Annotated in this window: 41 protein-coding genes and 2 pseudogenes; 16 read left to right on the top strand and 27 right to left on the bottom strand. The window is 45.7% G+C overall.

All coding sequences use genetic code 11. From position 1 onward, the window contains the following. Positions 1-175: 175 nt before the first annotated feature. Entirely contained in the window at positions 176-1,417 is a 1,242-nt protein-coding gene (locus RIG66_RS19525) for a tetratricopeptide repeat protein (RefSeq protein ID WP_446380405.1), read from the bottom strand. A 323-nt stretch (positions 1,418-1,740) separates the two neighbouring features. Between RIG66_RS19525 and RIG66_RS19520 the strand changes: the two genes are divergently transcribed. Beyond that, entirely contained in the window at positions 1,741-3,195 is a 1,455-nt protein-coding gene (locus RIG66_RS19520) for a YcjF family protein (protein ID WP_446380404.1), read from the top strand. Positions 3,196-3,311: 116 nt separating this feature from the next. Here the strand turns inward: RIG66_RS19520 and RIG66_RS19515 are convergent, their stop codons facing one another. Continuing rightward, positions 3,312-3,530 carry a hypothetical protein gene (locus RIG66_RS19515; RefSeq protein ID WP_446380403.1) on the bottom strand — a complete coding sequence of 73 codons (219 nt, stop codon included), beginning with the start codon at positions 3,528-3,530 and terminating at the stop codon, positions 3,312-3,314. A 539-nt stretch (positions 3,531-4,069) separates the two neighbouring features. On the opposite strand from RIG66_RS19515, the gene RIG66_RS19510 reads away from it, so the two are divergent. Further along, positions 4,070-4,765, top strand: coding sequence for a sigma-70 family RNA polymerase sigma factor (locus RIG66_RS19510; protein ID WP_446380402.1), 696 nt, complete (start codon positions 4,070-4,072; stop codon positions 4,763-4,765). 27 nt (positions 4,766-4,792) lie between these two features. On the opposite strand, the gene RIG66_RS19505 is transcribed toward RIG66_RS19510, so the two are convergent. After that, positions 4,793-5,416, bottom strand: coding sequence for an alpha-ketoglutarate-dependent dioxygenase AlkB (locus RIG66_RS19505; protein WP_446380401.1), 624 nt, complete (start codon positions 5,414-5,416; stop codon positions 4,793-4,795). A 284-nt stretch (positions 5,417-5,700) separates the two neighbouring features. Here RIG66_RS19505 and surE point away from each other — a divergent pair, with 284 nt between their 5' ends. After that, entirely contained in the window at positions 5,701-6,378 is a 678-nt protein-coding gene (surE, locus tag RIG66_RS19500) for a 5'/3'-nucleotidase SurE (RefSeq protein ID WP_446380400.1), read from the top strand. Here the strand turns inward: surE and RIG66_RS19495 are convergent. The 5 genes from RIG66_RS19495 to RIG66_RS19475 all read right to left on the bottom strand — a co-directional run bounded on the left by RIG66_RS19495 (position 6,370) and on the right by RIG66_RS19475 (position 15,257). Continuing rightward, entirely contained in the window at positions 6,370-7,635 is a 1,266-nt protein-coding gene (locus RIG66_RS19495; RefSeq protein WP_446380399.1) for a cytochrome P450, read from the bottom strand. The two genes, surE and RIG66_RS19495, sit on opposite strands and share 9 nt — an antisense overlap. A gap of 32 nt (positions 7,636-7,667) precedes the next feature. After that, positions 7,668-9,386, bottom strand: a complete 1,719-nt coding sequence (locus RIG66_RS19490; RefSeq protein WP_446380398.1) for a dipeptide ABC transporter ATP-binding protein — start codon at positions 9,384-9,386, stop codon at positions 7,668-7,670. Between the two features lie 60 nt (positions 9,387-9,446). Then, complete coding sequence (locus RIG66_RS19485) at positions 9,447-10,793, bottom strand: pentapeptide repeat-containing protein (protein WP_446380397.1); 1,347 nt, start codon at positions 10,791-10,793, stop codon at positions 9,447-9,449. Positions 10,794-11,279: 486 nt separating this feature from the next. After that, positions 11,280-12,914 carry an iron uptake porin gene (locus RIG66_RS19480; protein WP_446380396.1) on the bottom strand — a complete coding sequence of 545 codons (1,635 nt, stop codon included), beginning with the start codon at positions 12,912-12,914 and terminating at the stop codon, positions 11,280-11,282. A 255-nt stretch (positions 12,915-13,169) separates the two neighbouring features. After that, entirely contained in the window at positions 13,170-15,257 is a 2,088-nt protein-coding gene (locus tag RIG66_RS19475; protein WP_446380395.1) for an acylase, read from the bottom strand. A gap of 198 nt (positions 15,258-15,455) precedes the next feature. Between RIG66_RS19475 and RIG66_RS19470 the strand changes: the two genes are divergently transcribed. After that, on the top strand, positions 15,456-16,244 hold the full coding sequence (locus tag RIG66_RS19470; RefSeq protein ID WP_446380394.1) for an SDR family NAD(P)-dependent oxidoreductase: 789 nt from the start codon (positions 15,456-15,458) through the stop codon (positions 16,242-16,244). Positions 16,245-16,757: 513 nt separating this feature from the next. Here RIG66_RS19470 and RIG66_RS19465 read toward each other — a convergent pair. Continuing rightward, entirely contained in the window at positions 16,758-16,949 is a 192-nt protein-coding gene (locus RIG66_RS19465; protein WP_006098246.1) for a hypothetical protein, read from the bottom strand. A gap of 492 nt (positions 16,950-17,441) precedes the next feature. After that, positions 17,442-17,723 carry a hypothetical protein gene (locus RIG66_RS19460; protein ID WP_446380393.1) on the bottom strand — a complete coding sequence of 94 codons (282 nt, stop codon included), beginning with the start codon at positions 17,721-17,723 and terminating at the stop codon, positions 17,442-17,444. 9 nt (positions 17,724-17,732) lie between these two features. On the opposite strand from RIG66_RS19460, the gene RIG66_RS19455 reads away from it, so the two are divergent. Then, positions 17,733-18,962, top strand: coding sequence for a glutaredoxin family protein (locus tag RIG66_RS19455; RefSeq protein ID WP_446380392.1), 1,230 nt, complete (start codon positions 17,733-17,735; stop codon positions 18,960-18,962). A gap of 99 nt (positions 18,963-19,061) precedes the next feature. Here the strand turns inward: RIG66_RS19455 and RIG66_RS19450 are convergent, their stop codons facing one another. The 3 genes from RIG66_RS19450 to RIG66_RS19440 form a co-directional block, all read right to left on the bottom strand. Beyond that, positions 19,062-19,250: a hypothetical protein gene (locus RIG66_RS19450; protein ID WP_446380391.1), complete on the bottom strand. Its 189-nt coding sequence runs from the start codon at positions 19,248-19,250 to the stop codon at positions 19,062-19,064. Between the two features lie 382 nt (positions 19,251-19,632). After that, on the bottom strand, positions 19,633-20,919 hold the full coding sequence (gene iscB, locus RIG66_RS19445) for an RNA-guided endonuclease IscB (RefSeq protein WP_446380390.1): 1,287 nt from the start codon (positions 20,917-20,919) through the stop codon (positions 19,633-19,635). Positions 20,920-21,104: 185 nt separating this feature from the next. Then, a complete protein-coding gene (locus RIG66_RS19440) occupies positions 21,105-21,725 on the bottom strand; it encodes an HAD-IB family phosphatase (RefSeq protein ID WP_446380389.1) in 621 nt (206 codons plus the stop codon). Positions 21,726-22,469: 744 nt separating this feature from the next. Between RIG66_RS19440 and RIG66_RS19435 the strand changes: the two genes are divergently transcribed. After that, on the top strand, positions 22,470-22,814 hold the full coding sequence (locus tag RIG66_RS19435) for a hypothetical protein (protein WP_006098037.1): 345 nt from the start codon (positions 22,470-22,472) through the stop codon (positions 22,812-22,814). Positions 22,815-23,042: 228 nt separating this feature from the next. On the opposite strand, the gene RIG66_RS19430 is transcribed toward RIG66_RS19435, so the two are convergent. After that, on the bottom strand, positions 23,043-23,687 hold the full coding sequence (locus tag RIG66_RS19430; protein ID WP_446380388.1) for a class I SAM-dependent methyltransferase: 645 nt from the start codon (positions 23,685-23,687) through the stop codon (positions 23,043-23,045). A gap of 219 nt (positions 23,688-23,906) precedes the next feature. Here RIG66_RS19430 and RIG66_RS19425 point away from each other — a divergent pair, with 219 nt between their 5' ends. After that, on the top strand, positions 23,907-27,161 hold the full coding sequence (locus tag RIG66_RS19425) for a protein kinase domain-containing protein (RefSeq protein WP_446380387.1): 3,255 nt from the start codon (positions 23,907-23,909) through the stop codon (positions 27,159-27,161). Positions 27,162-27,300: 139 nt separating this feature from the next. Here RIG66_RS19425 and RIG66_RS19420 read toward each other — a convergent pair whose 3' ends face one another. Then, a complete protein-coding gene (locus RIG66_RS19420) occupies positions 27,301-29,379 on the bottom strand; it encodes a PAS domain S-box protein (protein WP_446380386.1) in 2,079 nt (692 codons plus the stop codon). 248 nt (positions 29,380-29,627) lie between these two features. Between RIG66_RS19420 and trpD the strand changes: the two genes are divergently transcribed. Together trpD and RIG66_RS19410 are read left to right on the top strand one after the other, a co-directional pair. Then, positions 29,628-30,671, top strand: coding sequence for an anthranilate phosphoribosyltransferase (gene trpD / locus RIG66_RS19415; protein WP_446380385.1), 1,044 nt, complete (start codon positions 29,628-29,630; stop codon positions 30,669-30,671). 212 nt (positions 30,672-30,883) lie between these two features. After that, positions 30,884-31,324 (top strand): GNAT family N-acetyltransferase, encoded by a 441-nt coding sequence (locus RIG66_RS19410; RefSeq protein WP_446380408.1) that lies wholly within the window; start codon positions 30,884-30,886, stop codon positions 31,322-31,324. 181 nt (positions 31,325-31,505) lie between these two features. Here the strand turns inward: RIG66_RS19410 and RIG66_RS19405 are convergent. From RIG66_RS19405 to RIG66_RS19395, 3 genes and pseudogenes are all read right to left on the bottom strand, one after another. Continuing rightward, positions 31,506-31,859 (bottom strand): annotated as a pseudogene (locus RIG66_RS19405) (HepT-like ribonuclease domain-containing protein). Positions 31,860-31,942: 83 nt separating this feature from the next. Next, entirely contained in the window at positions 31,943-32,233 is a 291-nt protein-coding gene (locus RIG66_RS19400) for a nucleotidyltransferase family protein (protein WP_446380384.1), read from the bottom strand. Between the two features lie 32 nt (positions 32,234-32,265). After that, positions 32,266-32,418 (bottom strand): annotated as a pseudogene (locus RIG66_RS19395) (serine/threonine protein kinase); the annotation flags it as partial. Positions 32,419-32,571: 153 nt separating this feature from the next. Between RIG66_RS19395 and RIG66_RS19390 the strand changes: the two are divergent. Further along, a complete protein-coding gene (locus RIG66_RS19390) occupies positions 32,572-35,532 on the top strand; it encodes a tetratricopeptide repeat protein (protein WP_446380383.1) in 2,961 nt (986 codons plus the stop codon). 144 nt (positions 35,533-35,676) lie between these two features. On the opposite strand, the gene RIG66_RS19385 is transcribed toward RIG66_RS19390, so the two are convergent. Together RIG66_RS19385 and RIG66_RS19380 are read right to left on the bottom strand one after the other, a co-directional pair. After that, a complete protein-coding gene (locus RIG66_RS19385) occupies positions 35,677-36,306 on the bottom strand; it encodes a MotA/TolQ/ExbB proton channel family protein (protein WP_044204210.1) in 630 nt (209 codons plus the stop codon). 157 nt (positions 36,307-36,463) lie between these two features. Next, entirely contained in the window at positions 36,464-37,258 is a 795-nt protein-coding gene (locus RIG66_RS19380) for an LmeA family phospholipid-binding protein (RefSeq protein WP_446380407.1), read from the bottom strand. A gap of 307 nt (positions 37,259-37,565) precedes the next feature. On the opposite strand from RIG66_RS19380, the gene RIG66_RS19375 reads away from it, so the two are divergent. After that, complete coding sequence (locus tag RIG66_RS19375) at positions 37,566-37,967, top strand: gamma-glutamylcyclotransferase family protein (protein WP_446380382.1); 402 nt, start codon at positions 37,566-37,568, stop codon at positions 37,965-37,967. Positions 37,968-38,278: 311 nt separating this feature from the next. On the opposite strand, the gene RIG66_RS19370 is transcribed toward RIG66_RS19375, so the two are convergent. Then, on the bottom strand, positions 38,279-38,800 hold the full coding sequence (locus tag RIG66_RS19370) for an anti-sigma factor family protein (RefSeq protein ID WP_446380381.1): 522 nt from the start codon (positions 38,798-38,800) through the stop codon (positions 38,279-38,281). A gap of 411 nt (positions 38,801-39,211) precedes the next feature. Continuing rightward, the gene (locus tag RIG66_RS19365) at positions 39,212-39,868 is read right to left on the bottom strand and encodes a sigma-70 family RNA polymerase sigma factor (protein WP_044204213.1); all 657 of its coding nucleotides are present in this window, start codon (positions 39,866-39,868) and stop codon (positions 39,212-39,214) included. A 320-nt stretch (positions 39,869-40,188) separates the two neighbouring features. Between RIG66_RS19365 and RIG66_RS19360 the strand changes: the two genes are divergently transcribed. Next, on the top strand, positions 40,189-40,935 hold the full coding sequence (locus RIG66_RS19360) for a L,D-transpeptidase (RefSeq protein ID WP_446380380.1): 747 nt from the start codon (positions 40,189-40,191) through the stop codon (positions 40,933-40,935). A 25-nt stretch (positions 40,936-40,960) separates the two neighbouring features. Here RIG66_RS19360 and RIG66_RS19355 read toward each other — a convergent pair whose 3' ends face one another. The 4 genes from RIG66_RS19355 to ispF form a co-directional block, all read right to left on the bottom strand. Next, entirely contained in the window at positions 40,961-41,089 is a 129-nt protein-coding gene (locus RIG66_RS19355) for a hypothetical protein (protein WP_446380379.1), read from the bottom strand. A gap of 13 nt (positions 41,090-41,102) precedes the next feature. Continuing rightward, a complete protein-coding gene (locus RIG66_RS19350; protein ID WP_446379170.1) occupies positions 41,103-41,657 on the bottom strand; it encodes a late competence development ComFB family protein in 555 nt (184 codons plus the stop codon). Between the two features lie 122 nt (positions 41,658-41,779). After that, positions 41,780-42,760 carry a M23 family metallopeptidase gene (locus RIG66_RS19345; RefSeq protein ID WP_446380378.1) on the bottom strand — a complete coding sequence of 327 codons (981 nt, stop codon included), beginning with the start codon at positions 42,758-42,760 and terminating at the stop codon, positions 41,780-41,782. A 344-nt stretch (positions 42,761-43,104) separates the two neighbouring features. Then, on the bottom strand, positions 43,105-43,593 hold the full coding sequence (ispF, locus tag RIG66_RS19340; protein WP_446380377.1) for a 2-C-methyl-D-erythritol 2,4-cyclodiphosphate synthase: 489 nt from the start codon (positions 43,591-43,593) through the stop codon (positions 43,105-43,107). Positions 43,594-43,993: 400 nt separating this feature from the next. Here ispF and RIG66_RS19335 point away from each other — a divergent pair, with 400 nt between their 5' ends. From RIG66_RS19335 to RIG66_RS19320, 4 genes are all read left to right on the top strand, one after another. After that, positions 43,994-44,881 (top strand): pentapeptide repeat-containing protein, encoded by an 888-nt coding sequence (locus RIG66_RS19335; RefSeq protein ID WP_446380376.1) that lies wholly within the window; start codon positions 43,994-43,996, stop codon positions 44,879-44,881. A 201-nt stretch (positions 44,882-45,082) separates the two neighbouring features. After that, complete coding sequence (locus RIG66_RS19330) at positions 45,083-45,532, top strand: ferritin-like domain-containing protein (protein ID WP_446380406.1); 450 nt, start codon at positions 45,083-45,085, stop codon at positions 45,530-45,532. Positions 45,533-46,035: 503 nt separating this feature from the next. Further along, the gene (locus RIG66_RS19325; protein ID WP_446380375.1) at positions 46,036-47,628 is read left to right on the top strand and encodes a vanadium-dependent haloperoxidase; all 1,593 of its coding nucleotides are present in this window, start codon (positions 46,036-46,038) and stop codon (positions 47,626-47,628) included. Between the two features lie 125 nt (positions 47,629-47,753). After that, positions 47,754-48,341, top strand: coding sequence for a Uma2 family endonuclease (locus tag RIG66_RS19320; protein WP_446380374.1), 588 nt, complete (start codon positions 47,754-47,756; stop codon positions 48,339-48,341). A 146-nt stretch (positions 48,342-48,487) separates the two neighbouring features. Here the strand turns inward: RIG66_RS19320 and RIG66_RS19315 are convergent. Next, on the bottom strand, positions 48,488-49,844 hold a 1,357-nt coding region (locus RIG66_RS19315; RefSeq protein ID WP_446380373.1), incomplete at its 5' end, for a WD40 repeat domain-containing protein.

Below are 49,844 nucleotides of genomic sequence, written 5' to 3'. Positions count from 1 at the left end.
CATTTGTCATTTGTCATTTGTCATTTGTCATTTGTCATTTGTCATTTGTCATTTGTCATTTGTCATTTGTCATTTGTCATTTGTCATTTGTCATTTGTCATTTGTCATTTGTCATTTGTCATTTGTCATTTGTCATATCAGGTCAGCTTAAACAGGCATTATTCCTTTTACCCTGCTAAAACAAGGCTTTAATTCTCTGCCACAATTGTACCAGCTTTTGATGCCATTTTTGCCAACGCCTACGATTAGTCGCCAGGTTTTGTAGCATCCACAGTTCATCATCATTGGGGTTCAAGTTTAACGCCTGATTGTAAGCGGTAATAGCTTCCTGATATCGGTATAATTCCTGAAGCGCATTTCCCCGTTCTGTCCAGTAGTGATAATCTTGTTTACGTTCTAAGGCTTGATCATAACTGTCAATCGCGTCTTCATAGCGCCCTAACCTAAATAAGGTTTTGCCGCGCAAATACCAAGTATAATAATTTTGGGGGTGAATCTGTAATGAGTGGTCATAACACTCAATCATCGATTCGTAGCGGTTTAAATTTAAAAGTACAACAGCTTTAGTGTTCCAAGCTAATTCATAATCGGGATTAATCTCCAAAGCGCGATCGCAACTCTCAAGCGCCTCTTCATAACGTTCGAGGTGATTTAAAACCATCGCCCGATTATGCCAAGCTTTATCAGAGTTGGGATTCACCTTGATCGCTTGATCGAAGGATGCCAGCGCTTCTTGATAACGATGTAACTGATACAACAGAAAACCGCGATTACAGCAGGTTCTATCATCATCCGGTTGAATTGCCAAGGCGTGATCATAAGATGCGATCGCCTCCTGTAGGCGATTTAATTTCCGTAATGTGTTCCCCCGATCAATCCAGGCTTTCGCATAGTTAGGATTAAGCGCTAAGGCGTGATTGAATGAGTCAATCGCTTCCTCGTACTGCTTTAACTTCCGCAGCGCTACGCCCCGGTTGTACCATACTTTGACATCATCTGAATTAAATTTTAACGCTTTATCGTAGGAGGCGATCGCTTGGTCATAACGGTTTAAATTCTTGAGCGTAATTCCCCGGTAGTTCCAGATTTTGGGATTATCTGAATTAAATTTTAACGCTTTATCAAAACTGGCTAATGCTTCTTCATCACGGTCTAAATGCTGCAACGCCACCCCCTGATGATACCAAGCAGAGGTGCAATCGGTTTTAATGGTTATCGCTTCATCATAATAATTGATTGCACTTTCATAGTCTCCTTCTTCGGCTAGACTATCTGCTTTTTCAACTTTTGAATTAGCTTTGTCTTTAAGAGTTTTATGATTGGATGGTAAGGGACTTTGAATCGTTAAAGTTGGGCTAGAATATTCTTGAGAGTGAGGGAGGGAATCCCACTCGTAATTTCGTTCATTGATCAACATAGGCAGACGGATAAAGCACGACAAGAATTCTACTTTTTATTTTAGCTATCAAGCGCTTAGACTGTACTCTTCCTAAATAGATAAATTTTGGGCGGAATATTTGGATTTAGAGTCCGCCGTTGATGGAGAGGAATGGGGATTCTTGGAGTTAATATTTTTCTTTGTTCAGAGAAATTAAAGCTCAGGAACGATAGAGGCTTTGCCTGCAATGTCTCTCCGACACCAATACATCTTGCTCAATCTCAACTCTAAAATACGCCTGTAGGGATTCTGTAAATCCCCCGAAAACGTTATCGTAGTGAAAGTAAGGTTAGAAAAAAGATATGGCGGTTCAGTTACGGCGACCTATTTTAGTGGGCGGTATTGCTTTATCCTTTGGATTATGGCTGCTAGAGACTGTGCATCAGTCAGTGGCGGAGTGGGGAGAGGTTGGACTCCTGGGCGCGATCGCACTCGGTAGTGGGGTATGGTTGTTTCAGAAGCGAGGGTCAAGTTCGGCGGAGTTATCTGTGATATCCTCGCCTCTAGATCGAGCTACGGTAGAGGAGGCGATCGCTCAAGCTGAAGTCGCTATCTCCCGCCTAGAAATAGAGGTTGAGAATCCTGACAGTAGCACATCATTACGACAGCAGGTTAACCAATTAACCAGCCAATTGGATCGACAAGAATTGCAACTGCTTGTCACTGGCGGTAAAGGCGTCGGAAAATCCTGTTTAGTACACGTCTTAAACTCGAACGGGTTATCCGAACAATTCCCCACGGTTAGCGTAAACGAAACTACCGCCTTATTCCCAGGCGATCGCACTCAGGAGATGATCCCGAACTCGGATTTAATCCTGTTCGTGATTACCAGTGATTTAACCGATTCCGAGTTTCAGCTTTTGCAGCATCTGAAAACCCTGAATCAGCGACTTCTGCTTATCTTTAATAAACAAGACCAGTATTTACCCCCAGAACGAGTGCTAGTGTTGCAACAACTGCGACACCGACTCGCCCAACTTTTCCCCCCAGAAGATATCATTGCGATCGCGGCTTCCCCCACTCCTGTAAAAGTGCGCCAGCATCAGTCGGATGGATCAGTCAAAGAATGGTTAGAGGCGCAAACACCTGATGTCACTGCTTTGACGCAACGATTGCAGCCCATCTTAACTGAAGACGCCCAACAGTTAATCTGGGGAACCACTCTCCGATCCGCGATTAGCCTCAAAGCTGAAGCCAAAACCGCCTTAAATCAAGCCAGACGCGATCGCGCTTTACCCCTGATTGAACAGTATCAATGGATTACCGCCGCCACCGCGTTTGCGAATCCGGTTCCCGCTTTAGATTTACTCGCCACGGCTGCAATTAGTAGCCAATTAGTGATTGAATTAGCCGGAATTTATCAACAAAAATTTTCCCTATCCCAAGCCCAATCTGCTGCCAAAACCTTGGGTAGCTTAATGGTTAAACTCGGTCTGGTTGAACTCTGCACCCAAACCATTGGCGGTATTCTCAAAAGCAATGCGTTTACCTATATCGCTGGCGGTGCGGTTCAAGGCGTTAGTGCGGCTTATCTTACTCGATTAGCGGGGTTGAGTTTAATCGAATATTTCCAAGACCAGGAGATTAGCGAACCTACAGCAACCGATCAACCCTTAAATCTTGATCGCTTGAAAGAGAAATTGCAAACGGTTTTCCAACAAAATCAACGAACGGCATTTTTACAGGGATTTGTTCAGCAAGCGGTAAAACGTTTGCGCTTAAATTCGGCTCAACCTGAACCTAGCCGCTTGTCGTAAGGCGTCGGTCTAGTCATAGCAGTAGAGACGTTCCGGCGGAACGCCTAATCAATTGTAGGGGCGGGTTTTACCGATAACGTTAACGTAGAGACGTTGCATGCAACGTCTCTACACGATTAATTTTCTGCTTCAGTCGTAGAAACGGAAGGAATAGACTCCTCTGCGTGACCCACATCAAACATAATCATGAATTGTAAGTCAGGCATCATTCGCTTCAGAATATGCAAATGACCTTCAGCATCGCCACGACGACGGAAGCGACCCACAATGACATTTTGCAAATTCGACTGCAAGCGGACAATTTTCCACGGACTCAACTTGTCTTGATAATTCATAACACTCTTTCCTGTAAAACCCCTTGTGTCAACGACCCATGACTAATAGCTGTACATGATAGTCAGGGCTGAGATTATGGATAGAGAACCCGGTTCGATTATGTTTCAGTCTTATATAGTGATACAGCTTTCATCAGCGCTATCGGGATAGAGTCCCTGGTACCGCTACCTTAGAAGTTAAAAGTCGTCCTCAAAAAGATAGTTTGGTAGCTTTTGTTACAGTTTCTCCAGAATCCTCACATCGGTTTCGTGTAAGTGACACAATTAAAGTTAACGGTTGAGATTAGGGAACAGGGAACAGTAAGGGTTTTAGGACGATTTACAAAACTTGTCGGATCGTACCGTTTTCTTTTGTCCGACTACTTACCTTAAACCTTGGAGTCCTTTGCTATACCTAACTGAATTTTTCTGAATTTTACCCAACTTTTAATGGGATCGATTTCATCTTAATCCTCAATTATTATAAATTAACTTGTGGTTTTGCTGATTAAACTAAAACTATCACAACCTAACAGGATTCTACTTCAACCTAGTTTTATATGACCTATGTTTTTTCAGTTAGGGTTACTCAACCTAAGCCCAACAATTACGCATCTTACCAAACAGCTCAGTTTTTTGCCCAACTTTTAAATCATCCAGACTATCGCCAGATGATCGAGAAAATTGCCCGAAAAAATACCAGAGGAACGGCGATTGACTGGGAAGATGCCGCCCAAACTGCCCATATTAAATTATTTCAAGCTGTAATGGCTGGCAAGTTCCGTACCGGAGAAATCAATCAATTTTACCGCTGGTCAAGAAAAGTAGCTCGCTTGGCAATTATTGATCTGATGCGTCAAGACAAACAAAGACACTGTACAAGTTTAGACCAAAGGATTCCCGGCACAAATTTATCGTTATTGGAAACCATCCAGGATGAATTTGACGTGTTAGATGCTGTGGAGCGTACTGATTTAATCAACCGAGCCATCGCCGCTATTTCAGCACTCGATCAACGTTATCCTAATCGAGGGTATCAGAAACTATGGCAGGGTAAAGTACAAGGTAAAACTCAAGTAGAACTAATTGCTGATTTGGGCTTAAAAAGTCAAAGTGCTGTCTCAAAACGTTGGCGGGAGTTATTAGAACGTCTTGCTGAGGAGTTGGGATTATTACAAACGGCAACTATCCAACTCGAACTGAAAACTACAAGCGCTAAAAACGTTCGGCGATCGCGCTCAACTCAAGCTTGGTAAAACTTTTAAATGGGTGCATTGTCACAATCACTTATAGGGAAATAAAACCTCTCGAAATGTGAGCGAAACTCTCCGACTTCTAACTAACTTTTTTCCCTGATACTGATCCGTTTTGCGAGCAGGAATGCTATGTTGCCACTGATAGCGAGCAACCCCTTGCAAAATAAGTAAACTCCCCGGTAATAGCAGAACAGGAATCTGGGTTTTCGTTGGTGCGTGGGTCAAGTTCATCACACAACGACCCCCTAAACTTAGGGAGATAATTGTATTGCCAAAACAGGGAACACAGTCAACATGATTGGTAATGCCTTGACCGGGTAAGTATTCATTAACAATCAGTTGATCGGGGGAAATTGGGGTGACGCGATCGCGAACCAGTCGTTGTCCCAGTTGGTTTGCCCAATTTGGCAATTCTCCTAAGTAGCTGGCGGAGGCTAATGTCCGTTTTTTATACTCATAGCGATACCCATAATGTTGCACTCGGCGTTTTAATTGGGTTGACCATTCCTGTTGGTCGATAATCTCCAGTAATTGATTTTGCTCCTGAGTATTGATATAATCGGGGATTAAGTTTAGTCCAGGTATATCTGGCACAATAAAGTCTAATTTAGGGTCTACATCGAAATTTAGCGACTTTGATGATGGTATCATTTTTGGCAAACTTTAATCTATAATTAAATAATTAACTCATGGAATTTTAACATAGCAAAAATATAAAATGACTCTCAATATATTTATTGGTAGGTTACGGCGGATACGGGATTAAAAGGTTATTGGCTTAAGGAAATACCCGCCTAACCCACCCTACAGATTATTAATTTATTTTTTCTCAACGATAGGGATATACCCGCCACAGTTTTGTCAGCAATCAACAATCAACAATTAACAATTTACCGCTATGCTAGAACATTGGTGTTATCAGTTGCACCCATAAGATGACTTTAATTCTCACCAATGATGATGGAATAGATGCTCCAGGAATTCAAGCACTCCAGCAAGCGGTTAAGGGTAAGAGCGTTATCGTTGCGCCTCAAACCCATTTATCCGGTTGTAGTCATCAAGTTACCACGCATCAACCCATCCATGTTCAACAGCGCTCAGAATTTGCCTACGCAGTCGCAGGTACACCCGCCGATTGTACCCGTCTCGCCCTGAATCAACTGGTGCAAAACCCGCAATGGGTACTCTCTGGGATTAATGCAGGCGGTAATCTAGGGGTTGATATCCATATTTCCGGGACAGTAGCGGCGGTGCGGGAAGCGGCAATTCTGGGAATTCCAGGGATTGCGATTTCCCACTGGATTAAACGCCCTTTGGTGATTGATTGGCAAGTGGCTAGTCGTTGGACAACCAGGGTGTTAGGGGAGTTATTTCAACGTCCCACTCCTCCCGGTATGTTTTGGAATGTCAATTTACCACACCTAGAACCCGGTTCTCCAGAACCCGATATCGTCTTCTGTAAACCGAGTATTCAGCCCTTACCCGTTAACTATGTGGTAGAGGGAGACCATTATTACTATAAAGGAGAATATGCCAAACGCGATCGCGCCCCGGGTACAGATGTTGATATTTGTTTTAGCGGTAGTATCGCCGTGACTCTTCTGTCACTTTGAGTCCCCATTGAACTGAATGTAAAGGTGCTTGAGTCCTCGTAAAAGTATGTTTGGCTGGTGCTTGAGATCATTTTTAAGAGGAGCTAAACGGATATGCTTCAGCCGCCGCAATAACCGCTTATAGGCAATTTGCATTTCCTTACGAGCCAGCATCGCACCCAGACAAAAATGAATGCCATGACCAAATGATAAATGACTGCTGGCATTTTGACGGCTTATGCTGAAACTCTCGCCATCGGGAAATTTCACGGGATCACGGTTGGCTGAGTCGAAGCGCACCATGACGAAGGAACCTGCAGGTAGGAAGGCTCCCTCGAGTTCAGTATCCTGCTGCACAACTCGCCACATTCCGGCTGTGGGACTTTCCATCCGTAGGATTTCCTCAACCAGGTTATCCACCTGGGAAGGTTCTGCTTGCACCGCCTGCATCTGCTCAGGGTTCTGGATGAGTAAAAGCATACCACCTGCCAAGGCATTGGTAATGGTTTCATTCCCCGCCACGAGCAACTGTTGGATGATGTTGAGCAACTCAGCCATATCCAGCGATCGCTCTCCGGCTACCTTGGCTTGAACCAGATCGCTGATAATATCATCCTGCGGCTGTTTACGGCGTTCCTCAATCCGATCATAAAAATAATGCTGAAATGCGACAATGTCCTTGGCGCATTCTATTTCCTGCTCTTTGGAACTCATCTGACTCATGCGGATAATGAATGCATCCGACCATTTTTTGAACTTGGGCAGATCCGCTTGAGGTACGCCTAACTGAGTGGCAATTACTTTTATCGGTAAGGGAGAAGCAAAGGAACTGATGAATTCACATTCACCCTGATCGATAAACTGATCAATCAATTCATCGACAACCTGTTCGATATAATCCTGTATCTTGTTGACACGGGAAGCCGTAAACGCCTTGTTCACTAGCGCCCGAAACCGCTCATGTTCCGGTGGATCAGCCGTGAGCAAGGTGTTCACTTGGGGCCAGCCTTGGGCGTAGATCTCCTGAAGTTGCGCATCCTGTTGGGCTTTTCCTCCCTGTAGAGCCGAAAAATTACTGGAGAACACCTCTACATTTTGTAGGATTTGCATTACCAAGTCGTAGCGAGTGACTAGAAAAAGTTTGGCGCCGGCGATTGGTGCTGGCAGTTCCATCACGGGTGCTTGCTGCCGCGCCAATTTGTAGAATGAATAGGGACATTCGATGACCTGAGGGTCAAAGAAGTTGTAGTCTTCTAACGGCTTAGCGTCTTTGTCCATTTTCTCTTCCTCTGGGTTAACCTTACTCAATGTTACTGTTTTGCCAGTAACGGCGCGGCTTGTAATAGGGTTTGGGTATAAGGATGTTGGGGATTCGTAAACAACGTTTCCGTTTCAGCCATTTCCACAATCTGACCCCGATTCATCACCGCGATCGCGTCACAGAAAAACCGGGCTACCCAGAGATCATGGGTAATAAACAAATAGGTTAACTCAAACTCCTGTTTTAGCGATCGCATTAATTCCAGTACCTGCGTCTGCACACTCGCATCCAACATACTCACGGGTTCATCACAGATAATCAAACGGGGACGAGTAATCAACGCCCGCGCGATCGCGACTCGTTGCTGCTGTCCTCCAGATAAGTCTCTGGGATAGCGGTGGTAGTAGTCGTCTGGAGGTGTTAATCCCACCCGTTCCAGCATTTCCATCACCTGATGTTTGGCTTCTGTTGCTGTCGCTAGGTGGTGGATAAATAGAGGATCAGCAATACTATCACCCACTGTCATTAAGGGATTCAAACAAGCCAACGGATCTTGAAAAATCATTTGAATATGTCGCCGCATATCCCGTAAGGATTTCCGGTTCAGTTGGGTTAAATTAATACCTTGAAATTCGACAATCCCAGAGGTCGGTGAAATCAGTTGCAAAATGGTGCGGGATAGTGTACTTTTTCCACATCCTGATTCTCCCACCAATCCCAAAACTTGACCCGGATACAGATCAAAGCTAACCTCATCCACGGCTTTGATCAGTTGAGGTTCGCGGGACAAGAATTGGGCAATAAAATTTTGTTCTAAGGTGAAATACTGCTTTAACTGTTGCACTCGGAGAATGGGTGTCTGTTGATTGTTCTCCCCCTGTTTCTCCATCAGGGCGGGTTTAGTTAGGTTATCGGTTTTTTGGCTATCGTTATCGGTAAAACCCGCCCCTACAACCCCGTCTCTGTGCGTTCCCTGTTCCCCATCATTCACCGTTTGCATAAGCAGCGCCGCTTGCAGGAGCGATCGCGTATATTCATGTTCAGGGTGGTGCAGAATGTCCCCAACTGCCCCCATTTCTACCAGTTTGCCCCCATACATCACCGCCACGCGATCGCAGTATTCCCCTACCATGGCTAAGTCGTGGGAAATTAACAACAGCGCCATCTCCCGTTCTTGGCAAAGTCGCGTCAATTCCTGTAATATCTGGGCGGAGACGGTGACATCTAGACTCGTGGTTGGCTCATCCGCGACAATCATCTTAGGATTGAGTAAGAGGGCGAGTGCGATCGCGACTCGTTGCCGCATTCCGCCACTAAATTCATGGGGATACTGAGACCAACGGTTAGCCGGAATCTTCACCGCTTCTAGGGTTTCAATTGCCTTTTGCTTACACTCAGAACGCGATAACTGAGGTTGATGCGCTTGTAGGGTTTCCAGACAATGATCCCCAATCGTCATCAACGGATCAAGCCGTGTCATTGGATCTTGAAATACCAGCGCCACCACTTCCCCGCGAAACTGGCGCAGTTGAGTAGGGTTTAACTCAAAAACAGACTGCCCTTTAAACTTAATTTGTCCTTCAATTTTTGTTGCTGTTGGTAATAACCGCATCGCGGCGCGTCCCAGAGTAGATTTGCCACACCCCGACTCTCCCACCAATCCCAATCGTTCTCCGGGATTCAGGGTAAATGAGACATCATCCACTGCCCAATAATCAGGATTACTCGGATAAGCGATGTGTAAATTTTCGATACCAAATAAAGTCATAAGGGACTTACCGATTTTCCGTTTTCATGCCAATTATTCATCATAGAGATTATCGCGGTTTTATTCACAAGATTGTTGTGTCCCATCGGGCAGAATGGCGTTACAGAGGTTCGCTTGGTTAAGATTAGCCCCCTCTAGATTAGCCCCCCTGAGATTCGCCTCTTGTAGATTTGCCTTCTGCAAATTCGCCCCCGTTAAATTAGCATTACTCAAATCGGCTTGAAATAAGGTTGCTTCTTCAAAGTTTGTGTTTTGAAGGTCAGAATTGTACAGACTCGCACCACTCAGATTCACATTGCGGAAATTGGCTCCGTTTAAATTAGCATTAAATAAATTAGCACCCCGTAGTTCACGTTCCTCAGCCCCTTGATTCACAATTTCCCAAACCAAACGCCATTTGGGGTCAAGGGTAGTCTCTTCATTAATTTTGGCAGTTCTCAGGTTAGCATTTTCGAGATTAGCTCCAGCTAAATTAACATTTCCGAGTTCGGCATTTCTTAAGTTGGTATTGGTTAAATCGGCATTACTCAGGTCAGCATAGCGCAATTCCGTATTAGTCAACTGACTACCTTGCAGATTAGCGCCTCGTAAGTTGACAATAAATAAATATGCTTCTGCTAAATTGGCATTTTCTAAGTTGGCGTTTTCCAAATTCAACCCTTCTAAATTCGCACCTGACAAATCCGCCCCCGCTAACGCTTGTCCGGCAATTCCTTGATTAACCAACTCCCAAACGAATAACCATTTGTCATTCAGAACCGTTTGACTATTAAATTGGGTTCCCCTTAAATCGGTGCGAAATAACTTGGCATTTTCTAAGTTAGCGCCTTTGAGGTTTACCCCTCTTAATGAGGTTCCTTCTAAATTAGCGTCACCGAGATTGGCGCCTTCTAGAGATGCATTAGCTAATTTAGCCTGTCTTAAATCGGTTTCCTGTAAATTACTACGAGTTAGATTAGCATTCTGTAATGAAGCGTTCATCAGGTTCGCTTTCCGCAAATCTGCAAATTGTAGATTAGCATTCTGGAGATTAGCGTCTTCTAAATCCGCCTCTTGTAGATTAACTTTAAGAAGTTTAGACCGAAATAAATTAGCGTTAGCGAGTCTAGCATTCCGGAGATCTGCATCCTCTAAATTTGCCCCAGAAAGTCGGGCTTCCCGTAAGTCAGCTTCTCTTAAATCGGCTTCAACTAAGTTAGCGCCTTCAATATTGAACCCCCGGAGATTCTGCTTCCTCAAACGCACTCCCCGCAGATTACAAGTCGGACATTCTCCTTCCTCTAAGAGCTTTTCCACATCTTGATCCTTGGCGGCTTGCACGGAATTGCTGAGACATAGCAGGATAACTAGAGCGATAGTTGTAAAGCGGGTGGCTAACGGGAGGGTTTTAATCGTGGATAAACGCATAGAATAGTTAGTATAGATAAGTATTTACTATAGCAATCTTAAATTGTATTGTACAAATCCTTCCACCTGATCAGGGGCTACGAGTTATACGGGTTAGTGCGATCGCGCCTTTAATCATCAGAATTTATTAATCCATTGTAGGGGCGGGTTTAGGGACTCAATTGGGCTGGTTACCGATAACTGAACAACAAAACCCGCCCTTTATTCAATGGCGCTATATTAAGCTCTGCAAATATCCCTCAACCCCTTACATAAACGTAGCTTGCCATTCCCTACCTGAATATCGGTGGGTTACGGCGGATAGTTGATTAAATAATTATCGCCTGAATTTAATTCCGCCTAACCCACCCTACTGGACTGACACAGCTAAAATGGTGGATTAGATTTGACCATTGAATCGGGCGCAAGTCTTTGCGCCCCTACAGTTTCCGGGCGTAATTCTAATTCATCAAATAAGGTGTGCCACGCCCCTACAACCCCGCCACTTTAAAATCGCAATGTGGTTCGTATTGTGCCAATAAATATATCATCGTTATCGCTATTATGATCCGGTGCAGTTAGCCAAATTATTCCTGGTGTAATTGTAATATTATCGGTTAACTTATACTGGTAGAATGCTTCTAGATGTAGGGAGGTACTCGGATCATCAATGCCTAAATTCTTCAAACCATCGCTCCCGGTAACTTTGGGTTCCATCCCGATAATAAATCCGCCGAGATTGCCAGTTTTGCCGAAATCGGGTAAGGCTAATGTTAGCGCCCAATACCACAAATTAGCATCCCCTTCGTCGATAACATTGGCTTTGGTATAACCCGCCCATCCTCCAACCACAAATCGGGGATTAAGTTGTACAGAAGCGGCGAGGTTAACGGAATTTGTAACGACGGGCAAATCTAATTGATTGACTAAATTAGTATCCTGACTCCCAACTTGCCAGTCTTGGTTATACGCATTAACATAGGTCAAGCCAATCGTGGCGCGATCGCTTGGCTCAAATTTGACTTGGGCTAATGCGCCATAAGCCCCATCAAATAAGCCGTTACCGGGTTCTGGATTTCCGCCATTCCCAGCTAAATAGCCTAAGCTGACTTCTAACTTGTCATTTACTGCGTGTCTTACCCCGACACCCGCCCCACTAACTAAATAATAAATCGGCGCACGAGTAGCAAAGCGAGATACCGCCCCACTTGCGCCATCCCCATCCAGGTAAGGGTTAATCGTATCCGTAAAGTCATCCGCCGCCCCAGCATTCGCCGCGATAACCACTTGCGTCTGATTCCCGATCGGGAAACGGTACAATAAAGCATCAATCTCTAAGTCACTATCCCTAGCCCCAGTAAAAGATAGTTCCCCTTCCGGTGTACCTGTGCGACGTTCCAGACGCCCTAATCCTTCCGCTTGTAGTCGAGTTCGCAGTAAATCTTCACCCGTGAAACTCGTGTCTAAATTTAAGCGGGTACGATGTCCCAATGTAGTAACAGTATCATCCTCAGAAACAATCCCCGCCGCGCCAATAATCACTTCTCCATCCAGTTGAGTTGTTGTCGAAAATTGGGTCAGTTCCAGTTCTCGAGTTCGGGCGGTTAAGGCGTCTACATCACCCCGTAGCAGGGAGAGTTCTAAAACAAATTCATTGGTTAACTGTTCTAGTGTGGCTAAGTCTGTGGAAGGAACATTGCCTCCCCTGGCAATTAAGGATTGGATTTGATCTAAAGCCTGACGTAATCCGGCGGCAAATTCGTAGCGAGTCATTGACCGATTGCCCCGGAATGTACGATCAGGATACCCTGTGAGTATGCCATATCGTTCAATGAGCGATCGCAAGGCGGTATATGCCCAATCACTGGGCTGTACATCCCGCAACTGGGAAACATTTGTCACTTGACCTAAGCTATTATTATCTCCGTACTGATTAATTGGGTCTAAACGGTTCTCAGTCGGATCACTCGACTCATTCCCTACTGTTTCTGAACTATCTAAGGTTTCCCCTAAACCACAAAACTCCCCCGCACCCCCACACCCTTGCACCTCAACCTCTTGTGCCGTAACAGTTCCAGCCCACACGATCCAAAACGCGATCGCTGTACTCATCCACAGCAGTTTCGGCAAAATTTGATCCATTTTTCGGTTTCTCCTTATGTCCGGTTGAATAGTTAAATAGGTGGGGACAATTCAAGTTAACGGTGGAGATTGTCATTCGTCATTTGTCTTATGTAAGGGTTTGAGGGGTGTTTATATAACTTCACCCCCTAACCTCTACTGTATCAGTTCAATAAGTGCATTTGTTTTTATCGTATCAAGGCTTATTTCTAGGACTTTATAAACCTTTAATAGTCGATTCCAGCTATTACCCCTAAATGATCGAAGTTTTTTCTTTCAAAACACCGTCCGCGATTCCAAATTTGCCTCGATATCCTGACGAGTCCGCCAAACCGATCGCAATTCCTTCCGGGCATACAAGGGTAACTGATCCCCAATATGCCTAGAACCTGGTTGTGTGGCATTGCCATAAACTGTGAGTACCCTTGCCTTAATCGGATCAGAAAACTCGATCGCGGCAATATAACTATCCCCAGCTACTGATTGCAACCCTGTCTCATTCATCGGGGCGAAATCAATCACCTGGAAACTGCCCAACTGCCCAGACGCGCCACTTCCTGGTAAATCCACATCCCCATACTTTAATCGCGCCCTCTCACCCCAAGGGACATCTAACCTCCCATACCCTGCTTTAACCCTAGCGGCAGCTTCTGCTAAAACCTCCACCGCCGCCACTGGATCTGCCAAACTATCAGGGGTAGTTAGGGGCGATTGGGGATTCCAACCTGTAGCAAACTGATTCGTATTCGGCATTAATTGTACCCAAGTGGCAAATAGAACCGTTCCTCGACTGTCTGCATTTGCCTGTCGATCCCAGTTGGCTAACACATTCGCGGCTTCATTGGCTAACTCATCCCCTGACTGTCGCGTTGCAGCAATTAAGTCATCGAGTATCCGATCTGCCAATTCTAGACGCGAAGAGAATTTTCGGGCAATCATCTCCTCAAAACTAATTGAATTCTCCCCCATCAACATTTTTGCCGATCGCTGGGCGCGGAAGTTCATCGATTGGGGTGCCATGTAGGGCGGATAATCATCAGGATTAATGGCTTGGGGGAATGTAGTCGTCCAAGGTGGATCGTTGGCATTTTGTAACCAACCCGTTTCTGGATCAAGGATGCGAGGTAACTCTGAATAGGGATGATACCTTGTCCATAAGGTTTCAGAGGTATTGCCGGGAACCACACCTTGCCAATACTGCCAATCTCCCTGAGAACGTACTGGCACTTGACCATTAAAGATATGTAAAATATGCCCGTCTTGGTCGGCATAGAGGATGGTAAACATGGGCAGTTGTAAACGGGCGACGGCTGTCTCAAACTCTTGGCGATTACGCGATCGCATCATATCCCACAACTGTGCCATTAGTTGAGGTTGATCTAACCCCACCACCCGCAACGCGATCGCATTCCCTTCTGGTTGCGTAACCACAGAACCATGAATCGACTGCCGAATCACCAATTCCTGTTCCGCTAATGTCCCATTGTCCTGCTTTACCTTTAAGGTTTGGGTTTCGGTTTCAAAGGGGCGAACTTGCCCATCAAACTCATACCCCCCATCCGCCAAAGTAAGTTCATAAGCTGTCCAACCCCGATGGGTATTGACTGTGGCTGTCCAACCCAACTGATCATTAAACCCAATGGATAACATCGGCATTCCCACCAACGCCGCCCCATACGCATCAATCCCTGGGGCGGTTAACTGGGCTTCATACCACAGGTAAAAATCTGACCAGGGTAAGTGGGGATTCGCCAGTAGCATCGCATTCCCACTCGCCGAATGAGACGGTGCGATCGCCCATCCATTAGAACCCGCTTTGGAATCCCCCGATTTCAACGATTCCAAGCGCTGGGGATTCACCACAAAGTTAAAATGAGTCACCCGTTGCACATGTGCCAATACATCCACCCCATCCACGGGCAAAACCACCTTGACCTTATCGTCAATTTGGTCATCATGTTCGGAGGCATACCGATTAATCCCCGCCGCAAAGCTATCCAGATAACGCCGCATCGTCAGATCTTGCGCCTCGTACCATTCCTGCGCCCTGGCGGGAATACCCATAGTGCGGACATACTTATCCGAGTCCAAATAGTCTTGACCCCAATACTCGGCTGCCTTACCCCGTGCCTGTCCATATAACCTTAGAATAAGATTGCCATGACTCGCCGCTTGCGCCCAGCCAAATGCCTGGAATAGATTCTCGGTATTATTGCCGTAAATATGCGGTACGCCCCAGGTATCCCAAAGAATCTCAGTTTGATTGTCTCCAGTAACTGGACGGTAAATTCCCCAGGCTACAGTAAAAATCACTGTCAGCAATACTACGATCAAAACTGAAAATCTTTTGTTCAATCGGGACATTATCAATTAAACTAAACGTCGATATTTTTGTACGACTATAAATTATAGACTTTATTTATTTAATTAACCACAAATAATTGCAAACTATTCCTTGAGGCTGACTTCCTTCTTTGAGGCATCATTTTAGTGGCAATGCGTTAAACTAGACATTAGGTTAAGAATGGTAACCCAAACACCTCTAAAAATAACAGAACATTAATGTCCACTGCTTTAATTACTGGAGCGTCGGCAGGACTGGGGGCTGCATTTGCTCAGGAACTCGCTAAACGGCAAACCGATTTAGTGATTGTGGCTCGTTCCCAAGACAAACTACAGCAACTTGCCCAAGATTTACAAGCCACCTATGGGATTCAAGTTGAGGTTATTCCCCAAGATCTTACCGCACCTGATGCCGTCCCACACATCTTTGAAATAGTCAATCAGAAAAATATTTCCATCGATTTACTGATTAATAATGCTGGGTTTGGCGACTACGGAGCCTTTAGTCAGACGTCTCGGCGTAAACAGCTAGAGATGATTCAGCTTAATATCCTGGCGTTGGTAGACTTGACTCATCACTTTCTCCCGCAGATGCAACAACGAGGTTCTGGAAGTATTATAAACATCGGCTCAATTTCTGGGTTTCAACCGCTCCCGTATCTATCAATCTATTCAGCAACTAAAGCCTTTGTTATTAGTTTCAGTGAGGCGCTTTGGGCAGAAAATCAGCACACGGGTGTTAAAATTTTGGCAGCTTGTCCTGGACCAACGGAAACCAACTTTTTCACCACGGCGAATTTTGCCGAATATGCTCCTGATAGTTTAAAACAGCAACAAACCGATTCCCCAGAGGTAGTGGTTCAGGAAATTCTCCAGGCTCTAGACGCTGATGATTGTACGATTGTGCCAGGGCGGTGGCAGAATAGTTTTATCGTTAATCTGCCGAGATTCTTTCCCCGAAAAACTATTGTACAACTTGTTGAGCAGCAATTTCGTCCTCAAAAATAAAGAAAAAGGGAACAGGTAACAGGGAACAGGGAATGTGGAAGAGGGAACAGGGAATAGGGAATAGGGAATAGGGAATAGGGAATAGGGAATAGGGAATAGGGAATAGGGAATAGGGAATAGGGAATAGGGAATAGGGAATAGGGGCTGTAGGGGCGGGTTTGACGGATAACTTATGGCGCCAAACCGATAACTTAACTAAACCCGCCCTTCTGGAAGTTACCACGTTCGATAAGGAAATGCCTCGGTTCACGAGCTATACATAAGTTTTATTGAAGTAAAAGATTAAGATTGCTAATTTTATTACTCTATACTGTTAAATCGTGTTGACTGATTAAAATAGATTATTACCAGAGAAGATAAAACTCAACATGACAAAGGTGCAACCCGGTTTAGGCTGCACCCTTTCAGTTGTCTGTATAAGTCGAGGGGTCTGAAAACGTTTAGATCAATCGAGGTAATCAAGGAATTATGACCAATTCGTCACTCCTCTGCTGCTATAGGAGCAGTTGAGGCTTAATAGTTCGCCACTGGCGTAATTTCGTCTCCCAACAGGGGTCCGTACAGATTGGAAGCACCCGTTTCGTGACTATTCCAGTTTCCTTGGATAAAGTAGATTCCATCATGGCTGGAAGCCGCGATTTTTCCCGTGTGACCTTTTAAAGAGCCTTTGGTGATTTGCACGAGTTCATGTTGCTTGTAAACCATTGTGATCCCTCCGTTTCACATTTGTTCAAAAATTAGCTTTTCCTACTTATACAGTATTTTGACAAAAACTTTACACCATCAGCGACGATCTTTCGACAGATTTTAGAAATCTTTCAGGTTTGCAATGCCTTGCAATGACGCAGAACTCTGGAAACCGTTGGTATTACTGGGGTCTGAACGATGGGTATCCAACAGAACAAGCCAGAGAGCAGATGGTAGAGGGCAGAAGGTTCCCAGGAAAATGTACCCAGTTCATGCCTAGGGGTGACTTCATTGGATTGGGTATACACCGTTGATCCCTTGCCGGAAATACAGCCTTGGGATCAATGGCACTGAAAAGCGTGCATTTGGGGATCGCCAAAACCCTTGATATATCGTAGGGTGGGCATTGCCCACCAGAATACAAGGAGCGTGCCATTTGCCTGATCGAGAGCAGAGAAACAAGGACAAGACACCCTAGTTTTTTAAACGTGGGTTCATAGCTTTAAAACATCATGCCCATCCTGTCAAGATAGAACTATTACGTCTTTTTTCTAAAGGCAGCTCCTCGCCCGGTGATGGATTTACAGTAGAAATATAGTCTCCTAAATTTCTCCTCGGTAAAAAGGACGCTAAAAAATGATGGTTAAATCTTACCGCCGACTGATCCTGTCCTTTATCATCATGGTAGGTCTGGTATTCGTGACCTCCCTTCAGTCCGTTGCCCAGGCTAGTGATGATGTCGTCAATGTCTATTTCTTCCACAGCAAAACCTGCCCCCATTGCCTCCAGCAAAAGCCGTTAATGACTTATATTGATCAACACAATAAAAATGTTGAGGTTACGTCGCTTGAGGTTAACGACAATCCCAGGGAATGGCAGGAATTCCAAAAAGCCCGGGGAATCTCGTCCGGCGCGGTTCCCAGGACTGTGGTTGAGGACAAAATGTTCATTGGCTATAGTGAAGCCGAAGGACCCTTGGAATACACTCCAGTTCATCAAGCTTATATCGGCTACAAAAACCAAATTATTGCAGCGATAGAAACAGCCGTCGGATCTCCACTCAATTTACCCACAACTGATCAACAGCAACAGACTAAGACCAGCCCCCCGTGGCAAATCTTTTTAATCCCGTTCTGGTATCTCTGTAGTTATCCGTTTTTGCAAAAAGCGCTTGAGAAACGACAAGCTAAACGCTATTGGATTGGCGGGTTGCTGGCAACAACGATCATCAGTCTATTTGTGTTTCTTGCCCTCACCCCTGATGCAGTAATTAAAACCTTTGCCCAAGGGCTTCCCTTCCCCCTATTTGTCTCTACCATTGCCCTTGCCGATGGCTTTAATCCCTGTGCGTTCACGGTTTTAGTCATTCTGTTGTCGTTACTCACCTATACCCGCAGCCGCAAGGATATGACCTTGGTGGGGACAACCTTTATTATCACATCAGCGGTGATGTATTTTATCTTTATCATGCTGATGGTCTTGGCGGGTTCAGTCTTCCTAGAAAACTATGGCGTTCGATTTATGCAAATTCTGGGAATTCTGATTACCGGGGCAGGTTTGATCAATATCAAGGATTATTTCTGGTTCAAAAAAGCGATTTCCTTATCCCTCTCGGAAAAACAACAGTCAACGATCAATAAACGAGCGGGAAAGATTGTCAGAAACTTGAGGAATGCTAAAGGCGATCGCAAGATGTTTATGGCGGCATTAGCGGGGACGGTTCTGTTAGCTGTCTTTGTCAATATTGTCGAACTTGGCTGTACTGCGATTCTGCCTGCGGTTTACATGACGGCGCTGTTACAGTATTGCTCCGATGAAATTGGCTTGTGTCATATCTCGTGGACAGGTTTATATGCGGCGATTTACATTATGCCGCTGTTGGCTATTTTAGGCAACTTTATCTATTCGTTTAAGTCCACTCGACTTACTGAAAACCAAGGGAGAGTACTGAAACTGGTTGGCGGACTCTTTATGCTATTCTTTGGTCTGGCGATGATATTTAAACCTGAGTTATTAACCCTCTCTGTGTGAGCATCTTACTGGCTACTAATACCAAATTTACATGCACAACAGCTTAAAGGGGGACTTTTTTCTTATCCCCCTGCTTTCCTTGGTTTTAGTGAAGTCAATTTAATAGGCTAAGGGTGAAATTTCGTCGCCAAGAAGGGGACCATATAGGTTGGATGAATCGGTTTTTTGATTGGTTAAGTCTCGGCTAATAAAATAGCTACCTTCATGGCTACAAGATGCGATTTTTCCTGTATGACCTTTTAGAGAACCTTTGATGATTTTGACGCGATCGTTTTGTTGGTAGACCATGATGCTACTCGCACTTGTATTTTTTTAAGTAAACTATTTCATCATACAAATGTTATTTTTTAAATTCGATGAAGTTGAACTAGCTTTTCAATAAAGTTTTGGCAAAGTTTATTTTACAAAACTTTACAGTTTGAGACTGTACCTTCTCTCCCCCTATTTTCTGAGAAGGGCGGGTTTAGTCAAGTTATCGGTTTGTGCCAAAATGTTATCGGTAAAACCCGCCCCTACAGCCCTACTATTGTTTAGGTTTTCCCCCAAAGCTGGGATAGCTGTTGACGCACATCAAAAAAGTCATTCCAGGGTAGGTAAGGCTTTTGACGTTCATCTTTCTTCCCTCCTGGAGACCCTCGCTTTCAGCGACGGGAGGAAAGGAGGGGGATGCTTAGTTGGCATACGAATATCCGTCCTTTTTGTGAACATGTGCACAGTATTTGTGACTGATTCCTTGAACCAGCCCATTATGCGTTGAAATGTTAAAACTTCCAGTTGCGCGAGTAGCAACTCGACCAACGTAAGTTCCGATTTTCTTCCCTGAAGTGACAACGGCTTTAACAATGTCACCTGTCTGAAAACCTTTATGGAACTTGGTTCTAGAGCAATAACGAGCTGGAAAACCAAATTTATCAGTACGGCATTGCTGGCGAGTGCCGTGACCCTTGGCAGCAATTAACTTCAGTTTAACTCCTGATGTGATCAACCGCTCTGGGGTTGATGATCCAACACAGGCAGCATCCCAATAGTGGGTCTTCTCCAGCCCTCGAATGGTGCGGTTATATTTGGTGCGCCCACCCGTACCGACCTCAACAGGCAGTCCTGTTTTCTTGAGGTTTTCGTACAAGTTCCATCGAGTTGCATTAACGGCTGCCGTATCAGCTAAAGGTTTTTTAGCTTGTGCCAGAATTCGTTTGAGCAGGTCAGGCTTGCCCTTGAGGAAATCTTTGATATCCTGATTCCCTTTTTTCTGATTGCAAGGAGTGCAGGCTAAACACAGATTGCTAACTCGGTTTGAACCTCCCTTTGAGCGAGGTTGGATATGCTCAATCTCAACAGGCGTGTCTTTTGCGCCACAGTAAGCACAGGTTCTACCCCATTTCTCTAAGAGAAACTCACGCATCTCGTAACCTGCCAATGTGCCTTGTTGATAGCCTACCCCGCTAATGTCAGAGTCCTCCATCTGCTGAGTGTCAAACCTGACCAACTCCTGAGATATGGCGGTAACTCGACACACAGATGACAGACGTTTAACCCACGTCAGAATATTGGCAACCCGGCTACTAAGAGAAGGGGGTAGCCATCCCTTGGGGCGAGTGCGGTTAAGGAAGCGTGGCTTTCGATAACGGGTTTTGCGGTTTCGGCGCGACCTCCGTAGCTGGCGGCGAGAGGTTAAGGCGTCCCGAATTTGAAAGCCGCGATGCTGTAATTCTGCTGCCCAGATAACAGCACCTGTACTATCGTTAACAAGTGCTAGTCCGGTAGTTTTGGCACCTGGATCAATCTTGATTCGGAGTGGTTCAACTTTGGGGCTTGTCACCTCCTGCTTAAGTATCAAGGTGAAAGGGTATTGGCGGAAAACCGCAGCTTTTCCCTGGGATAACAGCATTCTTGCCCTACCTGGATGAATAGGATTAAGAGGCTGTCTGTTAGTGTCTAGAACGAAAACTTTACTCACGAATGAGTCTCCTTGCGGGTAATGTTAGCTTTGACAATGTTTAAGGTCGGTACTATCTCAAAAGCACTGCCTCCCAAATGGCTGTTTAACTTTTGAGTTCTAGAGCTTGGAACTAGCTACGCATCCCAAGGTAGGAACTTTAACACTTGCCTTAAACGTAGGTATTGCTACCTGAGTCTGGTCAACTAGGGCTGTTTTTTCAAGCCCTCGCTTTTAGCGATGGGTTGTTGACCGAGATACTGGCTGAGGCGATCGCGGGCGAAGACGACAGAGGCGTGCAATGCCATGTTAAAATCCGTTACCGAATCCCCGATCGCAATCTGTTCGTCTGCTGGGTGTTGTGCCATCACCTGAACTTTGGCAACCAATTCGCTATCCCCCTCAAACTCGGACAATGGCTGGAGATAGTCACCACTCGTATCCAGATCTACAGCATAAACAGCCGCCACTCGTTCTAGCAGCGACGTTCCTCCCCGCTTTTCTCGACCCAACACCGTCTCCACCATACCGCGCAATCCCCCGGAAACCACCACAAAGGGTACGCCGCGATCGTCCAGAAAATCGAGTAATTCCACTAAACCGGGGCGAATCGGTTTAGATTGGGTATAGGTGAGGATATCTGGGTATCGAGAGGACGGAATTGATGTCAAGACACGACGCACACCTTCCCGTAGTGTTAGCCGTCTGGCGTAAAGTTCGGGCATCACTTGGGCAAATGACTCAGGCGCAAAATCCTTTAACATCCCGGCAAAGGTTTCTACTGCCGTAATCGTACCGTCGAAGTCACAAAAGACAACTCGCTGCATTCGAGATCAGAGGTTAGGTTTAACATTGATAAAGATGGTATAGTATTAGCCATCCCACTGGCTTTATTATGCCGCCTTAAATCTCTCTCAGCAAAGAATAGATCAGATAGTTTTTAATTTTTAGATGAATCGATAAAAATCATCCGGCTACAACCTATAACGTTCTGAACGATGGAATAGATCGAAGTTAAACACAAGCCCTCAAAAGTCGATGTTCCTCGTTTGTGATAGTCCTAAACCTCGTATCCAGGTCAAGCTAGAGTATTTTCGATGGCATTATTATTCTCTAATTGATTTATATCTTGGAGTTATTAAACTTAGCGATAACTTAATAGATTTATCTTCAGGGATAAGAAATCCAGAGCGTAGCTTGCTTGATGCGTCGTGAGGATGACAACCGCTCAATGATCCCATAAGTACAATAACTCATTGACAGAAATCTTTGTCTTTCCTGCAACAGGTGAAATCTATCAAATGACGATGTTTTATCCATAAGATAAATTGAATCAAATCATTGATATGACCAATAGTTATTAGGTTATGATTGAGTCAGGATATAGCGGTTCGCGATTCGATGAGGTACACTCCGCTCACAGGAAAAGCATGAGAGATAAGGGATGGGGGATCAATTGGTGTATTTCATCATAACGAGTAAGAACCGCGATCAGTATAGAAATCTAGTCCAAAGCGATTAGCGCATCAGGGGGTATGTACCAAGTACAATTGTGAACATAAGCCAAAGGAATGACTCTAAACTATCCCATCATTGAAACCCAACTCAGACTCATTAGAGCTTTACAGCGCGGATACGCTGAAGCCTTAGAAGCTGGAGATTGGCAAGCGGCGGAGTATCGCTGCGCCCATTTACATCGGTTATGTGAAGGGCTACATCATCTGAGTTATTTGCTGGATCGAGGCAATGCTTTATCCACAGTGACACCCCAAAATCAAAATAATTGGGTGGGGACTATCCGGGGTAACAATCCGATGCACGCTTTAAATCAGTCCTCGGAGACGAACGAAAAGCCCCTTTCATCACGCCCCCTACCCCCTGAACCACCGCCTATTGATGAAGTGTGGAATCAGTAAATTCTTCTAACTTTTCACAGTTGATGAGGGAGAGAGGGGAAATGTAGAAGATGAGGAAGATAGAGGAGTTCACTTGATATTGAACCTTCAGCAAGGGTTTGGTTAAGGTAGGGGTTTTCTCCTGAACGGTATTGGTAAAACCCGCCCCTACACACCATGTCCGACTAGCGAAGAAGGGTTAAGACGCGCCATAGCGCGTCTCTCTACCTTCCTTACTTCAATAATTTGCTATTGCTTTTCTGTTGTATTCGGTTTTCTACCAATCAGAAGCGCCAGTTCCAACCATTTCCAATAACAATCGACATCAGTATAACCAATTTCTCGTAGCCATTTCAGTTGATTTTCTACATCCAATAATTTATTCGAGGGATCGTCTGGTTTGTCAGCAATCCCCATGCAAGCGCGGAAATGTTCATGGAGTGCTGGTGTGGGAGAGGCAACGTGTTCTAAGTTACAAAAAATACCATCAGGTTCCAGCAAGTTGAAGAGTTCAGCATAGAGGGAATACTTACGTTCATGAGTTAGGTGATGAATCGCAAAGCTAGAAACGATCGCGTCAAATATACCTAACTCTGGCAAGGGATGATCTAAATCATGTGCCCTGATTTTTACTGTCTCATCCCCAGCAAAGCGTTGTTTTGCAGCATCAAGCATCGTGGGCGAAAAATCGATCGCGATACTCTCGACATGGGGGCGGTCAATTTTCAGCAGTGCCAAAAGGCGTCCGTCTCCAGTGCCTAAATCGAGGATACGTTTGACTGTTTTAGGAACTTCTTCTAAGACAACGGCTTCACCTTCAGTGCGATGGGGGAGAGTATCAGATCTCTCTAAATAAGATAGCGCATGGTCAGCCGATGTCCAAAGATTTGTCATTTGTCATCTTTGTAGGTTGGGTTGAGGAAGGAAACCCAAAAAGCATGGGTTAATGCACCCAATCCTACAAGTCCCAGCGCCGCGAGACTAATCGGTTCAGGAACAGGGACTGTATTCAGGGCGTTACGATTGAGACGGAACGTGCTTTTTTGAGGGGCTATGGCAGAATTATATCACTTGTGCCGTCAGTAAAACCTGCTGAGAGTCTACACAAATCTTATGATTGGAACACGACTACGGGGGCGCTATGAAATTATCCAACCGTTGGGGCGTGGGGGGTTTGGCGAAACCTACCTGGCACGCGATCGCGATTTACCTGGATATCCTTATTGTGTGGTTAAGCAACTGAAGCCGCAGGTGGCAAATCCCTCTGTGTTAGAGGCGTCTCGCCGCCTATTTGATACCGAGGCGCGGGTTTTGTATCAATTGGGCAATCATGACCAAATTCCTCAGCTTTTAGCCCATTTTGAAGATAATCAGCAATTTTATTTAGTTCAAGAACATATTGAAGGGGATGATTTACGTCATGAGTTAGCGGCTGGACGCCGATTGGATGAGATGCAGACGATTCAGTTAGTCTGGGATATCTTAGAAATCTTAAACATTGTTCATCAGCATCAGGTTATTCATCGGGATATTAAACCCTCTAATTTAATTCGACGGGCAGCGGATGGCAAGATTATTTTAATTGACTTTGGCACGGTTAAACAGGTCAGTACGGCAACAAGTTCCCCAACAGAGGTGACAATTGCTATTGGTACACCCGGTTATATGCCTCCCGAACAATGTGCGGGAAAACCGCGTTTTAGTAGCGATATTCATGCGGTGGGAATGTTGGGGATTCAAGCCTTAACTGGAGTATTACCCCATCACTTGCCAGCGAATCCGAAAACGGGTGAGGTGATTTGGCAGGAACAGTTAGCCGAACCCTCACGTTTTCATGACATTTTAGCGAAAATGGTGTGTCAGGATATCCGCGATCGCTATGACAATGTGAGAGACGTGTTAGACGCGATCGCCGCCTTACCCTCTAGTGCGACAATCCCCTTACCCAGCCAGACTTTACCTCGTCCCATGAGAACTGTAAACAGCTTACCGTCTCAGCTTCAGACTCAGCGAACCCTAGCCGCGATCGCGTTTACGGATGGCGTGGGTTTTAGTGCCAGAATGTCGGCGGATGAAGAACATACTCTAGACTTAATTCACCGGGATTTAGAGTTAATGCGGCGATTGTGTCAGCAGTTTTCTGGACAGACGATTAAGTCTACTGGGGATGGCTTGTTGATGTATTTCCCCAGTGCGGTTCTGGCGGTGGATTGTGCCATCGAAATTCAGCAATCCTTGGCTCAAGCTGCCCAGAGTTTATCGGAACATGACATTATTTTACATCGGATTGGCATTCACTTAGGCGATGTCTTTGTCAGTGAAGGAGATGTGATGGGGAATGGCGTAAATATTGCCGCTCGTTTAGAAGGAAAAGCACAACCGGGAGGGATTTGTATTTCTCAGATTGTTTATGATTTGGTCAAAAATCATTTACAGTTACCCACCACATTTTTAGGGGATTTGTCGTTAAAAAATATTACCGAACCTGTACCGAGTTATTTGATTCAACCTGTATCCTCAGAAAATAGAACCTATTCACCCAAAAGTTCTCTGTCAAAACCCAAACTGAAACAGACACGCCAGGATGTTCAGTTTCGCCACATATTACTCAATAAAGTGAGAAACTATTGGATCAAAGGGGTATTAGAAACCTCATTGCATGGTCGCGTCTTAATTGAACTAGGCTTAGAAGAACGCCTCGATTTAGTCGAACGCCCTTGGGAATTGGTTTGGGAGGGTTCCGGGGAATTCCAGCAAACCCTATTACCGGGAATCAAAGTCAGTGACAAGTTTCTGGCGATGGGCGAGGGGCGATCGCTCTTAATTTTAGGGGAACCGGGAAGTGGCAAAACCACGACGCTTTTAGAATTAACTCGTGATCTATTGGATCAGGCGGACGTTGATAGTAATCACCCGATTCCTGTGGTCTTTAATTTATCCTCTTGGACGGGAGGTAAGCAAACCATTGCTGACTGGTTAGTTAACGAACTGCATACCAAATATCAAGTATCGAAAGATATTGGTCAAACCTGGATTGATTCGGGAGAACTGTTGCTTTTATTGGATGGGTTAGACGAAGTAAGTATTACATTAAGAGATGCTTGTGTCACCGCCATCAATCAATTTAGTAGCGAACATGGCACAACCGAACTCGTGGTTTGTAGTCGAATTCGCGATTATCAAGCCCTACAGCAGCGTCTGAATTTACAAGCCGCGATTTGTCTGCAACCGCTTACCTTAGCCCAAATTGATCGCTATCTAAACAGTGCTGGGACGCAACTTACAGTAGTGCGCCAAGTTCTGCGATCGGATAGCACCTTACAAGACTTAGCCCAATCCCCGTTAATGTTAAGTATTATCACCCTGGCGTATCAGGGAATATCCCTAGATGAGTTACCGCAAAGGAGTGGTTTAGACGACTGGCGGAAGCATTTATTTGATCGGTACATTCAGCGGATGTTTAAGCGCAGGCGGGGTCAAGCCAAGTATAGTCAAAAGCAGGTAATTAACGGGTTAATTTGGCTGGCAAAACGAATGTATCAAAACTCAGAAACCGTATTTTTAATTGAGCGATTGCAGCCGAGTTGGTTAGACACTAAAGCGCAAAAATGGCTGTATTCTCTAGGAGTCGGTTTAATCGGTGGATTAATTATGGGGTTAGGTGGGGGGCTGAATGTCGAGCTTATGTTTTGGCGGGAAATTACTCTATTAGCAGGATTAATTATGGGACTCGGCGGCGGGTTGATGGCGGGGTTAATTGTCGCGTTAGTTATGAATCAGATTGAACCCGTGGAAACGTTGAAATGGTCATGGGTAAAAGCCAAACGAAATATAGTACCGGGGTTGCGAATTGGGTTAACGGTAGGATTAATATTTGGCTTCAGCAGTGGACTCATTTTCTGGCTGATTGCGCCGAGTCAGGGGGCGATAATTGAGGGGATAACTTATGGATTGAGTGGTATAGGAACGGGATTGATTTTCGTCTTATTGCGTGGATTAACGGGGGGCGGAATTGAGACAAGTATAGTTCCCAACCAGGGGATATGGCAATCGGCACAAAACACCTTAATTTTTGCTTTAATTGGGGTAGTCGCTATGGTAGGTTTGGCGCAAATCGTGGGACTACCGATTTTATTTGGTGCGGTGATTGGATTACTGTTTGGGTTGTTTTCACCTGCGGGGATTGCTTGCATTCAGCATTTTACGTTACGGTTAGTGCTTTATTTCAGTGGTTGTATTCCCTGGAATTATGCGCGATTTCTGGATTATGCGACGCAGCAGATTTTTTTACAGAAGGTGGGAGGAGGGTATATTTTTATTCACCGATTGTTGTTGGAACATTTTGCTCAGATAGAGCGAAAAATGTAATGGAAGGTAACAGCGAATTGAGTAATCAGCTCTCACCCCCAACCCCTCTCCCATCAGCCATGTCTAGCCTTATGAATTGTTAAGAAAGATGTGAGTAATGCATAGATCAGAAGGGGGGAACCGGATCAATTTTCCCCCATCAGCGCTTATGCGGCGGTTGTCGTATAGGAATCTCAACCACAAACTCAGCCCCTTGTTCAGGAGTTGAATTACACCACAGCTTACCGCCATGTTTTTCAACAACAATTTGGTAACTAACCGCCAACCCTAAACCTGTCCCTAAGCCTACAGGTTTTGTAGTAAAAAAGGGGTCAAATAGCCGTTTTTGGGTCTGCGGACTCATCCCGATTCCATTATCCGCAATGCGGATAAAAACATAAGGATTGTCCGGTTGAGAATTATCCATTTCTCCGCTAGAGTCTTCCTCGGTTAAACCATCCGTTATTGAGGAGTGTGCGGAGTCCGTTTGACTAAGACCTGTACGAATCGTAATCGTTGGTGAAAATAAGACAGTATCCTGGGAAAACTCCGCCTCCGTTTGAGACGAATCGCAATTTTCCTTGTCCTCGATCGCGTCAATCGCATTCGTCAAAATATTCATGAAAACTTGATTTAACTGTCCGGGCCAACAATCGACTGGAGGTAAATTTTCATACTCTTTAATCACACAGATTCCTGCTGCCCCGGGTTTCTCCTTGAGTCGATATTGCAGAATCATCAAAGCACTCTCAATACCCGAATGAATGTCTATTGTCTTGCGCCCTGACTCATCTAAGCGAGAAAACGTCCGCAACGATTGCACAATTTCCCGAATCCGTTCAGCGCCAACTTTCATCGAATATTGAAGTTTGGCAAAATCTGTTAAAATAAAGTCCAAATCGATGCTATCCATCCGCTCTTTAATAACGGCTGTAGGATTAGGATAAGCGGTGCGGTAAAGTTGCACCAGCGCTATGAGGTCTTGGTAATATTCTTGGGCATAAATGAGATTGCCATAAATAAAATTGACAGGATTATTGATTTCGTGAGCAATACCTGCCACAAGCTGACCCAAACTGGACATTTTTTCGCTTTGGATCAACTGGGATTGGGTGCGCTGCAAGTCGTGGAGTGTTTTTGATAATTGGGCGGCTTGTTTGCGGGCGTGTTCTGTAGCTCGACAGCTAGCGGCGTAAAGTTCAGCTTGTTGGAGCGCCATGAGCAGTTGACTAATCACTGCTTGCAGGAGTTCAACTTCGCTATCTGTCCAAGGGCGAGTCTCCTGAGTGTGGCTGCAACTAATAATCCCGGTGATTCCGGACGGGGTTTCTAGGGGGATAAGCAAGAGAGACTTATAGTCGAGCGATCGCATAAATTCCTGCAATAATGGATCGCTCACCGTTTCAACGGTATCAATCTGCACAATGTCCAGATGCAATATCTGCTGGGTGAGAACGGCATTGGTGTCCGCCCAATAGCAGTCTGTCAAATCGGGAAGCTGAGACTCTCGATCTTCTGTGACAACTTTCCAATAAGCTGGCGTTTGCTCAGTATGATATCGGATAAACTGACAGCGATCGATTCGCAATAGCTGGCGAATTTCCAGTACCGTTGTTTCCAGGATTGTCTCTACGTCTAAACTATTACGGATTTGCGTCGAGAGGCGATTGAGCAAGGCTTCGCGGCGAGCTTTTTCGCGCCAGGGTTCTTCTGGCTGCAACGCCGATTTAGCCGTTTGACGGGCGCTCACATCTTGAACGACGAGCAAAAAGTATTTCGGATCTCCTTGAGGCGTTCGCACTAAAGATAGGGTAATTTGCACCCAGACAATGCTGCCATCTCGGTGTCGGTAGCGTTTTTGTTGGCAGTGACAGTCGAGAGTCCCCGCTAAGAGTAACTCCAGTATCGCGCGATCGCTTGCCCAGTCATCAGGGTGGGTTAGGTCTTGCCAGGTGCGGGTGAGAACTTGCTCACGGCTATAACCAACTATCTGACAAAATTTGGGGTTGACCTGGATGACTTTGCCATCCGTCGATACGTGTTTGATGCCAACTGTCGCTTGCTCAAAGCTAGCGCGGAAGCTGTCTTCACATTCATTTAGCTGTGCCTCAACAGGTCTGGGTGGAGTGTCCACAACAGAGGTTCTAGCTGGATTGGGTCGGGTGGGATTGGAATGAAACAAGGGTTTTGAGTTAACGCTAAACTCAGTTAACGTGCCGTCAGGTTTTTGAATGCTCATGATAACATTCAGAAGATGGAAACGTTTTCGATTAAACCTGTACAGGTGCAGGGGAGCAGAAGTGCAGGGGTGCAGGGAGGCAGGGAAGCAGAGGGGCAGGGGAAAGATGTTAACGCTTGTACTCTAATAAAACTTTCTTTATATTTGTTTAGATTATTTAGTCCAGTAATCGCCCTCCATAATATCCGGTACGATATTACACTTTTTCATAGTCGCCATTCACCAAGCTCCTATTTTTTCAGATAAACATGATCCAAACTCCCACCAACTGGTCTAACCTGCTGCAACAGATCCTCGACAGACAATCATTATCCCGTGACCAAGCCTCACAACTGATGCAGGGATGGCTCAACGAGGACATTCCGCCAGTGTTATCGGGGGCGATTCTGGCTGCGATTCAGGCAAAAGGCGTCTCTCCATCGGAATTGGCAGGAATGGCTCAAGTGTTGCAGGATCAATCCTTACAGCAGGAAGCCATTGACCATAAAACGCCAGTTATTGATACCTGTGGCACAGGCGGCGATGGTGCATCCACCTTTAATATATCGACGGCTGTAGCGTTTGTCGCGGCGGCAGCGGGTGTACGGGTTGCCAAACATGGGAACCGTTCCGCCTCCTCGAAAGTGGGTTCAGCCGATGTTTTAGAGGCGTTGGGCGTCAATTTATCTGCCCCACCAGAACAAGTCCAGTCCGCCTTGGATGAGGTGGGCGTGACATTTCTATTTGCCCGGGGATGGCATCCCGCCATGAAAGCGGTAGCCCCATTGCGACAAACCCTGAAGGTGCGGACAGTATTTAATCTGTTAGGACCTCTAGTCAATCCATTGCGCCCCACAGGTCAAGTGATTGGCGTATTTGACGCCAACGTCGTATCAACAGTTGCCCATGCGTTAAAACAAATGGGAATTCATCAGGGAATTGTCCTCCATGGACGAGAAAATCTAGATGAAGCGGGATTGGCTGACGAAACCGACTTGGCACTTTTATCTGATAGTGGGGTGCGACTGTCTACGCTGAATCCGCAACAGTTTGGTTTAACGTCAGCACCCACAGGGGCGTTGCGTGGCGGCGATTTGGGCGAAAATGTGGACATTTTAACGAATGTTTTACAAGGGAAAGGAACAGCCGCCCAACAGGATGTGGTGGTGTTAAATACTTCGTTAGCCTTGCAAGTGGCTGGAGTTGTGGCGTTAGAGGATCACCAAGCTGGGATTGAACGGGCAAAGGATATTCTCAAAAGTGGGGCGGCTTGGTCAAAATTGGAACAACTGATACAGTTCTTGCAGAATTAGGGTAAGTGGTTAACGCATTTCCTTGCCCTTACCATAATGGGTAAATTGCACAGTTGATCAAGCTATTTGCTGGTGCGGTTATTCTGCTGTAGGGGCGACCCGCTTGCATTAATTAACAATGGTGTCCACTCAATTTGTTCGGGTCGCCCTTTACTCAAATTGTTACCGTGAATAGGCTTGCATCCCTGACTACGAACGATGGAGCGATCGCGATGAGCCATATCACGTTCAAGACTGTTAATTATAAAGAATATTCAGCCGCTATTCAAGGGGTGAGACGCTCGGTTTTTCACATTGAACAAGGTGTTGATCCAAGTTTGGATTTGGATGGCAAAGATGAAACCGCCGATCATATTCTGGCGTATGTCGAGAATCAGGCTGTGGGAACCGTCAGGGTAAGATATCTGGATCATCAAACGGCTAAAATTGAACGCCTCGCTGTTTTATCAGAGTTCCGAGGACAAGGAATCGGTAAGCGATTGATGCAAGAAGCCCTCAACATTGCAGCCAACAAGCAAATCAATACAGTAGTTATTCACGCTCAAGATTATGTGAAATCGCTTTATCTAAAACTCGGCTTTTTACCAGAGGGAGAACTATTTGAAGAAGCGGGTATTTCTCATGTTAAGATGATAAAATTACTTAAATCCTAGATTTAACCTTTAATAAAATGGATTAGCCTTGCACCTAAAAAAACGTAAAAATTATTCCACCTGTTTAACTGTGTCACGCCGATATAGGGCGACCCGATCAAATTGAGTGGATTCCAATTGTTCATGAAAAAAAAGCGGGTCGCCCCTACAAGCCCCCAGGGAGGAGTGCTAATCTCATTAACTATTCTTCCCTTGCTTCACACTCTAGCACATCTTGGAGTTGGGATACTAATCGAGGTAGATCATCTTGAAGGGTTTCCCAAACTCTGGCTAGATCAATTTGAAAATATTCGTGAGTGACAACATTTCGCATTCCTGCCATCAGACGCCAAGGAATATCAGGATAGCGATTCTGGATTTCATCAGGGACAGTTCGAGTGGCTTCTCAAATCACAACAAAATCATAGAGAACTGCTTTAATAGTGGTTTCATTGTTTTGAAAGTCTTCAAAGGTTATGTTAGCTGTACGTTGCTCAATTCCAGTTATGGATTGTAGAATACAGCGCTTTCCTCTGCTATGAGGTACAACATCAATCTAGCAGTTTGAGGGATAGCGGGCTAATACTGTACTCCATAAGAGCGCGAAGCGCTGTATCTTGAAGGCGTAGCCGCCAATCTCTAGAAGGCACGAATTGAATCCTTAAGTACAGGTTCTCGCAAATGTTCCTTCAACGCTTCCTGAGTTCCCAAATCCACAGCACACCCTAAAATATCTTCTAAATAATACTGCACTTGCAAGAGTTGAAACAAACCCCCTGGTCGATTAAACTCTACTAAAAAGTCTACATCACTATTTGCATCAGCCTCATCTCGTGCGACTGAGCCAAACAAATTCAGTGATTTTACTCCCAGGTTCTGTAATTGTTCTCGATGTGCCGTGAGAATGGCTAGTACCTTATCTCGTTTCATGATTTGTTTGCTGAAATCCAATCAGTCGTGTTTTCCAGAACCTCTGTCGCAATCTGGCGCACTTGAACTTCCGTAAAGCGCTTTCCTTGGTCTAGCCATTGTTGCAAGGAAGCACCAGGAATGTAATCTTGGACGAAACCAAACCACGGTAAGCCGCCTCCTGATTGCTTATTCAGGGAAAAATAGCTGATAGCGCTGATGCACGACATCTTGGCGTTGTAGCATCCTCACACCTCGGTTAAGATGGCAGCTTTCTTTCTAAGTTAGCTTAAGACATTCCGCTATAGTGAGTAGTTACTGGTTATGGGACAAAGAAAGTAGACAATGAGCGATGAACCATGAACAACCGATTACAGTGGTGGAAAACTGGAAACCGCAAATATCTAGGTATTCTGGGGCTGATTTGGCTAGCCAGCGCTTTGTGCGATCGCCTGTGGTTTGCGCTTGACAATTCTGTCCCGGCTTGGGATCAAGCGGATTATTTAACGGGTTCGTTAAACTATTGGCAAGCGTTGCAACATCCGGAGTGGTTATCTGGCGAATGGTGGACGAATTTATGGCAACTTTCGTCTAAGATACCGCCGTTTACGTATATCGCTACAGCTATTATTCAACATGTTTTTGGTCGGGGAACGGATCAAGCCACACTGGTTCTATTACTCTTTCATGCTATTCTTATCGGTTCGGTTTATGGTTTAGGTGTTCAACTTTTCAATCGTCGGGTTGGGTTATGGGCGGCTGGATTAACGGTGCTTTTACCGGGACTCTATCGTTATCGTTTAGAATTCCTTCTCGATTATCCACTGACTGCTGTTGTTACTCTCAGTTTCTTCTGTCTCACGGTTTGGCGAAACCTAGGTTTAATATCATCAGTTAAATTTGATGGAGACAAGGCAGAAAAAAAGGATCAAGGTGGCAAGGTAAAAGGAAATGATGACTGTTTAGGCGGACATGATACTGTTCACAATAACGATGGCGTTGGGTTGAGGTACGAAACCAAACCTACAAAATTGATAGGCAGCAGATCGCTTCAATCTCTACTCTGGGCAATCATCTTTGGTTTTTCCCTAGGATTAGCGCTAATGGTAAAGCAAACAGCGCTATTTTTTCTATTTATACCAATTATCTGGGTTATGGCGGGAACAATTCGACGGCGAAACTGGGGACGCTTCGCTCAGTTAATTGTGGGATTGTTGGTATCTGGGTTTGTATTTTATCCCTGGTATCGTACCAACTGGCTACTCATTTTAACCTCTGGGAAACGAGCTACGTTAGATTCCGCGATCGCAGAGGGTGATCCGGCGCTGAATACTTTGGAGGCTTGGCTTTATTATGGGAAGATTTTACCTTATTTGGTGTCGTGGGTTCTGTTGCTTGTGCCGATTGTGGGTTTGATTCTTTATTGGCGCAAAAAAGAGAGAGTTTGGGGTAGGCAAAGGAACGATGTTTTTTCAACGCAGAGGGGCGCAGAGGTTAACGCAGAGGGGCGCAGAGGGTTTCAGAAACGATATGGGTTGGGTGGGTTAGGTTTCGATGTTTCTGTGTCTCTCCGTAGTTCTTTCGGTTGGCTGGCTGTGTTTTTAATTGGAGGTTATCTATTGTGTTCTCTGAATGTGAATAAGGATGCTCGTTATATTTTGCCATTGTTGCCTGTATTTTCGTTAGTTTTAGCATCGGGTTTGGTTCTATGGCAAGGTGGTTGGGGTAAGTCTGTTCGCTGGGGAACGGTGGGGTTAGCGTCTGTGTTAGTGGTGCTGAATTTGTTTCCTTTGGGCGGTGCTTTTTTAACTCAGGTTCTTGCGCCGCGTGTTCAACATTTACCCTATTTTGGAGAACCTGTTCCGCTGGCTCAAGTGATTGATGAAATTATCCAAACCTCTCCGAATTTACAGACAACGTTAGGCGTATTACCGTCAACGCCGGAAATTAATCAGCATAATTTAAATTATTATGGGGCGTTGCGAGATTTTCAGGTGTATGGGCGTCAGGTAGGGGTACGAGAAAAGCAGATTGAACAGGATGCGCGATCGCTATCTTGGTTTGTGACAAAAACAGGGGATCAAGGGTCTATTCCTGAAGCGCAAACGGCTATAGTAGAGAAGGTTGAACAAGGCGGAGAATTCCAACTCCAGAAGACGTGGGATTTACCGGATGGTAGTCTGCTCAAGCTTTATCACCGACATCAGCCATTTTTCGAGGTCACAACAGTCAACAGTAAACAGTCAATTGTAGGGGCGGATTTAAACCCAATTTTAGGGACAAATTTAAACCCAATTGTAGGGGCGGGTTTAGGAACTCAATTCAGATACTCACCAATAAATGAACAACGAAACCCGCCCTCTTCACCAATAAATGAACAACAAAACCAGTCCTTATTTAACAGCCTGCCGTTAAGCGTAGTCGAAGGGTTAAATAAAATTCAATTAAATCAGGTGATTGTCCCAGAAACAGCCCCTCCTGGTTTCCCTACACCTGTTACCTATGAATGGACAGGAGATTGGCAACCCTTACAATCGGGAATTGTTTTATTAACTTGGCATTCGCTGGAAGCAGGAGATCAATATCAATGGTTACATGATCATGGTATTGCCATGGGAAACTTATTTCCTAAGTCAACAAACAACCGTCAACTATCAACCGTCACCAATCAATCGCCTAAATACCAGGTTAGTGAACGGATGGCGATGTTACCTCCAGCAGATATCCCCGCAGGAACGTATACATTAAACGCCACCTATTTGAATCGTGAAACTGGGGAAACCTATCCGATATCAGTACCAACCGTTCAAATAAAAATTGACCCAAAAGCGTCTACAATACCTGCACCGGAATTAGATTTAATCACCCAATTTCGCACATTAGCAGCGACTTTACCAAATGGTTCTGATTCTATGGAGGCTATATTTGAACAAACGGGTCGAATTAATCAGTATGACCCAATTCAGGATTACCTCGTGCAGGCAGACTTTGCGTTAACTCATCGGTTAAAATTGGAACCAAAACGGTTAGATTTGGCGTATGCCCTAGCTTTATCGAGGGTTTTACAGGTAGATTCCCAGGCTGCGATCGCAGCATTAAAGCGAGTCGTCCAGCTTGATCCCCAAAATCCTTATGCTCATGCTTATCTTGCCTTCGTTTATTTATATGAATGGCGGGGTAAAGATGCTCAAAATGCGCTTAAGCCTGCCTTAAATCTCAGCCCAAATCTGCCAGAAGTTCAAGCCCTTTCTGGTGTTGCTGCCCTGATGCAAGGAAATTTAGTCAAAACCTGGTATTTTATTGAAAAATTGAGAAATTAGTCCTGACCGAAACATGGGGGAAGGGCGGGTTTTGCACAAACGTTATTATCAAAATCTGGCACGACATTCCCTAAACCCGCCCCTACACAAAACCAGATTCCCTCGAAGCTCGTGAAGGATCAAAATTCAAAACTCCAAACTATTTCATTTAATTCGCTCGTAATAACCCAGATAAATCAGTTCCAGCTTTCCCCCATACTCCTGAATCAAGGCAAGTTGACGCCGATACAATCCGCGAAAAGTGTTAGCAAAGATCAGAGTTGCGATCGCGACACTCAACCCGGCGACGGTGGAAATTAAGGCTTCACTGATCCCACCTGTCACACCCACGGTGGTTTGACCGCCAATATCCCCAATCCGTAGGGCGGCAAAGGCGTCAATTAATCCTAAAATTGTACCTAAAAGTCCCAGTAGAGGTGAGACACTAATGATGGTCTCAAATGCTGTGTTGAACCGCTTGAGAATCGGTAACTCCGCTTGCACCGCACTTTCGAGGGCGAGGCGAAATTGTTCGGGAGTGGGACGTTTGAGTTCCAACGCCGCTAGAAAAATTCGGGCGATCGGCAGATCACTATTTTGTTCCAGCTTGAGAAAGGCTTCTGGGGGATTTTGTTGGTAGAGGTGCAGAACCTCTCGCATCAGGCGGTTCTGGCGCTGGGTGACTCGCCGCCAAAAATTTATCCGTTCTAAAATTAGCGCGATCGCTAAGATAGAAAGCACTAATAGGGGCAACATAACTACCCCACCCAAGGAAAAGAAGGCGTTCAATGACATGCAGTTGCTCAATTAGTGATGAGGGAAGAGGAAAAGAGGGCAAATTTTTCCTTGTTCACCTTGTCTCCTCCGCACCCTACACCCTACACCCTACACCCTACACCCTACACCCTACACCCTATACCCTACACCCCACACCCCTGTGTCCCCTGAATGGCTAAGGAGTATTAGGGATACGATCAATTTGGGCGTAACCACTGAATATCAGTTGTTGTCCTTGGGTTTCCAGGCGATTGATTCGCATCGTAACGCCATCGAGATTGAAGCGATCCAGATCCACCATGTTATTCAAAATCTTATCCAGGGCATCGGTCAAGGCTTCAGATTTGCCTCGCAATTCCTCTGGAATAGTATCCGGTTCAAATTTAGAGTCTTTGAAGAGAATCCGCCGCCGCCGTTCTACAGCCAGAGTTGAGGTCATATTAATTGGAACTAACTCCTGATCGGGAAGGTTGACTTTGGCAAAAAGCTGAATCCGGTTATTGGGAAGCAGCTTGAGTTGCACGTCGGTGAAGGAAATTGGTTTACCCCCAGTGATATCCTCCAATTCGGGAATGGAAATATTTTCTAAACGCTTTCGCACCAGTTCAGCTTTAAACGACTGGTTGATATCGGGTTCTGTCAACACGACTTGGGCGATCGCTTGGGTGGGTTGCTTCAGGTGAATCTGACCCTTGAGGACAGAACTGAAGTCCAAGGACACAGCATCTGTTTCAAAGGACATCTCCTCCGTCCGAAACTGTCTACGGATCACCAAGCCTCGCCCCTGCATCTTAAAACTGTCAATGCTACCCTGCAACAGTTTACTGGAGGGATTGCAGCGCACCGAAACCTCGACAGACTCACTGCGAGTAAAGAGGTGGCGAATCGTATTGCTGGCGACGGTATTGAGCATCCGTTCGCCCCAATCTGTACCAGACGGGTTGGTAAAACCGGCAAAGCCACCGAGCATAGTAGTCCTGTTATCCACGCGAGTTGTCTCTTTACATTTGTAACAAAATGTGAAGCCTTCAGCAATCTCACGGTGGGAATATTGATGGATATTGAAAATTGATAACTAGCATAGACCTAGGGTTGACTTGGGGTCTAGCTATGGGAATAGAATTTCTGAAGTGAATGATTAGTTTTGGTAAAGGTGAGAGAAGGGAACAGGGAACAGGGAACGGTTTTCATAACTTCAACCCCTAAACTCTACCATGAAATCTGATCAATTATTTTCAAAGCTTAGTCCAGGACGGTCAAAGGATTAGGAGGGGAACATGTTCATCCGGGTGTTTGTTTACGGGACTCTCAAACCTGGGGAAGTCAATTATCAACGCTACTGTGAAGGAAAAGTGATAGCCGCCCAACCTGCGATCGCGTTGGGTCAACTGTTTAATTTGCCCATCGGCTATCCGGCGATGATCCCTGGTAATAATCAGGTGCGAGGATTTTTACTGACGTTCACTGAGCCAACCCTTTTAACCGTCTTGGATAAGCTAGAAGACTACAATCCGCAGCGAATCCCAGAGGACAATGAATATTATCGGCAACAAGTGACGATTTATGATCTAGCGAACCAATCGTTAGGAGAGGCTTGGATTTACCTGATGCAACCTGAGCGAGTGCAACGTTTAGGGGGTACACTCATTTCTTCGGGTTGGTGGAGTCCTATAAATTAGGGTCTGCTGAATAAGTCTTGTGGTGGGGTTAGAGAGCAGGGGAAGCAGAGGGAGCAGAGGGAGCAGGGGGAGCAATGGTACATTTTCGGTGATTCTATCGCCATAGTTTTCAACACCGAGCGAAGCCGAGGTATTGATAGATAGTCTCACATTTCCTTGAAGATGAACAACTTTCTCTACGGCTCCAAGTGTTGATAGCTAAGGGTTTTGGCTTTGTTCAGCAAGCCCTGAATGATGAATACCCCATCTGAAAGGAAATGGGGCATTGAATAGAGAGATATTTTTCTGTTTTCTTGCCAGCGACAGGATAGTTAGGGATTGAAGATGGCAGAATCAACGAAATTTTCCGGCGAGGCACTTTTAGCCTTGGGGATTTGGATAACTGGACGGTTCACGGCGATCATCAGAGGCTCCGCCGCCTCTTCGGTTACAGGAGTTTGAGCCAACCGTGGCATAAACTGACTACCAGGGAGTATCCCAGCAAAGGCACTGACAAACATCGCGGCGATCGCAGCGCCACCCCAAACCATGGTGTTCCGTATGCGGCGGCGATCAATGCGGCTAAACACCTGATTTGCCGTCTCTTGAGTGGTTACCTGAGTGGCAGGTACGGGGAGCTGATGCAGCCCTTGGCGTAGCTTCATCAGTCGAGCATACAAGCGCTGGCTATTGGCATCATTGGCTAACCAATCTTGCACTTGATAGCGCTCGGCTGCTGTCACCTCACCATCGATGTAGGCACTGATGAGTTCAAAGCGATCGCGCTGTAGACTATCCATGTCTCTGGCAGCTTTTTGCCCGGAACAGTTATGAGCATCAAAATTAGAGTTCATTTTAGATCACCACCGAGTCTTCACTAGCGCTCAATTATGGATCGTTATCGTTTTTGACATCATCCCACACTGACTCTATTCGAGAGAGCGTATGGGCTTCCTTGGTCGTAATCTGATCAATTACGCTGTTGGCGTTTTATAGTGAGGAGATGCCCAGCCCCACTGTTAAACTGTATTGGCTGATAAGGTTTGACTTTTACCATTAACCTGCCAGCTTTTGCAGCTTGGCAAATAAAATAATAGTTGAAAGTTGACCTTAGCCAGGGTAACGCAAGACTTGAGTGAACGACTACACCCTTCATTCCATTGCTCTCAAGTGTTTGGAATTACTCGCTCCAAGATGTTATATATCCCATCATAGAATGAACTTTGGTTTAGGGGAACAATTTCCCCATTCTAATCCGGAGACGATTAAACATCTAGATAGGGTTGCAGTTGAGATTGCAGTCTTGAGCGGGCTCTAGCGATACGCGACTTGACGGTTCCCAGGGATACGCCTGTAATTTCGGCAATCTCTTCATAAGCCATCCCTTCAATTTCTCGCAAGACAATCGTCGTGCGGAATGCTTCTGGCAAGTCTTTAATGGCTTCTCGTAGCTGGGCGTAAAATTCCCGCGTTGCCATATTGTCTTCCGGACTTGGGCCATCAGCAGCAATTTCCCAATCCATCTCACCATCATCCATCCGACGCGGTGCATCCAATGACAATGGCGGAGCTACCCGTTTGCGTTTACGCAGCTCGTCATAGAAAAGATTGGTCGTGATACGACTCAACCAACCCTTAAATTTGACAGGTTCCTTGAGGCGCTTAATATTCCGGTAAACTCTAATCCAAACTTCTTGCGCCAAGTCGGGTCTGTCCTGCCAATCTGGAGCCAGATGGTATAAAACCTTCTCCACATGGGACTGATATCGGCGTAGCAGTTCAGCAAAAGCAGCCCGGTCAGGAGTAATACCGTCCTGACAGCGCAAAATTAAATCGTAGTTCGAGAGTTTTTCAGGTTGCACCGTCACATTATTGGGTGTGACCTCAACCGGGGACCAGGATAGAGAAATCGATTGGCTCATGGATGGTAATGGGTGCTAGAACATCCTTACTTTTCACAGACGCCTGACTTCACGTAGAGTTCCCGCTTAGATTAGCAAAGGCTTGGTTGGGGTGAATAAACTAAATTTCAATTATCTCTATTCAAACTTACCAAGTGCATCCTCCAAACGGGTAATGTTTCCCGTCAAGTTTCAATATGGCATCTGGAAAAGCCTATCATCATTCTTCTAGAGGAAAGACCTTCTATCCGGAAAAAAGGGTAAGACGGCTGCCAATGTCAAATATAAAGTGGTTTTGATAAGTTAGAGTTGCCTCGGTTGTGATAGCCTCCTAAGTTATTATGGGCGGAACCTTCTCACTAAAAACTAGCTTAATGCTGCTTTGCTTTGGAGCAGCAGGATTACTATTGTCAGTGGCGTGGCAACAACGTCAATCAATACCACCCCCCTCTGAGATTGCCCAATCGGTTCAGAGGGCATTTCCTGGATTGGAGGATGAGAGCGAGTTAGATTCACCTCAGCCACTGGGAAAGTACGGTGAATGGATAAGAGAGCGAATGACCCTTGATTGGGGATGGGGTTTAGATGCCCCTGTTCCCCTAGCCGGATTAATTCTACCTCATCCAGGTTCTTCTGAGCGAAACGCGATCGCCCAAGTATCACCCCTGACTCCCCATCTGAATCAGGCGATAATTGCTTTGGATGTGCGATTAGTTGTGGATTTGAGTGATGCCAAGGTGTATAGTTACTGGGGAGAGCAAGAACTCGCTAGCTATCCAGTTGCTGTGGGTCAACCCGGTTGGGAAACGCCGACAGGTCGCTTCAAGGTTCTCCGCAAGCAGCGCAACCCCATCTGGCGACAACCGATTACGGGCGACTTAATCCCCACTGGACCCGATAACCCCTTAGGCGATCGCTGGATCGGATTTTGGTCTGACGAACACCATCAGATTGGCTTTCATGGTACTAATGATGAAGATCTGGTTGGCAAGCCAATTTCTCACGGCTGCTTACGAATGCGAAATGCTGATATTCAGGCGTTGTATGACCAAATTCAAGTCGGAACGCCTATCTTGGTAAGGAAGTAATTCGTCATTTGTCATTCGTCATTTGTCATTCGTCACACTCACCAAGCGAGAAGTAAGCTACGTTATTGGTTGTCTTCCCCATCTTCCTCATCTCCCTCATCTCCCTCATCTCCCTCATCTCCCTCATCTCTCTCATCTCCCTCATCTCCCTCATCTTCCCAACGCCTCTAGGGACTTTTGAGATCAGATTTGGGTTCAAAGTTGGGGGCGTAATCTTGGAGTAAGGAACTCACCTGCTGGAACAAATCTTTGCCGCTACCTCTACGAAGAGCTTGGCGTTCAGAGCCAAAATCTGGTCGATGCTGATTTTGCATGATCGCCGTATCAACTTGCTGAGTAATCAACTCTTGTAGTTCTTCTCTGGCTCGTTGACGTTGGTATTTTGCCCCTTCTTCTGTCGTAGCATACAGAGGGGGGAGTCGATTCAGAGCATAGGCGGCAATATCGCCCACATCCAGCACCTGATCGCTGGTTGCTTCAATTTCAGCCACTTGCGCGATCGCTTCGGTGAGTACCAACTCCTCCATCACATTAATAAACTGCTTGCGCGGAACGGCGACGACTTCACCCGTCAACAGCGCTCCCATCAGGCGATCCAACGCCATATATTCTTCGATCGAAAGCTCTGATGCTGTATCACAAATACGTCCGACCTCAGTTTCCATGACTGGGGTTAAATAGCCATCTTGCAGAGCTTGTTCTACGATTTTTTCAATACTCATGGTAGTTGGATTAGATTGCCCATTAGTCACTCAGATTAGGGGAGACTTACCAGAGTTTACCTTAAACAAAACCCACAAGTGTATAAGATGCAGGAAAACTTCAGAAAAACTTAAACCCTGTATTATTCAATACCGTCAAATCTCCAGGGTACTGGATCTACAGCAATGCCATGAACATACAGTCCCCAGTGCAAATGCGGTCCCGTAGAAGCTCCCGTTGAACCCACTGTACCAATTCTTTGACCGGCTTGGACAAAATCTCCTTCTTGAACGTCGATTTGATTTAGGTGCAGCATAATACTCAACACCCCTTGACCATGGTCAATGCCGACTGTATTGCCATGAACATTAAACCCTTGTGATTCTCGTCCCACTAACGCCACTCGTCCGGCGGCGGGTGCTACGACAGGTGAACCTGTTCCAGCCGCGTAATCAACGCCTCGATGATAATAATCCTCGGCGAATACTCCGTTATAATAACGACGCACGCCAAACACCGTAGACACTCGACCTACATTAGGTCTGACTAAGGGTCCATTCCAGAACTTTTGCGGCGTCACCAATGTTTTAAACTCAGCCACCCGATTGAGTTCCAGTTCTGTGGCGGATCGGTTGGCACTACCCGATAGTCGGATACGCTGGGTGGGAAACGAGCGATTTTTCAGGAATACAGCCAGATTTCTCACCTCACCATCCCCAATAACTTGAAATTCTAAACGTCCGGATTTATCCAGAGGAGTGGTTGGGAGTAAGGCACGATAGCGATTGGCGGTGACAGGAAAGGCGGGATAGATTTTTTGCCCGATGGACACGCTTGGCGGTTGAGTCGTGGTTTCTGTGTCAATCATCACCGACAGCGTATCCCCTAACTGGGGAGTTTCTGGGGTTACGCGCACTTGCAGCGCGATCGCGGCTTGACTCGTGAACGCCAAAACCGTTGCTATACCTACAGTTAACGCTGTGGTCAACCGTCCTTTGATCCCCAATGGTTTGGCAGGGAAACGTCGCGGAGTGACCGAAAGGGTTTGACTGGGGAATCCTAAACTCTGGGTGTTGAGTCTGGCTTTTTTAATGTCTTCAGAGTATGGTAAAAGGGCGCTCATCAGAATTGGTAAACAATCAACTTGATAGTCCTAGAGGATAGACTAACACTTTCCCTTGAAATTGAGCCTTTAAGACAAGGCAGAAGGTTCCAAGCCGATCCTTGAATGCCCAGGATCTTTCTAACACATTGTAGTAAGCTGTTATGCATTTAAATTGTGAATAGGCAGTGACCAAGATGGTTGCACGACAAGGATTTCGCAGTTCCTAACATTATGGTTTAAATGCCGAACAGTTTACAAGAAAGATGAGACAGCCCTGTTCTACCCTGGGAAAGGGTGTATCACATCGAGCTAAATTCCCCTTTTTAAGGGGAACTTTGAGTTTATTAATTTCCAACCAAGAACTAATGCTCTTTAACTAATAACGCTACAGCATAAGCCGCTATACCTTCTTCCCGCCCCACGGGTCCTAATTTTTCATTCGTGGTGGCTTTAATCCCAATTTGATCGGGTTGTAATGCTAGAGTTGTGCTGATCCGATCGCGCATGGTTTTGATGTGAGGCTTGAGCTTGGGACGTTCGGCAACGATGACGGAATCAATATTGCTAATCTGCCAACCCTGCGATCGCACTAGCACTAACTCATTCACTTGACTCAATAACTCTAGACTATCCGCTCCTGCCCATTTTGGGTCGGTGGGGGGAAAATAATGACCAATATCGCCGAGACTTAATGCACCTAGCATCGCATCCATAATCGCATGGGTGAGGACATCCGCATCACTATGTCCTAGCAATCCGAGTTCATGGGGAATGTTTACACCCCCCAGAATCAAAGGGCGTCCGTTTCCCAGTTTATGGATGTCGTAACCGTTACCAATACGGATATTCATGGCTTTTTCCCCGATGATATGATGTCCAGACCCATCACCAATAATAAAAACTTCTCTTCATCTCCCCCTCACCCCATCTCCCCCTCACTGTAATTATGGGTATTCAAAGTGTAACCGATACGCGATCGCATGCCCAAGACGACGGAGAGGCGGGTTGAGGGATTAACAAGCAACAAAACCCACCCTAATCCCAACCGCTAAAATTGACTAATCCCGAATCACGATTTTCTTTATCAACGCTTTAACTAACCGATTCCTTTTTAAGCAAACAGTAAAATTTTACCATTTTTCCTCAAAAATACGCCTCAACCCCTTCATTTTTTTCAACATCAAGCTATTCTCAATAGTAAGAGTAACCACTCCCGCCTAAATTTAAATAAGCATTCAACCTAGCTTCAGGTTGTCTGCTTATAAATTTTATCGCCGTTCAATTGCGCCAGACGCGGAAACCGTTAACGACGATTTATTCTCCGTTTCTCGGAACCAGCCACCCTATCTGGAAATTGCTCATTGTACTCACACGAACTTTCCTATGAAACTGCAAAACCATCGAATTCCAGAAGAGCAAGCCCAAGACGTTTTGACGCGAGCGGCTCAACTCTATGCCCAGCACAACCAAAGCTATTCGGTACAAGAGCTAATCGATGCTGGAACCGAAGCCCAAATTCCATCGGAGTTTATGGAAGAGGCGATTCATCAGATTGAGTTAGAAAACATCCAAGCTGAAGCTCAACTCCGCAAAGCTAAACGTGGTAAACCTTTAGTTATGGGGGTCGCGATCGCACTTCCGGTGCTCATCGCCCTTGGTGTAGCTGGATGGTTGTTACAGAGAAATAGTGTAACCAATGCCGCCGTTAGTCAGCCAGCCCAGACACAAGAGGCGATATCCCCGCCCACTACAGTCAGTGATGCCACTGTCGCACCCAGTAACTTCAAATGTGCGGGCTTAAGCCTCAACGGAGCTGATTTGAGTGGCAAAAATCTCAAAGGTGCCGATTGTACCAATGCCGATTTAGGCAATGCGAATTTGGCAGGAGCCAATCTCGAAGGGGCAAATCTAAGTCATTCTAACCTAGAAAATGCTAATCTAAATGGCGTTAATCTCAACGGGGCAGATTTAGCGAGAGCGAATTTGGCAGGAGCCAACCTCGACAGTGCCAACCTAGAAGGCGCGAACCTGAGCAACACTGATTTAAGAAATGCCAATCTCAACAACGCCACTATCACCCGAACAGATATGGCGGGAGCTAACTTAGATGGGACGAACTTGAATAATGCCCAACAATAAGCGGTTCGCCGTAACGGGAGCATCTTGCTCCCCCAACTCCCAGACGTAGCATGCTACGTCTCTACATTGCTCCCTCAGCTCCCCTTACCGAGGTTGCGAAATGTTCTCTAGCAACTGTTGTAGATTAGCTGATTTGTTAGAGTCCTTTAAAGATAAACTAAAACAGATCTGAGTGAATCTACATACCGTAACCTCAACATGATGAAAGAACTTGACCTGAAAAAGACCATTGACGTACTCAACACCATCATGGAGTTTGAGTTGGCTGGTGTCGTGCGTTACACTCATTACTCCTTGATGATCATTGGTCCGAACCGAATTCCGATTGTCAACTTTTTTAAGGCACAGGCTAGTGAGTCTCTACTCCACGCTCAACAGGTGGGAGAAATTATCACAGGCTTAGAAGGTCATCCCAGCCAAAAGATTGCGCCCATAGAGGAAACTTACCAACATTCTGTGCAGGATGTTTTACAGGAAAGCCTTAATCACGAGAAAAAAGCATTAGATCTCTATAAAGACCTTCTGGATATCGTGGAAGATGCTTCCATCTATCTCGAAGAATTTGCTCGTGGTCAAATTGGTCAGGAGGAAATGCACAACATAGAGATTAAGAAGATGATGCGTGATTTTAGCTTAGGGGTTACTGAATAAGTATTGTGGTGAGGGGAGGAAACAGGGAACGGGAAATAGGAGGAATGGGGGCTGTGGCATTTCTCGGATTCCTGAATTCTTCCTCAGCTGCACCGGGTATTGCTGCCCATGAACTGACCGGGTTAGAAACAGGAGATCTCTACCAAAACGGGGTGAGTTCACCTGGATTTAGCAGTTTACCGCCAGTCCGACTACGTAGGTGCGTCCCTATTACGGCATTAAAACAGTTAATACTTTATCCTTATACATATTTTTGTGAGCAATCGCATCAGGTGGCATCCCGTTTTCGTAAAGAAAAATGTGGGATATAGACAGCGAGTCATTGAAGCCTCTACCATTGGTCTAATCGTCTAACCTGAGCAACCGTATCCTTGTCTGCCGTGGGTCAACGGTAGACAAAGTTAAGCTGGAAAATTTTAGGGGTAACCCAACCTAGAAGGTATCCGGATGGGTTGCTATTGCTGTTGAAGAATAAAGCTTCTTGTTCCAAGGTATAGATTAATATGAAAAAAATCTTTTCCCGTCGCAGCTTATCCCGCCAAGTTCGTGAAGAAGCGGCTGAAATTGCCTTTTTGCGTCCCCATCCTGAGCATTTAAATAATGGTGAGGAGTCGGCGTATCGGAACGCTGAGAACGAACTGAGTTATATTGCCAACTATTCCAAAGGTTTACCTCATAACGATTTAGGCGAAGTAGACCAAAAAGCTTACCGCCTCTTGCTCAAAGCCTTGTGTAGTGGCAATCCCGGCGATTTTGAGGCAATACCACGGGGTTGTACTCGCGGCAAATCAGAGTTATCTGAATCCAGTTCCGAGGAAAAGAAACGCCTGGGTTGTCGTCGATTGATCAATCCACAAGCCGCGTTAGCCTTTGATTTAGAAGGACCCGATGCTCAGTCAGTCACGATTCGCCCTGCTCCCCGTATCGATGGGGCAGAAAATGCTTGTGAAGCCATAGAACTTTACTGGATGGCGTTATTGCGGGAAGTTAATTTTACTGACTTCCGCGATAACTGCGACATTGAAAAAGCTGCGGAAGAACTATCAAACTGCTCGGATTTCCGGGGACCAAAAGAAGAGGGTAAGGTGACACCGGATGTGATTTTCCGAGGGTCTACACGGGGAGATGTTGTGGGTCCTTTTATCTCACAATTTCTGCTCAAAGATATCCAATATGGCACGCTGACCATTAACCAACGCCAACGGACGGTTGTTCCCAACAGCGACTTTATGACCGATTATAAAATGTGGTTGGCGGTGCAAAATGGCTTTGATTTCAGTGGTCAGGATAAATTTGATAAAGTGCCGCGCTATATCCGGAATATGCGGGATTTAGGCAATTATGTGCATTTTGATGCCCTCTATCAAGCCTATTTGAATGCTTGTTTGATTTTATTGGATATGGGCGCACCGTTTGATCGGGGGAATTTCTATCTTACCTCAGACAATCAGGATGGGTTTGGTACGTTTGGTGGACCGCATATCCTCAGTTTAGTCACAGAAGTGGCAACGCGAGCCTTAAAAGCCGTTTGGTATCAAAAATGGTTTGTGCATCGGCGGCTGCGCCCTGAAGCCTTTGGTGGACTGATTCACAATCTTATGACGGGACGGGCGGAGTATCCAATTCATCCAGAGATTCTTAATTCTCAGGCACTTAAAGCGATGTTTGATAAGAATGGTAATTATCTGTTACCGCAAGTGTTTCCCGAAGGATCACCGACTCATCCGGCTTACGGTGCGGGACATGCGACAGTGGCGGGGGCGTGTGTGACGATGTTAAAGGCGTGGTTTGATGAGTCTTATCAGATACCCGACCCGAAGGTGCCGAATGAAGAGGGGACGGAGTTGGTTTGTTATATGCCCTATAGTGGACCGGGTACAGAAGTTCTCACCGTCGGCGGAGAATTGAATAAGCTAGCGGCAAATATTTCCATTGGTCGCAACATGGCAGGTGTACACTGGCGTACAGACTACACAGAATCGGTAAAATTAGGAGAAGCGATCGCGATCGGAATTTTGCAGGAGCAAAAGCTGACGTATAACGAGGATAGCTGTTTCTCGCTGACCAAGTTTGATGGTACAGCAATTACCATCTAAATTTGAATAGCAGTATCAGAATTTAGTAGAGACGTTGCATGCAACGTCTCTTGTCCCCAGTTATTTGCCCACTGCTTTAGTTGTTATAGTTGACCGCTACTTGGTATACTCTTCCCCAACCTGCCATGCTGACAACCACCAACCGCCTGACTCTTGAAGAATACTTGAAGTATGACGACGGGACAGACACTTGCTATGAACTGGTTAATGGAGAGCTAGTCCCGATGAGTTTGGGTACTGGAAAACATGGAGCCATTTTAAAATTCTTGGAACGCACCTTTGATAACCAATGCGCTCAAATAGGACAAGAATGGACAGCCTTGGCTGGAGTCGTCGGTGTGCGTTCTCCCCGCGCTGGTCGATGGGATACCGTTCGTATTCCCGATGTCGTTGTGATTCCCCTAGAACAGTGGCGTAACCTGCAAAATCGCGAAGCCGTTATTGAGTTAAATGAACCCCCACCTCTACTCGTTGTTGAAGTCGTCAGCGAATCGACGAAAAGCACCGACTATCGTGCAAAACGAGCCGAATATAGCGTTTTAGATATTCCTGAATATTGGATTGTTGATCCTCTAAATGCTAAAGTCACGGTTCTCACGTTAGTCGAAGGTTGGTATGACGCGGTGGAGTTTGTTTGCAGCGATTTGATTCAATCGGCGATATTTCCTCGCCTCGAACTTACGGCTGAACAACTATTAGGTGGTAATATTTAATTCAGCCTGCTCATTTCTTTGTAACATTACTGCCACGACTGTTTAGTTTGAATATATTATACCGCGATCGGCAGGTAAAAAGACGGTGTTTGATAATCTTTGTTTGGCTGATCTAATCTGCAATCAGGCGATCGCTCAAAATTGACTTATCCGTTACATTCGCTACCAAATGCGCTGCTATTTTCTAACCGCAGAAAATGCACTCGTCCCGATGCACCAGCCGCCACAATGGTGAATCCATCAGGCGCGATCGCACAGCAGAGTAACGCACCCTCCCCACTGAAACTGGCAAGTTCTGTTCCCTGCTGCAAATCCCAGACTTTCAAGGTGTTATCCCCTGAAGCGGAAACAATTTGTTTCCCATCTGGACTGATGGCTACTGCATTTACCAAGTCAGTATGTCCGGTGAGGGTAAATTTTTCCACCCCTTTTTCCAAATCCCAGACTTTCAGGGTTTTATCCGATGAAGCGGAAACAACCTGTTGCCCGTCGGGACTGATGGCTACTGCATTTACCAAGTCAGTATGTCCAGTGAGGGTGCATTTTTCCATGCCCTTTTGCAAATCCCAGACTTTCAGGGTGTGATCGAATGAAGTGGAAACAACCTGTTGTCCGTCGGGGCTGATGGCTACTGCATTTACCCCATAGGTATGTCCAGTGAGGGTGAATTGTTCTACTCCTTTAAGCAAATCCCAGACTTTCAAGGTGCTATCTGATGAAGCGGAAACCACCTGTTGTCCATCAGGGCTGATCGCTACTGCATTTACCAGATTGGTATGTCCAGTGAGGCTAAATTTTTCCATACCCTTTTGCAAATCCCAGACTTTCAGAGTGTTATCCGATGAAGCGGAAACCACCTGTTGTCCATCAGGGCTGATCGCTACTGCATTTACCAAATAGGTATGTCCAGTGAGAGTGAATTTTTCCATGCCCTTTTGCAAATCCCAGACTTTCAGAGTGTTATCCGATGAAGCGGAAACCACCTGTTGTCCATCAGGGCTGATCGCTACTGTATTTACCAGATAGGTATGTCCAGTGAGGGTGAATTGTTCTACTCCTTTAAGCAAATCCCAAACTTTTAGGGTGTTATCCGATGAAGCGGAAATCACCTGTTGCCCATCAGGGCTGATCGCTACTGTATTTACCAGATAGGTATGTCCAGTGAGGGTGAATTGTTCTACTCCTTTAAGTAAATCCCAAACTTTTAGGGTGTTATCCGATGAAGCGGAAATCACCTGTTGTCCATCAGGGCTGATGGCTACTGCATTTACCCAGTGGGTATGTCCGGTGAGGGTGAATTTTGCCACGCCCTTTTGCAAATCCCAGACTTTCAGGGTGTTATCCCATGAAGCCGAAACAACTTGTTGCCCGTCGGGACTGATGGCTACTGCATTTACCCAGGTGGTATGTCCAGTGAGGCTAAATTTTTCCACTCCTTTGTCTAAATCCCAGACTTTCAGAGTTTTATCCCTTGAAGCCGAAACAACTTGTTGTCCGTCGGGG

The sequence above is a fragment of the Coleofasciculus sp. E2-BRE-01 genome, from assembly GCF_040221695.1.
Classification (GTDB): domain Bacteria; phylum Cyanobacteriota; class Cyanobacteriia; order Cyanobacteriales; family Coleofasciculaceae; genus Coleofasciculus.
Note: the sequence above shows the minus strand (reverse complement) of the source record. Positions and strands in the feature narration are given on the sequence as shown.

Bases quoted from the DNA above. Each gene is read 5' to 3' on its own strand.
- RIG66_RS19525 (WP_446380405.1), bottom strand. From the start codon at position 1,417: ATGTTGATCAATGAACGAAATTACGAGTGGGATTCCCTCCCTCACTCT.
- RIG66_RS19520 (WP_446380404.1), top strand. From the start codon at position 1,741: ATGGCGGTTCAGTTACGGCGACCTATTTTAGTGGGCGGTATTGCTTTA.
- RIG66_RS19515 (WP_446380403.1), bottom strand. From the start codon at position 3,530: ATGAATTATCAAGACAAGTTGAGTCCGTGGAAAATTGTCCGCTTGCAG.
- RIG66_RS19510 (WP_446380402.1), top strand. From the start codon at position 4,070: ATGACCTATGTTTTTTCAGTTAGGGTTACTCAACCTAAGCCCAACAAT.
- RIG66_RS19505 (WP_446380401.1), bottom strand. From the start codon at position 5,416: ATGATACCATCATCAAAGTCGCTAAATTTCGATGTAGACCCTAAATTA.
- surE (WP_446380400.1), top strand. From the start codon at position 5,701: ATGACTTTAATTCTCACCAATGATGATGGAATAGATGCTCCAGGAATT.
- RIG66_RS19495 (WP_446380399.1), bottom strand. From the start codon at position 7,635: ATGGACAAAGACGCTAAGCCGTTAGAAGACTACAACTTCTTTGACCCT.
- RIG66_RS19490 (WP_446380398.1), bottom strand. From the start codon at position 9,386: ATGACTTTATTTGGTATCGAAAATTTACACATCGCTTATCCGAGTAAT.
- RIG66_RS19485 (WP_446380397.1), bottom strand. From the start codon at position 10,793: ATGCGTTTATCCACGATTAAAACCCTCCCGTTAGCCACCCGCTTTACA.
- RIG66_RS19480 (WP_446380396.1), bottom strand. From the start codon at position 12,914: ATGGATCAAATTTTGCCGAAACTGCTGTGGATGAGTACAGCGATCGCG.
- RIG66_RS19475 (WP_446380395.1), bottom strand. From the start codon at position 15,257: ATGTCCCGATTGAACAAAAGATTTTCAGTTTTGATCGTAGTATTGCTG.
- RIG66_RS19470 (WP_446380394.1), top strand. From the start codon at position 15,456: ATGTCCACTGCTTTAATTACTGGAGCGTCGGCAGGACTGGGGGCTGCA.
- RIG66_RS19465 (WP_006098246.1), bottom strand. From the start codon at position 16,949: ATGGTTTACAAGCAACATGAACTCGTGCAAATCACCAAAGGCTCTTTA.
- RIG66_RS19455 (WP_446380392.1), top strand. From the start codon at position 17,733: ATGACTTATATTGATCAACACAATAAAAATGTTGAGGTTACGTCGCTT.
- RIG66_RS19450 (WP_446380391.1), bottom strand. From the start codon at position 19,250: ATGGTCTACCAACAAAACGATCGCGTCAAAATCATCAAAGGTTCTCTA.
- RIG66_RS19440 (WP_446380389.1), bottom strand. From the start codon at position 21,725: ATGCAGCGAGTTGTCTTTTGTGACTTCGACGGTACGATTACGGCAGTA.
- RIG66_RS19435 (WP_006098037.1), top strand. From the start codon at position 22,470: ATGACTCTAAACTATCCCATCATTGAAACCCAACTCAGACTCATTAGA.
- RIG66_RS19430 (WP_446380388.1), bottom strand. From the start codon at position 23,687: ATGACAAATCTTTGGACATCGGCTGACCATGCGCTATCTTATTTAGAG.
- RIG66_RS19425 (WP_446380387.1), top strand. From the start codon at position 23,907: ATGATTGGAACACGACTACGGGGGCGCTATGAAATTATCCAACCGTTG.
- RIG66_RS19420 (WP_446380386.1), bottom strand. From the start codon at position 29,379: ATGAGCATTCAAAAACCTGACGGCACGTTAACTGAGTTTAGCGTTAAC.
- trpD (WP_446380385.1), top strand. From the start codon at position 29,628: ATGATCCAAACTCCCACCAACTGGTCTAACCTGCTGCAACAGATCCTC.
- RIG66_RS19410 (WP_446380408.1), top strand. From the start codon at position 30,884: ATGAGCCATATCACGTTCAAGACTGTTAATTATAAAGAATATTCAGCC.
- RIG66_RS19400 (WP_446380384.1), bottom strand. From the start codon at position 32,233: ATGAAACGAGATAAGGTACTAGCCATTCTCACGGCACATCGAGAACAA.
- RIG66_RS19390 (WP_446380383.1), top strand. From the start codon at position 32,572: ATGAACAACCGATTACAGTGGTGGAAAACTGGAAACCGCAAATATCTA.
- RIG66_RS19385 (WP_044204210.1), bottom strand. From the start codon at position 36,306: ATGTCATTGAACGCCTTCTTTTCCTTGGGTGGGGTAGTTATGTTGCCC.
- RIG66_RS19380 (WP_446380407.1), bottom strand. From the start codon at position 37,258: ATGCTCGGTGGCTTTGCCGGTTTTACCAACCCGTCTGGTACAGATTGG.
- RIG66_RS19375 (WP_446380382.1), top strand. From the start codon at position 37,566: ATGTTCATCCGGGTGTTTGTTTACGGGACTCTCAAACCTGGGGAAGTC.
- RIG66_RS19370 (WP_446380381.1), bottom strand. From the start codon at position 38,800: ATGAACTCTAATTTTGATGCTCATAACTGTTCCGGGCAAAAAGCTGCC.
- RIG66_RS19365 (WP_044204213.1), bottom strand. From the start codon at position 39,868: ATGAGCCAATCGATTTCTCTATCCTGGTCCCCGGTTGAGGTCACACCC.
- RIG66_RS19360 (WP_446380380.1), top strand. From the start codon at position 40,189: ATGGGCGGAACCTTCTCACTAAAAACTAGCTTAATGCTGCTTTGCTTT.
- RIG66_RS19355 (WP_446380379.1), bottom strand. From the start codon at position 41,089: ATGAGGGAGATGAGGGAGATGAGAGAGATGAGGGAGATGAGGGAGATG.
- RIG66_RS19350 (WP_446379170.1), bottom strand. From the start codon at position 41,657: ATGAGTATTGAAAAAATCGTAGAACAAGCTCTGCAAGATGGCTATTTA.
- RIG66_RS19345 (WP_446380378.1), bottom strand. From the start codon at position 42,760: ATGAGCGCCCTTTTACCATACTCTGAAGACATTAAAAAAGCCAGACTC.
- ispF (WP_446380377.1), bottom strand. From the start codon at position 43,593: ATGAATATCCGTATTGGTAACGGTTACGACATCCATAAACTGGGAAAC.
- RIG66_RS19330 (WP_446380406.1), top strand. From the start codon at position 45,083: ATGAAAGAACTTGACCTGAAAAAGACCATTGACGTACTCAACACCATC.
- RIG66_RS19325 (WP_446380375.1), top strand. From the start codon at position 46,036: ATGAAAAAAATCTTTTCCCGTCGCAGCTTATCCCGCCAAGTTCGTGAA.
- RIG66_RS19320 (WP_446380374.1), top strand. From the start codon at position 47,754: ATGCTGACAACCACCAACCGCCTGACTCTTGAAGAATACTTGAAGTAT.